Below are 45,410 nucleotides of genomic sequence, written 5' to 3'. Positions count from 1 at the left end.
AAGAACAATCTTCATTCCAGCGAAGCTTGCTGCTTCAAGGCTTTTCAAGCCTCAATCTCACTCGCTTCATCAAGTCGCTTTGTTCAGCAGCGACTCTTATAATATATCATGTTCACCGTTTCAAAGTCAAGCGTTTTTTATAACTTTTTTTCAGCCTCTTTCGAAGCGTAAGTTTTAAAAGTTGCTCTCTCAAGAAGGGCGAGTATTAATGTATCACATATTCACATTGAGAGTCAACAGTTATTTCAGAAAAAATAAAAAGCTACATTGTTGCCAAATGTAGCTTCAGCTTCACACCCTATTGTGCTCTGCATTTATCCAACCCATTCATAAGCTTGCACGTTGCCCAAATTCCCATATGGCGTCGTGTGCTCCACCAACTTCTCATCAAGATATCCACGGTGAACGAGCTTCTTCAACAGCGTCGGCAAGTATTTCCCCAGCCACTTGAACTCGGCATGCTGCATAATGTTCGCCATCGGCACAGGGCCCTGAGCTTGCTTTATCCATCCCAATAACGGCGCACAGCTTTCTGTAATCTTCGACGACAATGAAAATTCACAAGCTAGCAGCGCAAGCTGAATCCGCTGCGACATGGATTCCGAACTCATCGTAAACTCTTCGTACATCTTATACACGCCTAAGTTAAGACATTTAACTTGCTGCCATAATGCAGCACGCGGCATTTCCCCCTGCTCCATAACAACAAGGCGCGCCCAGTAATAAAATGCTTGATCTACATAGCGGTAAGCATCGAGCATGTAATTCATCTGTAAAAAATGCTTCGCCTGAGTGTGAGAATCCAGAAAACAAGCATACGTCTTCATATACTCCAGGTGTGCCGATGCCTTCTTGTGATCCTCAAGCCGTTTCCGCCATGCAGTTAGCGTACCGCTGCGATCTACTATAATATCCGCTCGTCCTAAGGAAGATATAAATGGCTGAACTTCTATAGATGTAATCCACTCTTCCCACTCATCAGGATGAACGCAGGTCCAACGTGTAACAGACCGCTCTTCGTTCGAAACTTGAATTGCATGATAAGGATGAGACGGACACTCTTCGTCGATAACCAGTATGTAACGGTCCCATTCGGTATGCTCATGCATTTCTCCGTCAAGCTGATTGCGCTTAAGGACAAGAACACCGCTCACGCTTGCCGCACCGGACAATTGGTCAATTGAGTCATCCATTACTTGTTTCATTCTTTATCCCACGCTTTTTGGCTTTCTTTTACATCGAATGATAGTTTATAATTCTACATAGAATCTCTCTTTCCTTCTAATTCAAAAACATTTTCATACACGATTGGGGGGGCTGCAATGAAACATCGTATTTTCAGAACGAGCAAAATTAACGAGTTCCGTCTTTGGGGTCTTGTCCTTACTCTAGCCGGTATGGGAATGATGGTGCTTGGCACTGCAGGAATTTTAATGTGGGGCTTGCAGGGTAGAGCCTTTGCCGGAGTATTCATGGTCCTCGGTATGATCGTGCTGCTTGGCAGCGTGGCCATTTACTTCTGGGCAGGAATGCTCTCTACTAGCGCAGTCGTGCTGAAATGTCCGGAATGCGGACGCCAGACCAAAATGCTTGGCAAAACGGATCGTTGCATGTTCTGCCGGACCATCCTGACGCTGGATCCTGACAAGGCAACTGCCGAACCGTCACTCGAAGACAATGAAGTTCAAGCATCACAATTGGAAGAGAGCAAATAGAAACAACAAGTGTACAGCATACATAACCAATGTACACAGACCGTTCAACGCATTCACGTGAACGTGAACGTTGGGCCGTATTAATGAAGCCGCCTGCATATGAGCAGACGGCTTTCTTATTTGATAAAGGATTATAAAGTTATGACGCCGGGTACCGTAGCACGTTCCATATATCCGAATCGGCAAAGCTGCGTGCCCAGACTGCGATTCCACCCAATCCAAGCTGCTGCGCAAGCACAATCCGCGAGCGAACAGAGCGCTCATCTTCAATCCATATTTTTTTTACGACGCCATCCTCTTTGAACTCGACATAGTTTTGACCGGTTTGCTCCGAGAAAACAGGCTTCAGCTTCTGCTCCTGCAGCAGTTCTTGAATCGTTCGCATGCCAACCGACTTGGAGCTTACCTTCGTTTCTCCATTCTTCACTTCTTCCGTCCATATTCTCGTATACAGAGGCATTCCGAGCACCAGCTTGTGTGCCGGCACTTTATCTTCTTCCATTATACGAGATACAGATTGCTCCACCCATGGTAAAGAAGCGACTGAGCCCGCGATGGGGCTTGCTGCCCAATGTTCATCGTAAGCCATGACCATCATGAAATCTACGACCTCACCAAGCTTTTCCCTGTCTAAAAATTGCGACCAACGACCACTGCTCGACTTGGCGGTAACGTCTATGGTGACGACTAAGCCTTGAGCATGCATTCGAGGTGTCAGCTCCCGCACGAATTGCGTTAATTGATCCCGATCTTCCACATTTACGTTCTCATAATCAAGGTTAATTCCATCGACCTGATATTGCTCCGCCAATCGCAGCAACTGTTCAATCGTCCGGCTTCGTCTTTCAAATGTAGACAATGCTTCCGTCGTACGCTCCGGCTCGAAGCTGTTGCTGTACAGTGCCCATACCTCTTTGTCATTGCGGTGAGCCCAATTGCTCAGCCTTAGATCACCCTTGCTCTGAACGTTCCCTTCATCATCAGCTAAGCTGAACCACGTGGGGCTAATTACGTTCGTTCCAGGCATGGACGGCAGCTTCGCCGGATCCGGATTGCGAGAATATACAGCTTCCCACGCGAGACTGACAGATTTCTTCTCCTCTACGAATCGCGGCTTCGGTGCCGGTTTCACATCTGGAACTACGTTTTTATCCGTGTACTGTACATCCTTCTTCGGCAAGTAACCAAAAGCTCCGCCATCTGCTTCGACATATACCCACTCATCGCGTTCTTTCCATATTGTCAGCTCCGATCCGCCAGATAACTTCTGTACGATGGCCGAGCGTTTATCCGCTTCTTGTCTCATCGTAACCATATCATCCGCATTCTTCTGCTCGGCGATTACGCCCGCCTGCAAGCTTTGCCCGGGAAAACCAAGCTGTACGGCCCCATTGGAAGGATACTGCTTGGCTTGAAGTCCATACATTTCTTGAAGCACGCCGACAGGTACATACACATCTCCGTCTATACTTACCGCAGCCGCATCCCAATTTTTCGTTCTCCCGTTCCATGTTCCTTTTGACTGTTCGAGCTGAAGCGAGGCCACATCTTTCGCACTAGTCAATATAACCGTGTCCGATGCTGCCTCATAGACGATCGGAAGCTTCTTCTGCAGCGCTTCTAGCGGTATTAGCAGCTTTTCCCCGCGCCCCTTCGTACCATAACCGCTCCACGCTCCGTTCCATGTGAGCGGCTGTTCCACTTTAGACATGTCCGATTCTGCAATCTCGTTATTCGGCCACCATCCATCAAGTCCCTTCCATATACTGATGGTAAGTATGCCGATCCCAATCAAAATAAACAGGCACCCGCCGCAACCCCGTTTCTTCTTTGTAGATCGGGTCGTCCTGCCGTATGGCTGCTCAGAACGATTGTGCGGAGCGCTTGGCCGCCTCCCTCTGTTTCCCATAATGTCGTCACTCCTACTCCCCTGTTTGTCTTGATAAAGATCGTGTATAAAATATAAAAAGCGCGCAAGCAAATAAATGCTGCGCGCATGGTTCATTTCTACATAATCATAGCGAAAGGCTTCTCTACTTGCTGGAAGCTGATTCCGCACAAGCTTGACATACTCCGTACACTTCCATACGGTGGCCTCGTACGACAAAGCCAGTCCGTTCCGCCGCCGTCTGCTCCACTGATTCCAAAGAAGGTATGGAGAAGTCAACGATCTTACCGCATTGCTCACAGATGGCATGGTAATGGTCTGACACATCCGCATCAAAGCGACTAGAACTATCCCCATAAGTCAATTCACGAACGAGCCCAGCCTCGATAAACAACTTCAAGTTGTTATATACCGTAGCGACGCTCATGCTCGGAAATCTCGGTTCGAGCGCTCGATATATTTCATCCGCTGTCGGATGAGTCATAGCATCCATCAAATAGGCTAGAATTGCATGTCTCTGTGGCGTGATGCGTACTCCGGACATTTTTAATTGCTCCAATGCATTTTGAACCCGCGTTTTCATCCTGTCCACCGCCTTCTACGCTCACATTGTAAAGATTCGGGAATTCAAATCGTACATTGTAACGATTATCAGAAAATAATTTCTATATGTCCATTGTACGGGGAAGTTCTTTTTGTTGTCAATGCTAATATATGACGCACAGTTAACGTTTTAATATGCTAATATCTCCGTTTGTCTCCAAAGATAACTGAAAGGCTCCATTTCCTAATGAACCCTCCACTTTATTGTCCATTACATCGAGTGGGAAATTCGTATCGACATCGCCGAATAGATTGGTTGCAACGATGTGGACATTCGCATCCTCCGGAATCCGTATCATCGAATCTCCCGCCAAGCTCTGCAGCTTCCAGTCACCTTCAATGACGTCAGACTCAACGAGCAAGTCGCCGCTCAATGTCTCAGCTTGGATACCGCGCGCAGCTTGGTTTATCTCGATATCTCCATTCTTCGTCTCTGTTATTATGTCTCCGTTTATATCATTAAGGTAGACATTGCCGTGCAATGTAGTAGCGTGCACATCACCCTGGACTTGCTTAACGAAAACATCGCCGTTCAATGTATCCGTCAGAGCGGGTCCCGAGATATCTTGAAGCTGAACAACTCCATTCTTCGTCTTAGCTTCGACCCCACCATTCATTTGTTCGATGCGAATGTCGCCGTTATTGGATTGAACATGCGTCTTCCAAGTTAATGTCTCCGGAACCGTAACGATAATATCCATACGTACTTGCTGTTGATTATTTACATTCCGGGCGGGCACGCCTTCAATCATCAGCTTCTTGTCCGGTATGAGTGTCTTTATTTGTGTACGTGATTTATCGGCAAGAAGTTGCGCATCTTCACGACTTGCACCGTCCACGACGACGGTCGTCTCCACTTCCACCTCTGCGGCAGCTGAGGAACGAATGTATACATTGCCAATATTATTGCGTACGACTAGTTGTTCCACACGGTTGGAAATGGGATGCGTCTGTTTGGGCTGCTTAAATGGTATTCCTTCACCCTTCGCCATTTCCTTCATCATGGAGAAATCAAATTGAATGCTTCTGACCCAATCACGGAATAAAGCCGGCTGTGATACGGTGAACACTGATATTGTAATGAATATGGCGACAAACATGCCTAGCCAATCCATCTTCCATTGTCGTTTTCCGTCTTTATCCTTATGGCGCATTCCAAACCATATATATTCTACACCCCACAGCACGAAGATAAGAGGCCACCACAGGAGCAGCTGGTTCATGCTGTGAAATCCGAACAACTGGTCCATCAGCAGCATGCAACCTACCGTAACAAGCAAGAGCGATGCGGTAAATCGACCCACCTTAAACACTGTAGTCCAACTCCTTACGTCCTGCTAGAGGTTGTTCAAAAAAGACCTTTTTGAACACGTTCTTTTAACGTCTTTTTCTCGATTCTTTTACCAACAAGAAAATCCCTCCGCCTATGAGCACTGCTGCTCCGGCATAGGAACCCGCATAGGTGAAGAACCATCGCAGCCACACCGGATCAACCGTGAACAGCAGCATGATGAATCCCCCGAACAGAAGGAGCAATCCGAGCCAAGGTCCTTGGCGCACATGTTCTGTCGTTCCGTACATCGCTTGATGATTGACCCTCTCTGTACTTTGCAGCGCATCAAATAAGTTAAAGAAATAAATAACAGGGAGCATTAAAGCAAGCAGCACAATCAGAGGTACATTTACTTTCGCATCGACGGCAGAAAAATATACGATTGCTACAATATCGAGCGCCAACAGCATAATGATAATTAATCCCCGCTGCATTAACCCTAAATAGAAATGCCCTACCCCAGGAAAAATAAATGAGAGCATCGACGCGACGAACTTACTCTTCTTCGGGGGCATCGTCCCATACATCGGCGGGACCGGGGGTACCGGTGGCATCTCATTATAAGGGGGAACATCTCTGCGTCCTTGATGAGAGCGGCGCATCCGTTCCAAATAGGCCATGCGACGCCGGAGAAACTGTTCTTCCTGCTCATTGCCTAACTTATCATCTTGATCATTATTGTTCTGCGGGTTGTTGAATCCTTTACGTTCCGTATCTTCCATCTTCATCCCTCCTCATAACACCCCTGCTCCAACGCTTTCTGTCCATTTGCGCTTAAAGAGCGTCTTGGCACGGTACAGTCGAGTTTCCACCGTTCTTACGGGCATTTCCAGCATTTCGGCTATTTCGGCATACGTGCGCTCCCGCATATGATAAAGCTCCATTACCATCCTATATTTATCGGGCAGCGAGCGCAGCGTACGGCGCACTTCTTCGCAACATTCCCGCTTCATTACTTGTTCTTCCGGCATTTCCGATACATCATGGAATTGTAGAGACACGACATGGTACGGCTCCAACCGTTCCACCTGGCCTCCTTTATGCTGCCTGCGTATTGAATCAATGAGTTGATTTTTCGTTAATCGGTAAAGCCATGTCGTAAATTTAGAATCCCCGCGAAAGGTATGCAGATGGCGATAGGCTTTCACCAACACTTCTTGTGCAATATCCTCCGCTAAAAAACGATCTTGAATCGTTCGACAAATACACGTTAACACAAAGGGACGGTGTCTTTCCACCATTATACGCATTGCTTCCTCATTGCCTTCCAATACATGCTGCACCAGCAGCTCATCCGATTGTTTCATCAGCTCACGATACACGTTACGTCGACTTCCTTTCCTCCAGTGCCCAAGGTAGGCCTTTTCACTCTCGCCATACCGTACTAATTTGCTTATCTCTATTGTACGTTGGAGTAAGAAACGAAAGAAACCTTCCTGAGTCTAGGAAGGTTTCACCGACTTTAGTCTAGGCTGCCGTATGCTGACGACGGGGAGACTTGAAGCAGAATCGAGTTCGGGCCCAAGAGCAAAGTATTAGTGCGTGTTCAAAAAGGACCCTTTTCAGCACCGAGAAGTATAAGTTTTCGCAAGAAAACCGCATCGGAAGCATTCGCTAGCGAAACTACATGAGCACCTAAAATGATGGTCAAAAGGGGGCTTTTTGAACAACTTCTATTACTCGAAGGTCATTACTTTCTCCAAATGGCGGAGCCATACACCTGATGCTATTTCCTCATCGCGCACTGCCCGAAAGCCTTCACGTTCATACAGCTTCAACGCAGGCAGATTACGGACACCTGTAGCAATGCGAAATATCGACACCTGGGGGCATTGAAGCGCAAACTTTAATAGCTCTGAACCGATTCCTTGCCTGAAATGATCGGGACGCACCATCAAACGGCAAATATCCATAATCGTGGGCGTAACCATTTCATAAGACAAGGCGCCGACTAATTCAACACCATCCCACCAGCCGTAGAACTTTTCAACCGTCTGCCGCAAGTCCTCGATCGTGTCCATCAGCGGTGGAATCCGATCAAAGCCGAGAATGTCCGCTTCGATGCGGTAAGCCAGCTGCTGCAGGTACCAGAGCTGTTCCAGCGTCTCCTCATCATTCATCTCCAACTGCTTAATCATGACCACACCTCCGTCCTTGCTCCGAATTCGTGTTCAAAAGGTCCCTTTTCAGCACCGGACTTCGAGAGTGATTACAAGATTCGATGTCGAATCACATCTTGGGATGCTTCGTGATCAAAAGGGGAGCTTTTCGAAGAGCCTCTCCAATGAATTATTGAGCAAAAAGCGGAACATCCGCCGTGTCCTTCCATCTGTGAAAAGGAATGAACACAGCCAGTTGTTCCGCTCTTGCAGATGCTTGTCTTGTTGACCGCTACTCGATCAGTGTTACGCCTGCTTTAAGCAATCGACAAGAAGTTGATTGACAAGCCCCGGATTGGCTTTCCCTTTAGTCTCCTTCATAACTTGACCGACGAGAAATCCGATTGCTTTTTCCTTGCCTGCACGATAATCTTCAACAGATTGCGGGTTCTTCGTAATAATTTGTTCTACGATCGCTTTAATTGCGCCTTCATCGCTAATTTGAACGAGACCTTTCTCTTCCACAATGACTTGCGGAGATTTACCGGACTCCAGCATTTCCTTAAACACCGTCTTTGCAATCTTGCTGCTGATCGTCCCTTTTTCGATTAACCCAATCATCTCGCCCAAGCCTTGTCCGTTCAGCTTCACGGCATCGATTTCGATTCCGTTGCCATTTACATATCCGAGCAACTCACCCATAATCCAGTTCGCCACCGCTTTGGCATCCTTCGTATATTGAAGGCTTTCTTCAAAGAGATCGGCCAGCTTCTTAGAGGAAGTAATCCCTTCCGCGTCGTATGCGGACAAGCCATATTCGGCTGTGTACCGTGCTTGGAGAGCATCCGGCAGTTCCGGAATAGAGGCGCGCACACGCTCTTTCCATTCGTCATCGATATGAAGCGTAACGAGATCCGGGTCTGGGAAGTAGCGATAATCGTGTGCTTCTTCCTTGCTGCGCATGGACAGCGTGCGTCCTTGCGCTTCATCCCAGCGGCGGGTTTCTTGAACGACAAGGCCGCCATCGTCCAATATATCTGCTTGGCGTTCTTCCTCATATTCCAATCCCCGCTGCACACCACGGAACGAGTTCATATTCTTCAGCTCGGCCTTCGTGCCAAGCTCCTTCTGTCCGTGAGGACGCAAGCTGATGTTGGCATCACAGCGCAGTGAGCCTTCCTCCATCTTCACATCGGACACGTCGCAGTACTGCATAATGGCCTTCATTTTCTCCAAGTAAGCTTTCGCTTCTTCAGGAGAACACAGCTCAGGCTCTGACACGATCTCGACCAGCGGCGTACCGACGCGATTAAAGTCAACCAACGAAGCGTAACCTCCATCAACGTGTGTCAGCTTTCCTGCGTCTTCCTCCAGATGCAGGCGATTGATGCCGATACGCTTCGTCTCGCCATTCACTTCAATATCAATCCAGCCGTTCTCTCCGATTGGCTTGTCATACTGCGAAATCTGATATGCCTTCGGCGAATCAGGGTAGAAATAGTTTTTACGGTCGAATTTGCTGACCGACGCAATCTCGCAATTGAGCGCCATCGCGGCTTTCATCGCGTATTCCACCGCTTGACGGTTCAATACCGGAAGGACGCCGGGATGCCCCAAGCAAATCGGGCAAGTATGCGTGTTCGGCGGGGCTCCGAATTCCGTGGAGCAGCCGCAAAAAATTTTCGAGTTGGTATGCAGCTCGACGTGCACTTCCAAGCCGATAACCGTTTCATATTTTGCACTCGGCATGTCTCAAACCTCCTCAATTACAGCTGCGGACGCAGCTTATGGTACTCGGTGTGCTGCTCGAACGCATGGGCTGCGCGAAGCACGGTCGTCTCTTGGAACGCCTTGCCGATGAGCTGCAATCCGACCGGCAAGCCGTCTGCCAAGCCACACGGTATGCTTATCGCAGGCACGCCTGCCAAGCTGACTGGAATCGTCAAAATATCATTCAAATACATAGCAAGCGGATCATCAATTTGCTCACCCAGGCGGAACGCCGTCGTCGGCGCAGTAGGTCCAAGCAAAATATCGTATTGGTTAAACGCTTCATCAAAATCTTGTTTGATGAGCGTACGCACTTTCTGGGCTTTCAAATAATACGCATCATAATAGCCGGAGCTGAGCGCGTAGGTTCCTAGCATAATGCGGCGCTTCACTTCCGGACCGAAGCCTTGGCTCCGTGACTCGTGATACAACTGCAGCAAGTTGTCTGGATTGTCTGCGCGCACGCCGTAGCGAACGCCATCGAAGCGCGCCAAGTTGGACGAGGCTTCGGATGAAGCCAGCAAATAGTACGTCGCTACCGCATAATCGGTATGCGGCATGGACACTTCTTCCCACGTCGCGCCTAAGCTCTCGAATACGTTCAATGCGGCTAGCACAGCTTCTTTCACCTTCGGGTCGACGCCTTGTCCAATATATTCCTTCGGCACGCCGATGCGCAGACCCTTCACGTCACCAGTAAGCGCCTCCGCGTAGTCCGGAATAGAGACATCAGCCGAAGTAGAGTCCAACTTGTCATAACCCGCGATCGCTTGCAGCACATGAGCGGCATCCTCAACGCTTCTCGTCAACGGGCCAATCTGGTCAAGCGAGGACGCAAACGCCACCAAGCCAAAGCGCGATACGAGGCCGTATGTAGGCTTGAGCCCGACGACACCGCAGTAGGAGGCCGGCTGACGAATGGAACCGCCCGTATCCGAACCGAGCGCGAAGCTCACCTGTCCTGCGGCAACGGCTGCAGCGGAACCGCCACTGGATCCGCCCGGCACACATTCCAAGTCCCAAGGATTGCGCGTGCTCTTGAAGGCGGAGTTCTCATTGGAACCGCCCATTGCAAATTCGTCCATATTCAGCTTGCCGATTGTAACGACTTGCGCGTCTCTCAGCTTGCGAGAGACGGTTCCATCATAAATAGGCTTATAATTGTCCAAGAAGCGACTTGCACAAGTCGTGCGCAGTCCTTCGGTCACGATGTTATCTTTAATACCGGCCGGTACACCAGCCAGAATATCGACGGCTTCTCCTTGTGCGATGCGGCCGTCAGTAAGGCTTGCCTGCTCGCGAGCGCCTTCCTCATTCAGAGTAAGGAACGCTTGCACGCGCTCATCCGTCTCAGCGATGCGTCGATACGACGCGTCCGCCAATTCGGAAGCAGACAGCTTGCGATCCGTTAAAGCTTGCTTTAATTCCGATATAGACATCTCAAGTGGCGTCAATGCGGATATCCTCCCTTATCACTTCATTCCAATACGGCCGGAACTTTAAATTGTCCGTCTTCTTCCTCCGGTGCGTTAGCCATTACTTTCTCTATCGGTAACGATGGACGAACTTCATCCTCACGCATCACGTTCCGAATCGGCAGAACATGCGTCGTCGGCGAGACGTCATCCGTATTTAATTCGTTCAACTTCTCCGCATACTTCAGTATAGCGTTCAGTTGTTCCGTATAGCGTTCTTTCTCTTCGTCGCTCAAATTGAGTCTTGCCAACTTGGCGACGTGTTCAACGTCCTGTACGTGGATGCTCATCGGCAACATGCTCCTCCTTGCGCCATCATGGCCAAATTCATCCCTTTATTATAGCTTAGAAGGGCATTCAACTCAACGCGCGATTCCGTTAATGCGGCGCTGTTATTAAGGCGCTTCTGATCGCCCTGGATCCAAGCGCTGCCAATCCACAAAAAAACACCGATGCACCAGATGAGATCCAGTGCTCGGTGTTCGGTTCTTCATTAAATCCAAGCGCGCAAATTCACTTGGCGTACAAACTCTTCCTGAGACAAAGCTTCTTGAACCTGCTCTTCTTCCTCTTCCGCAGTATCACCGTTCATGATGCGGCGGAACAAAGATTCATTGCGGGTCGCAAGGGCATAATCGATAAGAGCTTCCCGTTCGATGCGGTCCGCTTCCTGCTGCAGCAGCAGGTCTTCTTGTTCGACATCAGATGCCGGCACGAAGAAGTTGCGGTTTGCTTTCGGAACCCGGATGACGTAATCGAATGCGTTATCCGCATTGCGGTCATGGGCAATGATATAGCCATATTCCCCGATAGGCAAATGTTGTTCGAAACGGTCGGCTACAATGACTACCTTCTCTCCCAAATGCAGCATTGTCCATGCCTCCCATCCGTATGCTGTTTTTACTATGGTACTAAAATTTATGGGTCCTGTAAATGTATACGCACTGCTCTGGTGAATAGATACTACTATATTACGATAAACGATATGAAAAGTTTCCCCTCCCGCTACTGCGGAGCTGGAATGGAAATCAATCCTCCCGGCGCCGTCGTCAACCGTTTATATCCAGTCTCTGTAATCAGATATGTATCCTCGATTCCGACTACGCCGCGGCCTGGAAATGTAAATTTTGGTTCAATCGCGATGACCATTCCCGCTTGGAGCGGCTGCTTGAAGCCGCGAGCCAGAACAGGCCATTCATCGATTTCCATCCCGATGCCGTGACCGAGAAATCTCACTTGATCTGCCCCAAAGCCCATAAAATGATCAGACAAGCCGTAATTCCGCGCCATTTCCAGCGCGTCGGCATACAGCGTCTCACAAACGATACCAGGCTTCAAACGCTCTTCCGCCGCCCGCAAAATAGCTTCAGAAGCCTCATACGCCTGCTGAAGCTCATCATCGAGCTTCCCGATGACGATCGTGCGGGTCTGGTCGATAACGTATCCGTCAATGCAGCAGCCGATATCGACCAGAATCGGCTCATTGACGGCGATAACTTTGCGGCTCGAGCCTTGAGGACTGGCCGGCGTCAAGCCGCGCCCGCCCGCGGGACCGTCGAAATAGGTCGGCTCCGCTCCCGCTTCGCCAGACGCTACCATGCCTGTCACGAGCTCTTGATTGTAGCCGCGCATGCGAATCATGCCGATATGTCCCTGCATGCGGAAGGCATACTCAATATGAGCGATAAGCTCCAGCTCCATCATGCCCGGCCGCACGTAAGCAGCCGCCTGCTCCATAGCGTGATGCGCAGCTCGTGCCGCTGTCATGATGCGTTCAACTTCCCATGGCGATTTCACCATGCGCAGCTCGCGCAGCAGGAGAGACCCGTCGGTCCAAGTCACATTCGCGGGAAGAACCGCTTGAAGCCGCTCATACTGTTGAACGGGCAGCACATCATATTCCGTAGCAATGACAGCTGGCGCAATGCTGCCTTTAGCGCTTGAGAGCGGCCACACTGAAGGAAACTGTGCTGCGAGCGTCTCAGCGAACTGCCGGAACGAGCCAAGCGGCAGCACTGGAACACAAGCCTCCTCAATGGCGCGCGCAACACTTCGTTTTACGAAAAATACCGGTTCCTCGCTCTGTGGGATGAATAAATACCCCGTCTGCATCGACCCGGTAAAATAGTAGATATCTATATTTTGCGTGACAAGAAAGGCATTGATAGATTGTTCCTTCATGACCGATTGCAGCCGGGAAATCCGGCTTTCACATTCCTGCTTCATCATCGAAATCATAGGGCTCCCCTTCCTAACAGTCATCAACAATTATATTTAATCATACCACGAACGCCTGTCTCCGCCAACGGCCGACCGCCTTCGTTGGTCGCATTCGGGAACAAAAAAAACGACCCGTTCGAACCCCAAGGATCGACGAGCCGTGCTAGGATAGTTATCTTTTCATGCGTGTTCAAAAAGATCACCTTTCAGCACCGAGTAGTGCAAGTTTTCGTGAGAAAACCGCATCGGAAGCATTCCCGAAGAAGGAAATTTTTGAACAACCGCCTTTACACAAATGGATTATGTTCCTTCTCATAACCGATGGTAGTCACAGGTCCATGACCCGAATATACGGTGACGTCATCAGCTAACGGAAACAGCTTCCCATGGATGGACTGCAGCAGCTGCTCCATATTGCCGTCCCGCAAATCGGTGCGTCCCACGGACGTGCGGAACAGCACGTCTCCCGAGAAAAGATGCTTCTCATGCAGGAAACTGACGCTGCCCGGGGAATGACCCGGCGTATGCATAACATGGAAGGTATGTCCGATCAGCTCTACCGTCTGGCCGTCCTGCAGCAAATGCTCGGCAGGCTTCATCGACATCGGAGGCGACACCTGCGGCCACATTGTAGAGCCGTTCAACTCTGGCGTCGTCAGCCATTCCGCTTCCCGTTCATGTATGTACACCGGACAATCGCCATGTGCTTCTCGTACACGATCTACGCCCCCAATATGATCGAAATGGGCATGCGTCAACAGTATGGCCTTGACAGAAACGCCCTTCAGCGCTTCCAGCAGCGGCTCCGGATTCATCCCCGGATCGATGACGATCGCTTCATTTGTCGTTTCATTCGTGAGCACATAGGCATTCGTCTGCACGGGTCCCAATGAATAACTTTGAATACGAAACATGATATACCTCCGCCTTAGATCATTACAGGGCGGACAGCAGCTCTCTCAATTCGGAAACAATGCGGGCATGATAAGCAGCGCTTTCACCGTATTGCTTCATCATCTGCTGTCTGACCACTTGAAGTTTGTCTTGATAATCCGATGCTTCACGATCCGGATTCGCTTGCTTGAATGCAACCATGTGCGCCTGAACATCACTTGGGCGAGGTCCCCATTGCCCCAGTACGTGCCCCCCGGTATCCGCAAAAATAACGATAGGAACCGAACGTCCACCCATCGTAAGAAATTCATCCATCACGTCAGGGAATTGCTCCATAATGAGCACTTCAGTCTGCATCTGCGCCGTCTCCAGCGCCCGGAACACGACCGGAACGTTGCGAACGACGTCTCCGCACCAGTCTGCCGCCAAGATAAGGCAACGGATATCGTCACGGAATTGGAGCGATTCGAAGTACGCTTTATCCTCTTCATTCGCCCATTCGAATTGCTCGTACCACGAGAGAAACGCCTCTTTGTTTTTTTGCATGCTATCGATGAATGCTTGTGGTGATATGCCTTTGCCTAGAACGCCAGCAACGTTTTTGCTCATTTCCGCTTCCCCGCCTTCTTCCTGGATTTAGTATATTTAATGACAACATACACGATAAGGATGGCTAACGCAACTAAAATGAACGGCTTTACATAAGGAGCTGCCGCTTCATTTATCGTCTCCCATTTGTCTCCGAGCACAAATCCCAAGTAGACGAAAAATATCGTCCACGGGATGACGGCCAATGTCGTAAGCACCGTAAAGCGCCATACCGGCATTCTGGCAATTCCGGCCGGAATCGAGATCGCATGCCGGACGACTGGAACGAACCGCGCGCTAAAAATGACCCCCGCTCCGTATTTTTGAAACCATTCCTCCGATTTGTCGATATGATGCTTGTTAATCAGTATGTACTTCCCGAAACGCTCCAGAAACGGTCTGCCTCCGTATCTCCCGATCCAGTACACAAAAAGCTGCGCAAGCACGCCGCCGATGACACCGAAAATAACAGCTTCAATAAAACTTATCTGCTGAGCCGAGACTAGAAATCCCCCGTACGCCAGCACAATCTCACTGGGAATAACCTCAATCATGAGCCCCAGCATAATTCCCCATTCCCCAAGCTGCTGCACCCAATCCAGCAGCGAACTGACTATTTGATGGATCATCTCCACGGCACGCTTCTCTCCTCTGTTTTTGTACCAGTTTATTCTACCATATGAGTGGACATGACTCCAACTGCTGGCATGACCCCCGAAGAAGCGGCATACATATGGACTAGCACGACTTGTACTAGGAATTGTCGAAGTCATCCGCATTTCATCTATTAAAAGTTCACTTCATTTAGAGGAGGTTGTGCAGTTATGTCCCGTTTTTGGGTAGTGTCCCGCAAGCAGTGGCGCCTAGGCGTCATTGCTGTCGTTGCCGTTATGGTTGCGGCTGCATTCTGGCGCTATGAGACGTTGCGGACGGAACGTGAGACTCAAGCCGCGGTACAGGCCGTACGCGTCATTCACATGGTTACCGGAGAATTCAAGACGAAGCTGGATAACGGTCAGGACATGGAAGTATACCGCTTCGATCCCGGTACCGTATTCGCCAATGACGGCGAGCGTGTAGAGCTGCGCATACGCGGCGTGAACGGCAATAAGCACGATTTCGTCATCGAAGGCCTGAACCTGCGCGGAACGGTGGAAAAAAACAAAGAAACGGTCGTGTCCTTTACTGCGAAGGAGGGGATATACCGTATCGTCTGCCTGACTCATTCCGATGCGAGCCACGAAGGCCCGATGATCGGCTATATCGTCGTCGATTAACATCAGGGGTCTCGCAATCAACTTGGGAAAGCGACCACAGGCCTCAATCCTGCATATGCTGTAGCATATCCGCAGGAAAGGAGCTTGTCACACGTTGAAAGCACCCAAAGAACGCCACGCCATGTCCCTCCCATCCGCGAGAAAAATTCGCCGCGCCTGCAACAATGAGTTGTATCGCACGGTCAAACGAATGAATGTCTGGATATCCGACGAGCTGATGAAGCAAGGGGAAGATTTGTATTACAAAAGGGTCATTGCCAATCTGATCTGGGTACACGAGAACGCGAATAACCGCAAGAAGCTTGCCGACTGGTTCGACGAAGCCGTTAGCGGCGCTCTCGCTGACCTGTGGAATGTGGATCGGACGAAGCTGTCTACTTGCTTCCGCCAATCCTTCGGCGGATGATTGACTTGAATGGCAAGGCTGCCGCGCATCATTGTCCTGGCAGCCTTTTTTGCATGCGGTGGGCGCTTGTCCTTAGCGCACTGTTCTTGTTGCTATGGTCGCTCTATCTGCGACAGCCCCGTTGGAAAATATACAATTAAAGGTAGTGATTGAGCGGCTGAATGGCATGTAGACTGTAATTTATAAAGTGGAGCTGGCCGTTTTTCAGCGATTACAGTGGAATGTTGCTGTGAAACAGGAATTTCAAAGGTCGATGAGGAATTTGAATATTACACGTGTTTCAAAAGTGAAAAGCCTCTATAAAGGAGCATAGGAGGAGGAGGAAGTCAGATGCGCAACATGATTTGCCTGCACGGATTAACGCCAGAACAAGAAGAGCGCATCCGCGCGGCGGCGCCGGAATGGAGCATCCTCTTCGGGCGGCCGAATGAGCTGGACCGAAGCGTCTACCGCGATGCGGAAGTCATTCTGGGCTGGTGCGGCACTGCCGCAGAGGAATGTCTTCAGCAGGATTCCAAGCTGCGTTGGGTTCAGCTATGGTCTTCGGGTGCGGACTACATGCCGTTTGCAGCACTGCAAGAGAAAGGGATCATGCTCACCGATGCCGGGGGCGTTCACCCTGTACCGATGGCGGAGACGGTGTTCGCGATGCTGCTTGCCTTCACGCGCGGGCTCCCACGGGCTATTCGCAATCAGCAGCAGCGCTCGTGGAATAAAGAGGGGCATTTCACCGAGCTGACAGGGAAGACGATAGGCATTATCGGAGTTGGCCATATCGGTACAGAAATTGCCCGCCTGGCCCAAGCGTTCGGCATGCGCGTTATCGGCGTACGCCGTTCGAAGCGATCGGCGCCATATGTCGAAGCTATATATTCGCTTGAAGAGCTGGACAAGGTATTGGAAGAGAGCGACGCTGTCGTCAATGTACTGCCGAAGACGGACCGAACGCTCCGACTGTTCGACGAAGGGCGCTTTGCGGCAATGAAAGCAGGAGCATTGTTCATCAACGTCGGCCGCGGCACGACAGTCGAGACGGACGCGCTCGTGCGCTCCCTGCAAGAAGGCCATCTCGGCGGCGCCGGATTGGACGTGTTCGATATCGAACCTTTGCCTGAGGATCATCCGTTATGGTCAATGGACAACGTCATCATCACCCCGCATATCGGCGGGAATACAGATCAGCTGAAGGAACGGGTGACGGCATTGTTTATCGAGAACTTGCAGACGTACCTCACTCAAGGCGAGCCAGCTCGCAACGTAGTCAATTACGATAACCAATATTAATGTGCCAGTTGTAACCTTTTTAAGTAAAAGTTCAAATATAAGTAAAGTTCAAAATGTGGATTTTAAAAAAACAATCTTTATAAGAAAAGACGCGATAGAATGAAGGACCCCTGCTTACATGGGATCCTGCATTCTTCGCGCCCTTGGCGGTCTGCAGACCGCTTACCTCGTCTGCTCGGCAAGCCGGCCATAATCGTTGCGGAGCAGCTCGGCTACATCCTTTTCCTGCTCCCGATCCATATGCATCAGCCCCATCGTCTGAATCCATTGGCTGTGGTTCACATACCAGTTGTACATCGACCACCAGTCGATGCCAGCAACGAATCCGTGCGGATTGGCCTCCCCTTCCGATGTCACTGCAGCCTGCTCCATCAACGCCTTCATCGTATCGTTATAAATGCCAGACTGCTTATCGCTCTCGCTATTGTCTTGCTGACTCCAATGTCCGACTCCGTATTCAGAATCGGTTTGTCCGGCCATAGGCGGTGGGCTTCCTCTAAGAAGTCACGCGTACCTTCATAAGGCGGTCCCGCCATGAAAAACACCAAAATACATCGTCTAGGCCGCCACGTCGAGCGGCTCCATCGAAGCATCGTGAGCTCCCGGCTGATCCGCTGCCGCGCTCTGCGTAATGAGTCTGCCATCATCATAATTCGTCCGCACATCTTGAACGAGGCGTTCGTTGTACGCTTTGCGCAGCATCACATCACTGGAACTCCTACTTTGACGGACTGATTTATATGCGCGAAGTGGAGAAGCTGCCGCTTGCTACCTTGCTGCAGACGATCGTTGTGCAGACCGACTTCACGAACATGGACCCGGAGACAGTGAAGAAGCTGTCCCAGCGCACCGTGAAATCGGCGCAAATCTTTATCAGCTTGATTCCGATACTAGCCATTTATCCATTTCTGCAAAAATATTTTGTGCACGGCATCGTGCTCGGTGCGGCGAAGGAATAGGCGGCTGTCATGCAATCGCATAGCGACAGGCTAAGGTTCAAGATAAGTGAATAGCACGACAAGAAAAACGACCGATCCCTATTCACAGGATATCGGTCGTTGGCGTTGCATTTAGCCGATGACGGCGAATGCTTCGACGCCGGCAGGCACTCTGCGCGTACGGAACAATACGCCGTTGCTGTTGAAGATTTGAATCGTCAGCGCAACGTTGGTCAGCGTGCTAATGTTATTGAAGCGTACTACTCCGAAGCGATCGAAGGATCGGGTGGAGATCAGGCGGTTCCCCGCGAAGATGCGCGCAAAAAATCCCGGCGTGCTGAACGGCACCCCGTTCGACTGCACCTAGACGACGGTGAACCGATTAAGTATAGGGCCACACACTTGCTTCTCATGCACCGTCTTGAGATCGCGGCTTTGCGCTGCTTTTCCCTTCAACTGAGGATCCTTCAATGGATGGACTCGTGTGACCATGCTCATGCGGATGTCTCCTTCCGTTCATATGCTACACGGTATGAGCGAATGGCCAAACGCGTATGGGTGCTTATCCCTCCGCCTTCCGCCTAGTTCGCAGGCGGCTCGGACATCAGCGAATAGATAGAGGCGAATGCCCGCTTCGCCTCTTCGGTCATGGCGAAGCGCTTGCCGTTCGCTGGATGCCGCATCGCCTCCACGCGGCGCACGTCCGCTTCGTAGCTGCGGAACCGCTCCGCGGCCGCGTTCGCGAGCAGGCCCGCCGTCTGGCGGTCGCCCTGCAGCGACGCCGTGCGCGCCGCTGCCGCTAACCGCTCGACCGCTTCCGTCTGCAGGACGCGGTCGAAGCGGTCGCTGTCCGCCGCCGCCTTCCAGTACGCGGCGGCTTCCTCGGCGCGGCCGCGGCGCTCGCTTGCCAGCGCGAGCTCGCGGTAGAGCGCCTTGCCGTCGCGCTCATAGCGCAGCCCCGCTGCAAGCAGGGCTGCCGCTTCCTGCGGCGGCAAGCGCCGCGCCACGGCGATGCGCAGCGCCGTGTCCGCGGGCGTCAGGCGCAGCGCGCTGTGCAGCTGCGCCGTGGCGCCGGCGGCCGTGGACGCGAAGTGTTGTGCCGCCAAGTGGCACGACACGAGCACGGCCACGGCCGCAAGCGGCGCGGCCAGCGCGAGCGCCGCAAGCCGTCGGCGACCGAGCAAGCCCCCGCGCCGCGGTTCGTCCCTTGGCACGGCAACGCCATGTGCATCCGTGCCAAGAGTAAGGAAGAGCAGTAGCAGCAGCGTGATGAAGCCGTAGGCCAGATCGAAGTCAATCGCGCTGTGCAGCATAATCAGGGCGCCAGCCATGCCGAGGCCCGCATGCCTGCGCCAAGCAAGGACAAGCGCCAAGGCCGCGAGCGTCAACACAGGCAGCGTGCCGACAACTCCGATGTCGAGCAGAAAATCGAAAACGCTGCTGTGCACCTCCTTGCCAACGTAAGGCTCGCTCTGCATGCTTGCGAACTGCTGCCGCCACGCATCTCCGCCTGCGCCGAGCCAAGGACTCCGCTGCCATAACGCCCAGGCATCCTTGTAAAATAAAGTGCGGGCGCCAGCCGTCTCATAATGATCCGTCACCCGGTTCGCCGCGCCGGATGGCATCATCATAGCGCCCCAGCTGAGCAGCGCCGCCATGATGAGGACATAGCCGCTCACATACGCTCGGCGGCGATAGCGAAGCCTCTCTAGCAACATGTATAATCCGATCGAGCCTGCCCACGCAACGATGACGGGGAGCGGCACGAGCGAACTCTCGGACAGCCACAGCGAAGCCGTACTCGCCACAGCGGCCAAGGCCCAGCACGCAAACCATGCGGAGTGCAGCAAATAAACGGTGCGGCGGCCGCGAGCGGACAAATATCCAGCAGCCCACACCACTGCAAAAGCGAACCATGCCCCGCGCGATTCAGTAAGTCCGAGCACGGTCAGGTGCGGCAGCAGGGGCATGGCGGCCAGGACACGATCCCGCAGCGTTTTTCCGGCAGTGATGCCATGCAAGTGCAGCAGTGCGAATGCCCCCGCAATGACACCGAGCGTATTCGGATATTGAACCAATCCCGACAGCCGGAACCCAAGAGCAGACAATTGGGCATCCTGACTCGTCATGACACCGGAGTTATATGGCAAATAATCGTACAGCATGGCCAGTGCACTCACACTGCTAATGAGACCAACTACGGCCGTTCCCGCCAGCACCATTCGAAATCCGCGTCCACCGCGCTGCCCATCCAATAGAGCAGTAAGCAGAATAACCCATGCACCATACATCACCCACCGAATCAGTTGCATCTCCGTTCCATATGTACTTGCCGGATGAAGCATGAGCGTAATGGCATAACAGACACTTACAATCGCAGTAATAAGCAGCGGCAGCGTCATTCGTACTTTTCTCGTATATAAGATAACGATAAAAGAAATAAGGAATAAAAATAACGACAGCAAATGCGTATCCCGATCGTAGAATAGCCCTTTTTGCCAGAGCGAGAGCAGCAGCACCGCGAACACTGTTCCCGCGCCTGCGCTTACCCGCCAATTCCGTTTTCCTATTTCCCTGTCCATCTGCCGTCCTCCTATCAGATCTATTCTCGTAGCCATCAGTGTGCTCGAAACAATAAGAGGCCAACCCCAGGTTGACCTCTGCACAATTTATTGTATTAACGATAATACTACTTTGGTATAAAAATAAGTATTTTTATGCTCAAAGAGCCATCTTCTCGCATCCATAATATCTACGCCGTTATTCTCATAACGCGCGTCGATGTCTTTAAGTTGCTGCAAGATAATATCTTTACTAATCGTGTGTATAACTTGCTCCAAAGACACAATAGAGTTGTCTAGCCTGTACAATCCATAGTCTCCTGCAGCCAATTCAGGGAGACCATTTGCCGTATCAATCGAAATGCGAGCTTCGTTGCCATCCGTCAATTCAACCGATCGCGCCTTTCCACTCGACACCAATTGATTCAGTTCTGCCTCCGCAGGCACTTTCATTTGCATGGGAGCGAGAATATACGATCCTGATGTTACGTTTGTCAGGACGATGTTGTTCTCCGTTTCCGGATACGTTCCTGCTATCCCTGATTCTTCCGAAGCCCACGATGTTACTGTTAACTCTGCAATTGCGCTTCCTCTTCGCCCGTCAGACGCTTCTATATAAATCGAAGTTTCTCCAGTTGAATCGGTCTGAAAGATCAATGTATCCTGTTCGATCCGGGCTGGAAAAACAGGTTGGCCAAGCAATGAAAAACTCAATTTATCATCGTCTGCATCAGTGAACAATCCTAGCTCTTCTAAGGAAATAGTTATTGGTTGCTGCACCAACACATGGACATGCTGAGGATGCGGCACAGGTTCCCAGTTGGTTGTAATGTCGAGATAATAAACGGCTTTCTTTCCTGTTATGTCGGATAACGTTATAGTGACCCTAGTATCGCCAGAACGATTATTGTTTTTTAATACGATATCTTTAGAATTGACAAGATTCTTCTCAATAACAAATAAGTTCATATCATCAATGACATGCAATGACGATGGGTTCCCCCAATTTATCGGTTGGGAGAAGGTAAATAATCGATCAAGCGAAATAGTCATATTGTTATTTCCACTTTCGTTAAGCAAAAAATAACTGTTCAAATTTCTTTCTTGATCAATGTTTATTCTGGGAGGTATTAGATTCCCGTCCGTAACGGTTACCGTAAATTTATGCACGATGATGCGGTCATCGGGAAATTTCCATTCATATTGAACCGTGGTCGTTCCCGCTTGCTTCGGGTGTATCGCATATATCCCATTGCCCTGAGTCAAATCTACATTAATCTCAGCGATGTCCGGACTCGCATTAAAAAGATTCTGATACGTGGCTCCCGTTACTGTAGGCGGAATGGGTTCATTCTTGTCTTCATTAATATCGACCTCATATGTACTGAAGATTTTCTCAGGGAACACCCTTCCTCCAGCCTCTGCCTTCGACGGCATGAATGGAACGGCCGCAAGCACGATAAGTGCTCCCAGGAACCAAATAAGAAGCGTGCGCACACCTCTGGATGCGTTGGTCACGTCGAATCTTCTCCTTTCACTCCTATTATGCTATAGGCTGAATCTAGTTCTGCGATATGCCCATTACGACTCCTTTATCCGCGTATCTCCCGCTTCGTCTTGCGCTCGATATGCGCCTTAATCTGCTCACGCAGGATGAACGCCCGCAAGGAGCGCATTGATTCGTCATCGTTCAGTATGAGCTTTGCGCCGCAAAACATTTCTTCTTCGCGTGGAAAGTGGCGGACGACATGCAGGCGGCACGGCAGAACAAACCCGAGCTGCAGCTCTGCATCTGCCTGCATCCCTTCTCTTAAAGCGCTGCCCATGGTCATCGTAAACCCCAATCCATTCAAGCTGATATCTTGAATATGTATCTGAACCGGTGTCGATAGCGCGTTTATTTCTCCCTGCATCGTCTGTCTCGAAGTAATAACTCCTTGCTTATTCACATCGATTCGGGGGTATTCACGCTTATCCGCGAACTTCCGCTGCTGCTGAGGAGGATGAATGATTAACAACGAGCCTTGATGGCGCGCCACAACCTTCGTAGTAAAATTAAAAATACCCACTGGGGAATAAATGGTGACTTTGATCGCCTCTCCCAGTTCAAACCGTTCGAATTCCGGCAATCCCACTTCAATGAGATCGCCCTCCATATAGGATAACACACCTGTCGCAACACAGCTATCACCCTCCAGTACGGTTCGGCTATGAAGCAATGTAATCAATAAATACTCCGGGGTATCTGTAAAATACGTGTCTTTCATATTTGTTTAAGCCCTCCTACCATCTCTTTAGGTCCGCTGGCCCACGGCCCGAGGACCACTCCCTTATACGTTGACTTCGGTTCGTTAATAAACTGCCTTAGTCTTGTGCGGCAAGGGAATGCGCCCGTCCCGGCACATGCAGCCGCATCTCCGATGCCTGATTGATCATAGGCACGACTACCCATGTTTCTATATCGTCCAAAATTGACGATCTTTGAAGAGTTGCGCTTCTAGTAGTCGAGCTTCTTTAGCTATTGCAGCTTCGTCTGGATAAGAAAACCTCTATCGAGGCTTTATCATCATAAGGATTGTCACCACAACCTTGCCGACGGTTATAAAAACGTTACATGCGTACCGCCTGTCAAATAGGAAGGCACCGACTCTTCATAGTTAACGAAATGCTCCGATAGATAGTAAAACGGCGCGTCGTTCGGACTGAAGGGGATTTGCTTTCTCTCCCCCTTTGCTTCATTCTCCCCTTTCATCAGGATGCGGTACGACCAATGACGACTCTGGAAGCTGCCGAGTTTACTGCCATCAAGATTAGTCGCTTCACGACATGATGTCTATACGAAACGGTATGTACCTTAATTCAGACGTTAGTGATCCTTCCTGACGTATGCCTTTTCTCGTCGTTATCCTTCCTGACTGCATGGGAGATTGGATATAAGGACCATGGAACGGAAGCGCTAAGAAACTTACTCGTTAATAGGAGAATGGGTTGCTGCTGTTCTGATTGGAGGGGAGAGCGAGGCAAAGGATCGAACGGACATACCTTCTCCGGGAAGGAGAAAGTGACACCACAGGCGGAAGACGTCTAAAAAAGAGGACCTTCGCTGCGAAGGCCCTCCTTAGTCTTACGTCGTTCGCTGATATCCGCGTGCCGACAATATATCGCCCAGCGCCCGCTCCAAATACGGATCGGCATGCAAAAACTGCCGAAACGCCTCATATTGTTGCCATGCCTGCGCATCTATCGGAGTTGTCATGCGAATCGCATCCGCATTCGCATCCGCATTGGTATCCGCCTTCGCCTCCGACAGGTCCTGTTCTTCAACGCGAACGGCCCGGATTAAAATATTTTTCGGTGTATGCTCCATATCGATAAATTCGAGCAGCTGCGTCCGGTATCCGACGCAATCGAGCAGCTTGGCACGAATCGCGTCGGTGGCAAGCGATGCAAACCGCTCCTTCAAAATACCATGAGACAAGAGCGGTGCCAACACATCCTGCTCTACTTGCCTATTCAGCTCATGCTGGCAGCATGGAACCGATAGTATAACGCGCGCGCCCCAACGCACCGCCTTATTCAGCGCCGCATCGGTAGCTGTATCGCATGCGTGCAAGGTGACGACCATATCAACCTCGTCAGCCCCTTCATACTGGGCGATATCTCCCATGAGGAAAGACAATCCATCATAATTGAGACGACGCGCCAGCGCTTCGCAGTGTTCGATTACATCCTTTTTCAAATCCAACCCGACAATATGAACCGGCAGCTTGGACTGAACATGAAGAAAATGGTACAGTGCAAACGTCAAATACGATTTGCCGCAGCCAAAATCAATAATCCGCACCATTCGATCTTGCGGCAAGTAGGGAAGTATGTCCGCGACCATTTCGAGGAAACGATTGATTTGTTTAAATTTATCATACTTGGCGGCCAGCACTTTGCCATCTTTATTCATGATGCCGAGTTCAATAAGAAAAGGGACAGGATCGCCTTCTGTCAATATATACCGCTTCTTGCGGTTATGAGAAACGTCGACCTGCTTCACGACAGCAGCTTGCTTGCGAATAGCCACCTTGTATTTCTTGCTGATAAGCACCTGATAGTCCGCTTCCGTCGTTCGCAGGAGCGCTTGCTTGAAGGTCATCTCCAAGAGAGACATAAGCCGCTCCGCTGCCTCCTCTATCGGCACATTGTCGTGTGTGACCTTGTTGTCGTAATGATATTCGAACTGCATTTGCAGTTGTCCGCGAACACGGACCGGCTTCATCGTCACCTTGGAATATCCTTCAACCGGTTTGCTGCGCAATTGGCTAAGCACGGCGCTGCTCAACGTTTCTTGTTGAATGACTTGATTCACTAATTGTCTTAATTGTTCCATCGTCTGCTCCTACATCCTCAATCTAGAGGGATGACACATCTTCCATCCCCTGTTTAATTTCATCACGCGGCAGGCTTCCTTGTTCAAGCTGTTCGTCTGGCAGAGCTTCCATCCGTTCATAGAAGCCGTGCGCCAGCTTCTTGCGGAGCTGCAGCTCGTCCGGCCGCTCTGCTGCACTCTGCAGCCAGTGAAACAGCGCATCCTCCGCCTCGGCGTAACGTCCTTCCTGCTCGAACCACCGCCATAAGCGAGCGAGTGCGCTCTCCTCCAGCTTGTATGGCTTCAGCTCGTGAAGAAGCTGCTCCATACTCGGCATAACCGGAAGCACTTTCCGATCGCTGCCGTGCAGCATCGCTTCAAGCAGCAAATTCAAGGCTTTCATGGAACGCCGTATATACATGGCTTCCGCCTGCCCGAGCTCCACACCTTCAAGACGCGAATCGAGATGTCTCTCCTCGTCTTCATGCAGCCCCTTTTCTTTCTCCAGCTTCGCCCGTTCGAAGAGAAGGAATGCGAACGCCTGCAGTTCATCGGCATGCAAACGTCCATTGGTCATGAAGAGACGCATCATATCATCAGCCGACAGCTTATCGGACAGCTCACCGTTAATACGGAAGCGCCGCTGCATCAGTTCATCCCATTCAAATAGCAGCTCCGTCCGTTTCTTCTGTTCGCGAAGTCCCATCGCTTTGCCGATCATTTGTGTCATTTCCTCAATTAAACGTAACAAATAATCTCTCCGGTACATCTTCTTCTCACCCCGACCTGAATTGGCATTGATATGGATGATACTGCTCATCCGACAGAAAGACATGCAACTGAATTAGCACCATTGCTCAAACGGCGCTCGTCGAAGATCAGCTACAGTATAACGAAAAAGGACGCCACCCACAAGGGAGGCGCCCGCCGTCATTGTAATGTCAATAAGGTAAGCAATAGCTCTGTTACGCTCGAATCTGATGCATGTATGAAGCAACCGTATCCGCAAGACGCTCTGGCGATTCCATCATGCTCATATGCCCAACATCCGTCAATGTCACTTGAGTCACATTCGGGCCATTCACCGTAAACGTCTTATCCGAGGTTACAATTCCGTCCTGCTCTCCAGCAATCAAGAGCAACGGCAGCGCCGTCGCGGCAAGCACCGCAGTCCGATCAGGACGTTCCCGCATCGCCAGCGCAGCGCCCGCGGCGCCTTGTGGAGGCGTAAGATAGCCAATTTCCTTCGCCTTGCTCACCTGTTCCGCATGTTCGTCAATGTGTCTGGCAGCGAACAGCTTCGGAATAAGCTCGTCCACCATCGGAACGATGCCCTCGGCTTGCAAAGACTGCACTGTAGCCACACGCTTCTGTTTGCCTTCCTCTGTATCCGGATACCCGGTCGAATGAATCAATCCGAATCCGTTCAAGCGATCGGCGTACCGTTGTGCGAATGATAGCGTGATATATCCGCCAAGCGAATGACCGAGCAGAACGAACTTAGAGAGCTCCAGCGTGTTCGCCAAGTCCAAGATGTCATCCGCCATTTGCTCAATCGTATAGGCTCCGACTGGTGCGTCGCTCTTACCATGTCCCCGCAGGTCCGGAACGATCACCCTGTATTGTTCAGATAGCAGCGGAATAAGGGAAGACCAATATTTCGAGCTTCCGCAAAAGCCGTGCAGCATTATAATAGCAGGGCCTCGCCCTTGTTCCTCGACATGCATGTTGAAATTTGTATTCACTCGGATACGCGTCATCTTTCATCCCCTCTTTCCATCATAAATTATAAAGATATGCGGGTCTGCAGTCTGATATGCATACTTTACAAATATTACAAAAAAAATTTACGATTTCATGTCCAAAGATTCTAGCATGCCCAAATCGTCCATAAGTATAGAGTATATTACACAAACTGTAAATAACTGAATCAGCACCTTCTACGACGCAGGATTTGCTCCAGTTTTCTTCATTCGCTGCAGAAAGGGGGTGACGATCATGGAAGGGTTCGAAATGTTCTTTGCCACGAGCGCGTTTATTCTTGGCCTGGTTCAGCTCATTCTAAAGCTGACGGACCGGCACGATAAAAAATGACCCGTTCCCCACGAACGGATCAAAACGCAGCTGTTTCCTTTTTTTTCACGTGATATAACCTTAAGTGTGTGGAGGCGGAATGGATGTTCCGGCTCCTTTTTTTGTTCCCGGGCCCTGTTTCAACATCTTCTATTTTGGCCCACGTCATCATTTCTATGGGAAAGTCTGATTAATTATGCATGTCGATTTCAAAGAACTGAACGGATGATAGCATCGGAAAGCTCATCTGCCATGTTCATTACGACGCGCAGCGATGTGGTCTGCAGTGTCCAGTACGGCTTCGGTCCGTTCACGTTCACTACAGCCGCAATACTATATTGCCCGACTGCAGGCAGCGGCTTGCCGACCGATTCAGCAGGCAGCAGCGGCTGATCGCTTGCTAAGAAATGGCCGACCGTAGATGGATGCCCTAAGCATGCGTCAATCGCCACCGTCACCATTCCTTCCGGAATCGCAGCAAGCCGCTCTTCCAGATTGGAGGCATCGCATGGATTATCCAGCGTGCCGATAACATGACGCAATCCGCTCTTTGCAAGACGCGTCCCAACCAGCGGCCCAAGCGCGTCCCCCGTGGAACGGTCTGTACCGATACAGACAAACATCATGTGCTCTATCGAATACTTCATCTCCAGATGTTGAAAAAAAGCGTCTAGCTGCTTCCCCGACAGTTTATGCCTGTGCCCCGTAAACGGAACTTCCAGATTCGAAATTAAGTTGCCTTGCATCGGATGGGTACTCCTTTTTTCTCCACATGATGCCTTATTGTACTTCACAATGCACTCTCTGCCAAGTGCATAAGTATAGACCTCCGGATGGAGAAATGAGCCCGAGCGCAACGTCGCCGTTCATCGTTTAGTTTCCGGTGCATTCGTGATACAATACGAGCATGTTGGAAGAAGTACGTCCGAGGAGGAACGAATGATGAGTGTACAGGATAGAACGCAAGCTAGCGTGGAACAAATGATCGACACGATTAAAGACAGATTGAAAATGGCAACCGCTGCCGCTATGCAGTCATCTGCATTTTCCGTGGAGCAATATGATGATATTAAGGACATTTACGATATCGTGATCAGCAAGCCCTCATTCAGCATTAGTGAAGTAGAAGCGCTCGTATCGGAATTGGGTCGGTTGCGTCGTTCTTAATAAGGATCTGAAGTGACTGCGATGGAATCCATTTTGCGCAAAATGAAATATCCGCTACACAAGCTGGAACAAGGCTGGAAGAACCCTCATCAAGCATAGTAAAGCAAAAATCTCCCTTATCCTGCAGCACCACACGGCAGATAAGGGAGATTTCCTTTGTCTATAGCGAGCGAATCGTTGCCTTCAAGGTGCGGAGGCGACCCGGATCGATAGGAGACAAGGCTTGTCCGTTCACCCGCACATTGGAGCCGAAGTGAACTTGTTGAACGCCCGTATCCCGTACAAAGCTGGACACCGCATCCTGCTTCAAGCCGCTTCCGGCCAGTATAGCCAACTTAGACCCTTCGGCTTGACGAACCATGGCAGCAAGTTCTGCACGCGCATCCAGCGCACTCGGTTTGCCGCCGGACGTAAGGACCGTCGTAATTTGCGGATAGGCTAAGAGCACGTCCAACGCCTCGTAAATATCATTTGCCTCATCAATAGCGCGGTGGAACGTCATCTGCATGCCGTCAGCAGCTTCCAGCACGTGTTCCAAAGCGGGAACATCAACTTTCCCTCCCGGCGTCAGTGCGCCGAATACGATCGCATTGGCTCCGGTCTGGCGAATACGCCGCACATCCTCAACGATAGTGCGCATATCGTCTGCATCATAGACGAAGGAGCGGCTATGCGGACGCACCATCACGTTAACAGGGATATCAACGGCAGCGGATGCCTCTTCAATGAGCCCGATGCTTGGCGTAAGCCCGCCTTCCGTAATGCCCGTAATCAGTTCGATTCGGTCGGCTCCGTGCTGTGCAGCCGTCTTAACCTCCTGCAGTGTCGTTCCGATAACTTCAAGTACGATAGAATTCATAAGGTCACCTCATCCAATGTGATGTAAAGTTATGATGTATATCAATTGAACGTAAACACAGCTTTCTGCGCGCCTACCGTCTTCCCGTTATCATTGGTCAGCGTTTCTGGAAACTGCCGGCGAATGCTCTCGATCGTCTCCGTGCGCTCATATCCGATCTGCTCTAATATCGAAGCAACAATGAGAGCCCACTCTTCGTCCGAACCGTCTGCCACCTTGAAGGCGAAGCCCAATCCTTCGCTGCGCAGAGCAAAAGCGAATATGCCTTTGAATCCGCCCTTGGCAATAATATTGTCATCCTCCATTAAGATGGAATCGATTCGTTGCGTTCCACCGACGAGAAGAGGGTAACGCTGCATCGCCTTTCTTATCCGAGTGACCGCTCGCCGGGTATCTGCATCTTCAATCAGCTCGGGACAAGCGAGCTTCAAATAAGCGGTTGCAATGCCTGGCAACGGCAGCGCATAGACGGGGAATCCGCACCCATCGGTACCCGCCCGCATCTGTTCGCACGACATGTTCGACATCTCCGACAGCGTACGTGCAATCTCCACCTGTGCTGGATGATCAGGCTCGGTATACGTCCCCAAATCCCAATTCATCATCTTGCTCCAGGCGAGCACGCCGAAATGCTTGCCAGCACAGTTATGATACGCTCTTCGCCGCTGTCCGCCCGCACGCAGAAGCAGTTCCTTCGCCTCTTCGTTCAACGGGTAGGACGGATTGCAGATTAGCCGGTCTTCTTCGAGCCCGCTCTGCTCCATGATGTGCTCCATCGTCTCAATATGATACGACTCCCCGCGATGAGATGCGGTCATGAGCGCTAATTCCTTGTCATCGAGCCCATAGTGTTCCAGCACTCCATTCCGCACGACAGGGATCGCCTGCAGAGGTTTGCCCGCCGAACGCAAGAACATCGGAGACTGAATATCCCCAAGCGCATAAGAAATATGTAAATTCCGATCGATACCGCAAATGGAGCCCCTATGCTCGCATTCAAGCCAACCGTTCCGAGTCTCTACTACTAACTGTTCATGCATCTCGACTTTCTCCTTTTTGCCATCCAAATGGAACCAGCATCGTAAATTATACCTCTTTCTTGCAGCACCTGCTTATATTACATAAGGTTGCATCCATCTATGGTAATATGGTATGCATATATATATTTACCAAAATTTCATGTTGTGCTTCCATGCGCTTCTTGAATTGCGATTGTTCCTTTTCTACCATACACCTAAAGGAGAAGCAATGACAATATCTAAAAATCAATTTCAGTCCTCTTCTTCTGCTGCTAAACCGACAGCAAAGTTCACGTTAAATCTGTTATGGGGAATTATAACCGTGCCCGCATTGGTTATTGTTCTCTTCATCCTTACAAGAGGCGTAATGAGCGACAGCTTCCATAAGTTCGATCTGGCTGTTACCGATACGGTACGTTCCGTGGCTTCTCCTTCATTTACGGAGTTCGTTACCATTATTACACATCTGGCTTCCAGTCATATTATTATACCGATTGCTCTCGTATTAGCTGCCGTTTTGGCATTCATACTCAAGCGACGGTGGGATGCGATGAGCCTTTTCATTGCGCTTATCGGCAGTTCGTTGTTTAATGAAGTAATGAAGCATCTGATTCAAAGGGCGCGGCCGGCGGATTGGGAGCACTGGGTGCAGGCGAGCGGCTACAGCTTCCCAAGCGGACATTCCATGGTCAGCATGTCTTTCTACGGCATGCTTGGCTACATTATATGGCTGCACTTGAAGGAGCAAGGCAAGCCTGCGGCTTACGTGCTTGTGCTGACCCTGCTGCTCATCGTCTGCATTGGACTAAGCCGCATTTATTTAGGCGTACACTTCGTAACGGATGTTATAGCCGGTTACGCTGCAGGAGCAGCTTGGTTACTTGCTTGCATTTATGCAATGCAATGGCTCAAAGGCAGGGGAGGCAATTCGATTACATCATAATGACGATTTGCAGCATGAAACTCTATATTTTCAACACAATGCTGTTTCAAATTGCATAAATAGGTGTAATCCTCCTTAAAGCAATATAAAGAAATAGGTTAAAAGGAGAGATGGTCATGAGTCAAAATACAGAAAACAATAACAATTGCGCAGGTGGAACATTCGTAAAAGGTCTTGTCGTCGGCGGTCTTCTCGGCGCAGCGGCCGCTTTGCTGCTCGCTCCAAAATCAGGCCGTGAATTACGTTCGGATTTGGGCGAAAAAGCTCAGGTCGTTGGCGGCAAAACAAAAGAAATCGCTTGCGACTTGGGTACACGCACTTCAGAAGTAGTGAAGACAGTCGGAGCTAAAGCTGAAGCCGTCGTATGCGGTGTGAAAGACGCCTCTCAGCAATTGGCTGCCAGCGTCAAAGATTCAGTGACTAGCACCGCGAATGAGCTGAAAGAAGCATCCGCTGATGTTGCGGAAGAAGTTGCAGCTCAATTGAAAGAAGAAGTATAACGGGAGGGATTACATGACAGCCATACCACCCCCTGTTTCCGCTCAAGCTGAAGCCGTGCGCAAATTGTTTTTGCAGCACGGCTTCACCGGTATACAGTGCAGTGAACAAGTCGTATTCGTATTGGGACTCGTCAATGAACAGCTGGATAAAGACCGTGCCAGCCACATGTTTACGGTTCCGGCCGCTAAGCTCGCCAACGGGGATTTGCGCATTGACACCGTTAATGCGGGCTTTTCAGGCCTTCATCCCGTACCTTCATTTCTGGAGCACAAGGCAGCCAATATTTTGCAAGCGCTATGTTCTAAGTTAGCGAGCGAGCTTGGAATCGCGTGTCATGAAGCGGCGGCTGCGACAGAGAGCCCTGCAGATACGCTGAACACGATGGCACCGAATGAGCAAGCAGTTAAGCAGCTTGGCGAAGACATTAAGAAGGTGCAGACGAAGACCCAATAGACCTCCAACAGTTAAACATAATGAAGATGCTTGCCCTAGAACCTCATGAGGAAAAGCATCTTCATTATGTTTAGGTATGGTCTTGTGAAGTGAGAATCTGCCTTAATTTATCAGTCGCCCGCCGCTGTATGCGGGACACGCTCATTTGCGATACACCCAATCGCTCAGCTGCGGCGCGCTGCGACAGACCTTCATCAAAAACCAATGATAGCACCTGCTGTTCTTCCGGCTTTAGCGCTTTCATGGCCTCTGTCAAGTCCATCTTGCGCTCCACCGCTTTATAGTCATCCGTATCCGAACTAATAAGTTCTCCTAACGTTGCCGCGCTCTCATCTTGAGACAGCGGCGTATCTAAAGAAATATAATGATAGCATTCACGTCCGGCCAATACTTCCACCGTTTCTTCTACGGTAAGTTCGAGCTTCGCTGCGATTTCTTCGACGTTCGGTGAACGCTCCAACTGTACAGTCAACTCATCAATCGTCTGCTGGACGAGCGCTCCTTTTTCTTTAATCCGGCGCGGTACTTGAATGTACCATGATTTATCACGCAGAAAATTTTTCATATGGCCGATCATACTCTTCATCGCATACGCTTCGAACGGTACACCCAAAGAACTGTCAAACTGCTGCAGCAAGCGGATAAGCGCCATATTGCCGACCTGCATCAAATCCTCAAACAAGTCGGGGCGATTACGGGAAATTTTACCGGCTGCCATTTTAATCATGGGTTCGTACTTCTTGATTAGGATGGTGGCGATATCGTTGTCTTTCGTGTCCTGATATTGATGAATAAGATCATTGGCATGTTCCATTGCGCCATGGGATTCAGCCCTCATATAAGCTCTCCGCTTGTTTGCAATCGTTTTTTCATCTTGACAACGGTACCGCGCCCTTCCACGCTCATGACTTCCACCTCATCCATCAAGGCCTGCATTAAATAAAACCCTAGCCCCCCTGCTTGTACCTCATCGAGGCTCTTCTCGTGCCAGCCTGCCAAGCTGCTTGTCTTGCGTTCTGCGTCAAAGCTGCTTCCTTCATCTTGGATGACGATTCCAATTTCGTCGTCGTTCACTTCAAATAATATTTCGACCATTCCGCCAGGTGAATCATATGCATACAGCACTGCGTTATTGCAGGCTTCTGAAATAGCGACCTTCATGTCTTCAATCTCTTCATAAGAAAATCCAATGCGGCTCGCAATTCCATACAGTGCAAGACGGGCCAGTTCAACGTATTCAGCTTGGGCTGGCAATGCTAATTTAACACGCTTCAGCGCTCTTTCCTTATCCATGATCCATTCCCTTTCGTAATATGTTAGATTTAAGCGTTCGGAGTTAAAAACTTCGAAATCCCCGTCATGTCGAACAGCTTCTGCACATGCGGCGGCACATTCACAATCGTAAACGAGGCTTGCTGTTCATGACGCATTTTCAGTATCGATATCAAAATGCCAATCCCTGTGCTGTCAATATAAGTAAGTTGTTCTAAATCAAGCGCTAAATCAATGGCCGCATCGTCAACGATAGGCCCCATAAATGCGCGGAACTCTTTAGCTGCCGCCAGGTCCAAATCGCCCTGTAATTGTACAACCACTTTATCGTTATCTTGTTGTGTCGTTACCGAAAATTTATTTCCGCTCATATTTTCCTCTCCTATGTGTAGGTATGATGCTTACAGGTAAATAACCTTAAACGCTTCACGCGAAACATCTTTTTAAACACGCACTATTTTAGAGGTTGTTCAAAAAGTCCGCTTTTGATCACGAAGTCACTCAGAAAGTAACTCGGCATCGAATCTTGCATTCACTCTCGAAGTCCGCTGCTCATGTAGTCTCGCCTACACTGCGCTGCTCTTTCTTCGGGTTCCTACAACCTTCTTGGTGCTGAAAACCGACCTTTTTGAACACGCACTATTACTAATTTTGTTCATAATAGCCTCGAAGCCAGACGTCAAAAATAAACAAAGCGCCTTCCTCTGCCGGTACGGTGCGAATATCACCATCCATTAACTGGACAAGTGATTTGCAAATCGCAAGTCCCAATCCGCTTCCGCCGTATTTCCGGTTCATGGAAGAATCCAATTGTGCGAAGGGCTGAAATAACCCGCCCATTTTATCAGACGGAATGCCGATACCCGTATCTTTTACCTCGAACTGAATCCGATGCATCTCGTCGGTTCCATTCCGCATTGATTGCAAGACAGAAATATGGATGTTTACTTCACCCGCATCCGTAAATTTCACAGCATTTCCTACAAGGTTAATGAGAACCTGCCGCAAACGCAGCATATCTCCATATAGACAGCTCGGTACGTCTGGTTCCAACGAATAAGCAAGCTTCAAGTCCCGTTTGCCTGCCTCTGCTGTAAATAATTCGTACACTTCGGTCACCAAAGCAGAGCAATCGAACGGGAATTCTTCCAGCTCTAGTTTGCCTGACTCCATCTTCGTGAAATCCAAAATATTATTAATCGTCCGTATGAGCGAATCCGCGCTCTTGCGAATCAATTCAGCATAATTGCCTTGGTCCGGCGACAATTCTGTATCAAGCAATAAGTCCACCATGCCTAAGACCCCGTTCATCGGAGTGCGAATTTCATGGCTCATCATAGCTAGAAATTGAGTTCGTGCCAAGGCCGCCCGTTCCGCCGCTTCTTTGGCAGCCGCCAATTCCCGGTTCATTCGCTCCAATTCATGCGTCTTCTGATGAAGCAACATCTTTTGGGCCTGCAGCCTTTTTTGCGCCTGAAACATGCCGACAAAGCTATGAATTTTCGATTTCAGAATATGCGGGACAAAGGGCTTAACCATATAATCCACGCCGCCGGCAGAATAACCAGCGAACAGATGCTCGGTTTCCTTATAGTTTGCAGACACGAAAATAATCGGAATGTTTTTTGTTTTGTCGCGCGCCTTAATCCACTTTGCCGTTTCAATCCCGTCCATCCCCGGCATTTGAACGTCAAGCACGATGACAGCAAACTCTTCTTTCATCAGATGCCGCAGCGCTTCTTCGCCGGAGGTTGCTTTCACTAAACGGTAGCTCTCCTCGGATAGTACAGCTTCGAGCGCTAACAAGTTCTCTGGTCGGTCATCGACGAGCAGGATATTTATCGGCTCCAATGTAGCCATCACAATACCTCCTACCGAATTTTGCGATAAATCTTCTCGTTGCGCTCCACTTCCTCATACTGAGATTCACGTTCGGTGAAGTGCAAGGATTCCTTCGAACCGACAATAAGCACGCCAAGCGGCGCCAAGCTTTCGTAGAACAGTTGATGAACGCGATTGCGTAACGGTTCATTAAAGTAAATCATGACATTCCGACATAGAATAACGTTAAATTCATTAAAAGAACGATCTGTTGCTAAGTTATGCTCCGCAAAAATAATGTTTTTGCGCAAGTAAGGATGAATGACCACGCCATCGCCGGAAGCGGTGTAGTACTCCGAGAACGAACTCGTGCCTCCCGCTTCCATATAATTTTTCGTGTACACTTTCATTTTGTCCAACGGACAAATGCCTTCTTTTGCCTGGTGCAGCGAGCGCGAATTCATATCTGTCGCATATAGTCTAGCTTTTTCATACAAGCCTTCTTCATGCAGCAAGATTGCCATGGAATATACTTCTTCCCCAGTCGAACATCCCGCGTGCCAAATCCGAATGTAAGGGTACGTGCGCAGCAACGGGACGACCTGCTGGCGAAACGCCTTAAACATGGATGGATCACGGAACATTTCCGTCACCGGAATCGATAAGCTGTGCACTAGCCGCTGCAAGCAGTCCCGTTCGTGCAAGACGCGGCTCTGCAGCTCCGATATCGTATCCACTTGTTCGAAGAACACTTGATGCCATATTCGTCTCTTGAGCGAAGGATAGGCATAATCTCGGAAGTCATAACCATATACCCGAAAAACCCCTTCAAGTAACAGTTCGATTTCAATTCGTTCTCGGTCAGTATCTTGAGGCCGTCTCTTGTCATCGTGTAAACCGAGGCTGTTACCGTTCATGTCCATCCTTGCTCCTTCATATCAGTTAATAATGATCCCCTTATTTATACAGCCAGACGCGCATGAGCGAAAGCAACTGCTCTGTTTGGAACGGTTTGCTTACGTAGTCCGATGCTCCGGCTTCAATGCATTTGTTGCGGTCTTCCTTCATCGCCTTCGCCGTCAGCGCGATAATCGGCAGCTTCTCGAACTGCGGTATCTCCCGAATGCGGCGCATTGCTTCATAGCCGTCCATTTCTGGCATCATCATATCCATCAAAATAAGGTCGAAATCGGCATGCTCGCCCAATGCTTCGAGCGCTTCACGCCCATTTTCCGCATACACGATATCCATATCGTATTGCTCCAGCGCGCTTGACAGCGCAAATACATTGCGGACATCATCATCGACCAGCAGCACGCGTTTGCCTGACAACAGCTCGTCATTGGACGTATGTCCATGCCCGTACGTATCCTCATCAGCGTCGTTCGCATCTATGCGGTTCAACAGCAGCATTGTCTCTTGCAGCAGACGCTCTGCCGATTTTACGTCTTTAATGATGATGCTCTGCGTACGCTTCTTCAGCTCCGTCTCTTCCTTCGCATCCAGCAGCTTGCCAGTGTAAACGATGATAGGAACCCGTCTAAGCTGGGGATTGCGGCTGATGTGATCCATGAGCTCGAAGCCAGTCATATCCGGAAGCAGCAAATCAAGCACCATACCGTCAAATTTGCGATCAGCTAACTGCTTCAGCGCCTCGGTGCCAGTCGACACGGCGGTCACCGATACGTCGACACCTTCAATCAAGGCAATGAGCGATTGCCGCTGGGGGCCGTCATCCTCTACAATGAGCAGCCTCCGTGTGCGTTCAAATGGCCAGGAGCGGCTGGATTCACTCTCATGAGCGGCAGCAACCTCCTGCTTGATCGCCTCATCCCATGCCATGTGCAGCACTTCCTTCGAATCACTGCCATGGCGGGAAGCGCGCTTCTTGGCTGATGCAGCCAGTCCAGCCTCTTGCTCAGCCGCATGCTGCGCCTCTCGTTGCCCCTTCGGTAACGCCGATGCCCCTGCTGCGTCCTGCTTCGCGGACGCGTCCGACAGAGGCGGCGTACCAGCTTCGGCAGCCGCTTGCTGAGCAGTCTTGAGCGGAACATAGAATGTGAATATGCTTCCCTCGTACTCATGACTCTCGACATGCAGTCTGCCGCCCAGCAGTCGCGCAAGCTCGCGGCTGATAGACAGGCCTAAGCCGGCACCGCCGTATTTCCGGCTTGTCGTGCCGTCCAATTGCTGGAATGCCTCAAAGATGAGCGCCTGCTTGTCCTTCGGAATGCCGATGCCGGTATCCGTTACACGCAAGGCCATATAGTTTTGGCCTGTCTCTCTCAAGTGGGCAGGCAGCTCCTCTGCCGATGCTTGCACAATGTCCAGCTTCACCGCACCTTCGTTCGTAAATTTAAAGGCGTTCCCCAGCAAATTCCGCACGACTTGCTTCACGCGATGCCCATCCGTGATGAAGCTGTCCGGCAAGCCGTCCTCGATGTTCACTTCAAAACGGAGCCCCTTCTGCGCTGCTATTGTTGCAAAGCTGTCATGCATAAAGGAGCCAAGCTCTCCTAAATAGACCTCTTCAAAATTCAACTTCATCTTGCCGGCATCAATCTTGGATAGATCCAATATTTCATCGATCATTTTCAGCAGATCCGAGCCTGACATATGAATGGTGCGGGCGTACTCCACTTGCTTATCCTGCAGGTTGCCCTCTTTATTTTCAGACAGCAGCTGTGACAGCACCAGAAGACTGTTGAGCGGCGTGCGCAGCTCATGCGACATGTTGGCCAAAAACTCAGATTTGTACTTCGATGACAAAGCCAACTGCAGCGTTTGACGTTCAAGCGTCGTGCGCGTGCGTTCCAGCTCTTCATTTTTCTCTTGGGTCGTCAGCATCTGTTCTTCCAGAGCACGCGTCTTGGCGATGAGCTCTGTATTATAATGCTCCAGCTCCTCCTGCTGACGCTGCAGCATTTCCTCCGAACGCTTCAATGCCTCTGTCTGAGATTCCAGATGCTCGTTCGAACGGCGCATCTCTTCTTGCTGCGTCATTAACTCTTCCGATTGACATTGCAGTTCTTCGGTTAACGCCTGAGATTCGCGCAGCAGCTCCTCAACACGCAAGCGGCCGTTAATCGTATGGATAATGACCCCCAGGTTCGTGGCCAGCTGTTCCAACAATCGATATTGCAAGTCAGTCATGGACTGCAGGGAGGCGAGCTCCAGCACCCCGACGACACGGCGTTCGAACTTAATTGGGTAAAGGATCAGCTCAATCGGTTGCGATTGGCATATTCCCGATTGGATTCGAATCGAGCAGTCCTTCATATCACGCACGATAATCGGGTTCTCATCGGCCGCACACTGCCCGTTCAAGCCTTCCCCGATCATAAATTGCTGATCCGCATCCAAGTCGTCGCTGGCAGCATAGGTGCCGAACAATTGGAATCGCTTTGGATTTTTCAATTCATCGCGAATAAACAAAGTCCCGTATTGCGCTCCGAGCGTCGGAACGAATTCGCTGACGAAGGTCTGTCCGACTTGATTGAGCGTCGTGGCGCCATTCAAGAGTTCCGTGACGCGGGCAATATTCCCGTCGACCCACGCTTCCTCCTCTTGCGATTTCCGATACTGCTCTTCGCTAAGCTTACGCGCTTCGATATCTTCCGCCATCTGTTTGAACACGTTAATGACTTCTCCGATTTCGTCACTCGTGTGCGGCTTGAGCTTGCGAATGACTCGTAATCTGCCGCGAGCCAGACTGCGCACCATAAGTGACATCGTGTTCAAATTCCGCATCACGCCCGGAATAACCCACAGCATTACACCGCAAGTAATGATGAGTCCGAGCACCATAATGCCCACCGTCCAACTGACGGCATTTTCATAGTTTTTGGTTGCGCTCAATACTTGTTCATTGATTTTCGTTTCATGATAATGTGCTAAATCGTTCAGGCTGTTCAACAAGTTTTTCTGATAATCCAAGCCAACCTTGTTGCGAAGCTTGTTCGCTTCCTCATAGCGGTCATCTTCACTTAAGTTCACGGCTTGGGCAACATACTCGTCGAATCTTTTCCAATCCCGCTTCGCCTTATCCATCAATTGACGCTCTTGCGGACTTATCATCTTCTCGTCCAATTCCTCTAGAGAATTCATAATCTTCTCGCGAGTTTGCAATTCCTCATCGATTTTGTCCTGCGCTTCAGGGGCTCCATAATCCGGATTCAACAGATCCGTGACGATCCCGCGGGCGATGTTGTTCGCATCATCCCGCACGTTGAAAGCCAATTCGACCTTGCGGAAGTTGTCCGAATAGAAGCGATCCAGGTCTTGCTTCAAGCTGCTCATCCGAACATACGACACCGAACCTAATGAAGAAATGATGACTATGAACAAGACGAATCCGAGTATTAGCTTCGTTCGTATCTTCAACGTCCGTTCCTCCCTCTATTATTGCGTGTTCAAAAAGGTCACTTTTCAACAACCTCTATAATCAATGGACGTCCACCCAGATAAGACATTTGTCATCTTTGCTGTCGATGTCTGACGATGGATGAAACAGCTCATTCCACGCCTTCGACTGAAACGACGACTCTTGCTTCAGCAGTTGCGCCATCCGTTTCATCGCTGTCTCCACGGTATCTCCTGCCGCTTCCATCAACCCGTCCGTGTATAATGCCATGCGCGCACGCGATTTGCACGGCACCTCATGCGTCTCTACTTCCAATTCAGGGAACATGCCGACTGGATACCCTGTCGATTCAAGGGCGATCATGTGGCCATCCTCCATCATGACGATTCCCGGCGGATGACCCGCATTTGCATACTGAATGCATTGCTTGTTCGTATCGACGACCACATATAGCGCCGTCATATAATAGAGCATTAAATTCCCATTCATATGAAGCTGATGAAATTTCGTATTCAACCGTTTCAGGACAAGATCCGGCTGTTCGATCTGCATCACCGCATCACGAAGCACGGAAGCAATGAACATGCACAGCAGCGCCGAAGAAACGCCGTGTCCCATCATATCAATAATGATAATGCCATAACGGCCCTGACCTAGCGGGAACCATGCATATAAATCGCCCGCAAGCTCTTCAGAAGGCTGATAGAGCGCATCTATCGTGATGTGATCGTCATGGAACGGTTCCGTTAATACTGAAGTCTGCACTTTGGCGGCAAGCCGGAGCTCCTCGCGAATGTGCCGATCGCGTTCTTTATGCCAATCTTTCTCTCGCTTCAAGCGCAGCGCCAGCCGGATGCGCGCCAACAGCTCGATGCGGTTGATCGGCTTCGTCACATAGTCAACCGCTCCCGCATCTAGCGCTTCGGCCAGCATATGAGAGTCGCCGATCGCTGTGACGATAATAATAGGAATATCTCTTAGCTCCGAATACTGCTGAATCGTACGGCAAGCTTCCAAGCCGTCTATTTCAGGCATCATCATATCTAATAGAATCAAATCGATATCAGGCACTTTTAAGGGTCCTAACGGTCCCTCCATACCTAAAACATTATACATTTCACGAGCAGAGGCAGCAGTCTGAATCCCGTTATACCCTGCTTTGCGCAAGATTTCGCGAATGAGCATGACATTCGTTGGGTTGTCATCCACAACGAGAACATTCATCATACTCTCCTCCCTTCTCCAATTTATTTGATGTCGCGCACCATAACCGTACACAAAAAAAAAACCTAATTACCACTATACCGGAAAAAAACGCGCTTTCGCATTAATATTTAAGATTTTAACAGAAAATGGCCATATTTAGGGAAAAACGAAAGCCGGCTAACGATATCGCTTAACCGGCTCATTGTCTAGTTTCCTTGTCTCCACAACTGCCACGCCTTCGTACCGAGATCTACCCATGCGCGCCAATCTTGGCGGTTGTTATCCGCTCCTTGCACTTGATTGGCCTGCGCCTGCAATGCCGCTTGCTGTCCAACCTCCGCAGGTGTCTCGGCAGTCTCGGCAGGTACCAGACTAGCTGGCGCAACACGATGATTCGGCTGTGCATCACTCAGAGGCACGCTAGATGTCGGAGCCTGTACTGGCGCCTGGCTCGCTGACATTGCTCCGTGCCTGTCCTGTAGAGCAGGCTCGGGCTTCGATTCACGCTTCTCAGCAGGTGCTGCTGCAGTGCTTGGTTTGCGCTCGAACCGGACAGCGGCTTTGCGCACGCCGTTTACCAATCCGACAGAGATTTGCTTCGCAGCCAACGTAATTTCGTTCAACGCCTCACCTGCATGCTGAACCGAATCAACGACTGGCTCTATTTTTTTCATTTGCTCGGACAGTTCCGTTGTGACATGATTCGCGTTTTTCGTAATTGCCTGTAAATCGCCGCTTAGTAATTCTACCGTATGCTGCACTTCTTCCAACGTCTTGGCCGCCCGATCGAGCGACAGCTTCGCGGACTGCAGCGTCTGGATGAGAAATACGACCAATACGACAAAAGCGATGGCCGCTATTAATGAGCTTATTCCTACTAACATGAAAATCTCCGCCTTTCAGAAAGTGTTATATCTACTTGCATTCATTTCTTATCGGATAATTGCTTACAGAAGTTGAAAGAATCATCTATAAGTACCCGTTGCCGATTCGCGCGAAACAAGCTGCGATAATTGTTTCATGCTGCGTACAGTCCGGTTATGTATCCGTAATTCATAATATCACCAAACAAAGGAGAGGATTACAATGTTACGATGGTCCGTCATTTTCTTAATTATTGCGATTATTGCAGGAGTTTTTGGCTTTTTCGGCATTGTCGAGGCTGCGGCGTCCATTGCGAAATTTCTGTTCTTCTTATTCTTGATCCTGTTTGTAATTTCCCTCATTACCGGTCGTAAAGTATCATAGCAGATGAATCGAGACGATACTATGATTTCCATCCATATACAACAAAAAAAACGATTCGTTTTTCCCGTTAAGGAAAGCGAATCGTTTTTTCGTTACGCGATATCGTCTTGAGTATTGGCTTTCTGATGAAGAAATCGATCCTTATCCCACTGGCCAAGCCAACGGGATGACAGTACGCCTGCCGTCATTGAACCATTTACGTTCAGAGCGGTGCGCCCCATGTCGATGAGCGGCTCTACGGAGATGAGCAATCCAGCCAGAGCGACAGGCAAGTTCATGGAGGACAGCACGATAAGCGCTGCGAAGGTCGCACCACCGCCAACACCAGCCACACCGAAGGAACTGACGGCGACGACGGCAACAAGCTGCAGCAGAAATCCAGGGGTGGCCGGGTCGATTCCGACGGTCGGTGCGATCATGACGGCAAGCATGGCCGGATAAATGCCGGCGCACCCGTTCTGTCCCATGGACGCGCCGAACGAAGCGCTGAAATTGGCAAAGCTCTCGGGGACGCCGAGCCGCCCTACCTGCGTATCGACATTAATCGGGATAGAGCCGGCGCTAGTCCGCGACGTAAATGCGAACACCAATGCCGGCAGCGCCCCTTTCACATAGCGAATTGGGGATACTCCCGACAATGCCATTAACAGCAGATGGATACCGAACATGACGAGCAGCGCGACATAAGAAGCAAGCACGAATTCTCCTAGTTTTAAAATTTCAGCCGGAGTCGTCGTGGATACGACCCGTGTCATTAAGGCTAACACACCGTAAGGAGTGAGACGAAGCACGATGGATACCATTCGCATCACAATCGCGTGGAGCGCATCTATCATCGATTTGAACATGGCTCCATGTTCGGGCTTCTTCCGGGCTACGCCCAATGCGGCAATACCCGTAAACGCCGCAAAAATCACGACGGCAATCGTCGATGTCTGTCTGGCTCCGGTCATATCGAGAAACGGGTTGGCCGGAATAAATTCCAGCACCTGCTTCGGAATCGTCATCTCGCTGACTTCGCCCAATTTGCTGTCCAGAAAATTGCCGCGGTCCAACTCCTGCTTCCCCGCTTCGATATCGACAGCCGATAAGTCAAACACCAGCGCCGAGGCAATTCCGACAGCGGCGGCAATCGCAGTGGTCCCGATTAATATGCCGATAATGACGGCGCTCATCTTCCCTACGCCTGCTTTGGTAGTAACATTCAGAATGGCAGATATGATGGACACTATAATAAGCGGAATAACGACCATCTGGAGCAATCGCACATATCCGCCGCCGACAATGTCGAACCAATCGTTCACCGTATGGACTACGGCATGATCGACACCATGCAGCCATTGCAGTACTGCACCGTAAGCGATCCCGAGTCCCAAGCCGGCAAATACCCGCTTCGTGAAGGAAGTATGCTTCCTCTGCATAAGATACAGCACGATGATGAAGGCTATTATGATTACAAGATGAAGCCCTATCCACCATCCGTCCGTCATAGCGTTTCACTCCTTCATCCGTCAATGGTCTGAATGCGATGGTCGTTCCAGTTACGCAGCGTTATTATTACTGCCCATTCTGTTTAAATTCATCCAAATTTTGATTTACTTGTTTGCATACATTCATGAAATGACGCAGCTCCTCATCCGGAACGCCTTCAAAGAACCGGACAAACAACTGCTCGCGCTGGGCAGACACCTCAATAACCCGCTTGCGCCCTTCTTCCGTCAGCTCCAAATAATTGATGCGTCTATCCATCGTATCGCCTTTTCGAATTACATAATTCATTTCCATCAATTTATAAGTTATACCGGTCACCGCTCCCGGTGTTAAGCAGAGCTCATTGGCCACTTCGGTCACTTTCAAGGCTCCATGTCGATATAGCCGTTCGAGGACAGCGAATTGAGTCGGATTCAAAGTCGAATCCAAATGCTGATCCCACTGCATGCGCATGCGGCGCAGCATGGAGCGGAAGTTCGTCTGCAGCTGCAGCAGTTCCTCCCGATTAGGCATGGATACGTCACTCTCCTACATCATTAAATATGATTACAGCTTTAACCCTAATGTCAGCCACCAACCGTCTGCAGTGAACTCGACATGCTTAATTTTAACCCAAGCCGGAAGCTGGGATGCGAGCGGGAATTCCAGCGGCTTGAGCTTAAGCCACGACTGGGGAACGGTCAGCGCTTTGACATGCGTTCCTTCGGGTATGGCCCGAATCGTCTGCGTGCTTTCATTCCACTCTAGCTTGTAAGAGACCCTCACTCCGGCTTGCACGCCGGCAAATGCTTCTGCCTGAACGTCAATGTTCATGGCATCATTATCTAGCCGCATGCGCATCCCGGTAATATTCCATTTCTGTTTGTAGGTCCGATATGGCTCCGTCGTCTCCATAAACTCAGCCCCCAACGCATTGATCTCATCTTCCTTCAGCTGCAAGCGCAGCGAGCGATTGTGCACCATTTGCTCCAATCGTTCCATTAAGGTAACTTCGACCTTCGGCGGCCAGCCTATCGGCTCGCCCGGACGAATATAGAAATAAGCCGCAAGCACGATAATAATGAATAAAATAAGGAGGAAGGCCAGCACTCTCAACAACCACTTTCCTAGCTTTCTCATTCTCCCCCATCCTTTCCCTAAAAATTTCTAAACGCTGTTTCATCCTGGTTGAGCGCGGTTACATAGTGTACAAGCAAGTGAACGAAAGAAATGCGCGCAATTTCGGACACACTTGAGAATTGTAAACTATACCATTGTATAACCATGAGAGAGGAGAATTCAATAATGAAGAAATTGGCTGCAGTGATGGCATTGACGTTAGCATTCAGTGCGGTATCCGCAACCGCGGCTTTTGCGGCGGAAACCGGAAATACGACGGGGGCAATAAGCGCACAGACAGATACGATGGATTTAAAACAGAAGACGGCATTCTATGAAGCCGTTGGCGGTCAAAGAATCGGCTATCTCGCGCCGCAAAAAGTCGGGATTGAAGAAGCGACGACGGACAGCAGTAACATCACTTGGTATAAAATACATACATGGGTTGGCTACACGTGGATGAAGGATCCGAATGCTTCGACCAAAAC

The 45,410-nt window shown here is 50.2% G+C and carries 48 protein-coding genes and 2 pseudogenes (1 of these 50 only partly in view); 11 read left to right on the top strand and 39 right to left on the bottom strand.

Annotated features, from left to right (window positions below):
* Positions 1-314: 314 nt before the first annotated feature.
* Positions 315-1,205 carry a hypothetical protein gene (locus A372_RS0115230; RefSeq protein ID WP_026011094.1) on the bottom strand — a complete coding sequence of 297 codons (891 nt, stop codon included), beginning with the start codon at positions 1,203-1,205 and terminating at the stop codon, positions 315-317.
* A 117-nt stretch (positions 1,206-1,322) separates the two neighbouring features.
* Between A372_RS0115230 and A372_RS0115225 the strand changes: the two genes are divergently transcribed.
* Positions 1,323-1,715 (top strand): YgzB family protein, encoded by a 393-nt coding sequence (locus tag A372_RS0115225; protein ID WP_019421730.1) that lies wholly within the window; start codon positions 1,323-1,325, stop codon positions 1,713-1,715.
* Positions 1,716-1,854: 139 nt separating this feature from the next.
* On the opposite strand, the gene A372_RS0115220 is transcribed toward A372_RS0115225, so the two are convergent.
* From A372_RS0115220 to A372_RS0115155, 14 genes are all read right to left on the bottom strand, one after another.
* Positions 1,855-3,624 carry a glycosyl hydrolase family 18 protein gene (locus tag A372_RS0115220; RefSeq protein WP_019421729.1) on the bottom strand — a complete coding sequence of 590 codons (1,770 nt, stop codon included), beginning with the start codon at positions 3,622-3,624 and terminating at the stop codon, positions 1,855-1,857.
* Positions 3,625-3,748: 124 nt separating this feature from the next.
* Positions 3,749-4,186, bottom strand: coding sequence for a peroxide-responsive transcriptional repressor PerR (gene perR / locus A372_RS0115215; RefSeq protein ID WP_019421728.1), 438 nt, complete (start codon positions 4,184-4,186; stop codon positions 3,749-3,751).
* 142 nt (positions 4,187-4,328) lie between these two features.
* Complete coding sequence (locus A372_RS0115210; protein ID WP_019421727.1) at positions 4,329-5,519, bottom strand: DUF4097 family beta strand repeat-containing protein; 1,191 nt, start codon at positions 5,517-5,519, stop codon at positions 4,329-4,331.
* Positions 5,520-5,583: 64 nt separating this feature from the next.
* Positions 5,584-6,261: a hypothetical protein gene (locus A372_RS0115205; protein WP_019421726.1), complete on the bottom strand. Its 678-nt coding sequence runs from the start codon at positions 6,259-6,261 to the stop codon at positions 5,584-5,586.
* A gap of 12 nt (positions 6,262-6,273) precedes the next feature.
* The gene (locus A372_RS0115200; protein ID WP_019421725.1) at positions 6,274-6,861 is read right to left on the bottom strand and encodes an RNA polymerase sigma factor; all 588 of its coding nucleotides are present in this window, start codon (positions 6,859-6,861) and stop codon (positions 6,274-6,276) included.
* A gap of 354 nt (positions 6,862-7,215) precedes the next feature.
* A complete protein-coding gene (locus A372_RS0115195; protein ID WP_019421724.1) occupies positions 7,216-7,677 on the bottom strand; it encodes a GNAT family N-acetyltransferase in 462 nt (153 codons plus the stop codon).
* A 267-nt stretch (positions 7,678-7,944) separates the two neighbouring features.
* Complete coding sequence (gene gatB, locus A372_RS0115190; protein ID WP_019421723.1) at positions 7,945-9,387, bottom strand: Asp-tRNA(Asn)/Glu-tRNA(Gln) amidotransferase subunit GatB; 1,443 nt, start codon at positions 9,385-9,387, stop codon at positions 7,945-7,947.
* 17 nt (positions 9,388-9,404) lie between these two features.
* The gene (gene gatA / locus A372_RS0115185; protein WP_019421722.1) at positions 9,405-10,862 is read right to left on the bottom strand and encodes an Asp-tRNA(Asn)/Glu-tRNA(Gln) amidotransferase subunit GatA; all 1,458 of its coding nucleotides are present in this window, start codon (positions 10,860-10,862) and stop codon (positions 9,405-9,407) included.
* A gap of 23 nt (positions 10,863-10,885) precedes the next feature.
* Positions 10,886-11,173, bottom strand: a complete 288-nt coding sequence (gene gatC / locus A372_RS0115180; protein ID WP_019421721.1) for an Asp-tRNA(Asn)/Glu-tRNA(Gln) amidotransferase subunit GatC — start codon at positions 11,171-11,173, stop codon at positions 10,886-10,888.
* A gap of 203 nt (positions 11,174-11,376) precedes the next feature.
* Positions 11,377-11,754 (bottom strand): hypothetical protein, encoded by a 378-nt coding sequence (locus A372_RS0115175; protein WP_019421720.1) that lies wholly within the window; start codon positions 11,752-11,754, stop codon positions 11,377-11,379.
* 134 nt (positions 11,755-11,888) lie between these two features.
* A complete protein-coding gene (locus A372_RS0115170; RefSeq protein ID WP_019421719.1) occupies positions 11,889-13,121 on the bottom strand; it encodes a M24 family metallopeptidase in 1,233 nt (410 codons plus the stop codon).
* 269 nt (positions 13,122-13,390) lie between these two features.
* Positions 13,391-14,017: an MBL fold metallo-hydrolase gene (locus A372_RS0115165; RefSeq protein ID WP_019421718.1), complete on the bottom strand. Its 627-nt coding sequence runs from the start codon at positions 14,015-14,017 to the stop codon at positions 13,391-13,393.
* A 22-nt stretch (positions 14,018-14,039) separates the two neighbouring features.
* Positions 14,040-14,606: a thioredoxin family protein gene (locus A372_RS0115160; protein ID WP_019421717.1), complete on the bottom strand. Its 567-nt coding sequence runs from the start codon at positions 14,604-14,606 to the stop codon at positions 14,040-14,042.
* Positions 14,603-15,214: a DedA family protein gene (locus A372_RS0115155; RefSeq protein WP_443146840.1), complete on the bottom strand. Its 612-nt coding sequence runs from the start codon at positions 15,212-15,214 to the stop codon at positions 14,603-14,605. Before A372_RS0115155 ends, A372_RS0115160 begins: the two co-directional genes overlap by 4 nt.
* A 195-nt stretch (positions 15,215-15,409) precedes the next feature.
* Here A372_RS0115155 and A372_RS0115150 point away from each other — a divergent pair, with 195 nt between their 5' ends.
* The 3 genes from A372_RS0115150 (at position 15,410) to A372_RS0115140 (ending at position 17,552) form a co-directional block, all read left to right on the top strand.
* Positions 15,410-15,862, top strand: a complete 453-nt coding sequence (locus A372_RS0115150) for a cupredoxin domain-containing protein (protein ID WP_019421715.1) — start codon at positions 15,410-15,412, stop codon at positions 15,860-15,862.
* A 94-nt stretch (positions 15,863-15,956) separates the two neighbouring features.
* Positions 15,957-16,268, top strand: coding sequence for a hypothetical protein (locus A372_RS0115145; protein WP_019421714.1), 312 nt, complete (start codon positions 15,957-15,959; stop codon positions 16,266-16,268).
* Positions 16,269-16,598: 330 nt separating this feature from the next.
* A complete protein-coding gene (locus A372_RS0115140; RefSeq protein WP_019421713.1) occupies positions 16,599-17,552 on the top strand; it encodes a D-2-hydroxyacid dehydrogenase in 954 nt (317 codons plus the stop codon).
* A 162-nt stretch (positions 17,553-17,714) separates the two neighbouring features.
* Here A372_RS0115140 and A372_RS0115135 read toward each other — a convergent pair whose 3' ends face one another.
* Both A372_RS0115135 and A372_RS37390 read right to left on the bottom strand, forming a co-directional pair.
* The gene (locus A372_RS0115135; protein WP_019421712.1) at positions 17,715-18,032 is read right to left on the bottom strand and encodes a hypothetical protein; all 318 of its coding nucleotides are present in this window, start codon (positions 18,030-18,032) and stop codon (positions 17,715-17,717) included.
* 78 nt (positions 18,033-18,110) lie between these two features.
* Entirely contained in the window at positions 18,111-18,257 is a 147-nt protein-coding gene (locus tag A372_RS37390) for a hypothetical protein (RefSeq protein ID WP_019421711.1), read from the bottom strand.
* 2 nt (positions 18,258-18,259) lie between these two features.
* Here A372_RS37390 and A372_RS0115125 point away from each other — a divergent pair.
* Positions 18,260-18,511: pseudogene (locus A372_RS0115125) on the top strand (carbohydrate ABC transporter permease); the annotation flags it as partial.
* Between the two features lie 111 nt (positions 18,512-18,622).
* Here the strand turns inward: A372_RS0115125 and A372_RS38630 are convergent.
* The 9 genes from A372_RS38630 to yyaC all read right to left on the bottom strand — a co-directional run bounded on the left by A372_RS38630 (position 18,623) and on the right by yyaC (position 28,227).
* On the bottom strand, positions 18,623-18,838 hold the full coding sequence (locus A372_RS38630; protein ID WP_019421709.1) for a hypothetical protein: 216 nt from the start codon (positions 18,836-18,838) through the stop codon (positions 18,623-18,625).
* A gap of 15 nt (positions 18,839-18,853) precedes the next feature.
* On the bottom strand, positions 18,854-18,988 hold the full coding sequence (locus tag A372_RS39090; protein ID WP_019421708.1) for a hypothetical protein: 135 nt from the start codon (positions 18,986-18,988) through the stop codon (positions 18,854-18,856).
* A gap of 83 nt (positions 18,989-19,071) precedes the next feature.
* On the bottom strand, positions 19,072-21,072 hold the full coding sequence (locus A372_RS0115115; protein ID WP_019421707.1) for an O-antigen ligase family protein: 2,001 nt from the start codon (positions 21,070-21,072) through the stop codon (positions 19,072-19,074).
* A gap of 87 nt (positions 21,073-21,159) precedes the next feature.
* On the bottom strand, positions 21,160-22,458 hold the full coding sequence (locus A372_RS0115110; RefSeq protein ID WP_157259575.1) for a glycerol-3-phosphate responsive antiterminator: 1,299 nt from the start codon (positions 22,456-22,458) through the stop codon (positions 21,160-21,162).
* Positions 22,459-22,643: 185 nt separating this feature from the next.
* Entirely contained in the window at positions 22,644-23,318 is a 675-nt protein-coding gene (locus A372_RS0115105; RefSeq protein WP_019421705.1) for a PilZ domain-containing protein, read from the bottom strand.
* Positions 23,319-24,175: 857 nt separating this feature from the next.
* A complete protein-coding gene (locus tag A372_RS0115100) occupies positions 24,176-25,429 on the bottom strand; it encodes a class I SAM-dependent methyltransferase (protein WP_019421704.1) in 1,254 nt (417 codons plus the stop codon).
* Between the two features lie 22 nt (positions 25,430-25,451).
* The gene (locus tag A372_RS0115095; RefSeq protein ID WP_026011092.1) at positions 25,452-26,177 is read right to left on the bottom strand and encodes a DUF6483 family protein; all 726 of its coding nucleotides are present in this window, start codon (positions 26,175-26,177) and stop codon (positions 25,452-25,454) included.
* Between the two features lie 196 nt (positions 26,178-26,373).
* Positions 26,374-27,168: an alpha/beta fold hydrolase gene (locus A372_RS0115090; protein WP_019421702.1), complete on the bottom strand. Its 795-nt coding sequence runs from the start codon at positions 27,166-27,168 to the stop codon at positions 26,374-26,376.
* A 522-nt stretch (positions 27,169-27,690) separates the two neighbouring features.
* Positions 27,691-28,227 carry a spore protease YyaC gene (yyaC, locus tag A372_RS0115080; protein WP_019421700.1) on the bottom strand — a complete coding sequence of 179 codons (537 nt, stop codon included), beginning with the start codon at positions 28,225-28,227 and terminating at the stop codon, positions 27,691-27,693.
* 196 nt (positions 28,228-28,423) lie between these two features.
* On the opposite strand from yyaC, the gene A372_RS0115075 reads away from it, so the two are divergent.
* Positions 28,424-28,648 carry a DUF1128 domain-containing protein gene (locus A372_RS0115075; RefSeq protein ID WP_019421699.1) on the top strand — a complete coding sequence of 75 codons (225 nt, stop codon included), beginning with the start codon at positions 28,424-28,426 and terminating at the stop codon, positions 28,646-28,648.
* 160 nt (positions 28,649-28,808) lie between these two features.
* Here the strand turns inward: A372_RS0115075 and A372_RS0115070 are convergent, their stop codons facing one another.
* Together A372_RS0115070 and A372_RS0115065 are read right to left on the bottom strand one after the other, a co-directional pair.
* Positions 28,809-29,507, bottom strand: a complete 699-nt coding sequence (locus A372_RS0115070) for a copper homeostasis protein CutC (protein ID WP_019421698.1) — start codon at positions 29,505-29,507, stop codon at positions 28,809-28,811.
* A 41-nt stretch (positions 29,508-29,548) separates the two neighbouring features.
* Positions 29,549-30,547: an asparaginase gene (locus A372_RS0115065; protein WP_019421697.1), complete on the bottom strand. Its 999-nt coding sequence runs from the start codon at positions 30,545-30,547 to the stop codon at positions 29,549-29,551.
* 208 nt (positions 30,548-30,755) lie between these two features.
* Here A372_RS0115065 and A372_RS0115060 point away from each other — a divergent pair, with 208 nt between their 5' ends.
* The 3 genes from A372_RS0115060 (at position 30,756) to A372_RS0115050 (ending at position 32,423) form a co-directional block, all read left to right on the top strand.
* The gene (locus A372_RS0115060) at positions 30,756-31,469 is read left to right on the top strand and encodes a phosphatase PAP2 family protein (protein WP_157259574.1); all 714 of its coding nucleotides are present in this window, start codon (positions 30,756-30,758) and stop codon (positions 31,467-31,469) included.
* Positions 31,470-31,585: 116 nt separating this feature from the next.
* A complete protein-coding gene (locus A372_RS0115055) occupies positions 31,586-31,969 on the top strand; it encodes a YtxH domain-containing protein (RefSeq protein ID WP_019421695.1) in 384 nt (127 codons plus the stop codon).
* A gap of 13 nt (positions 31,970-31,982) precedes the next feature.
* A complete protein-coding gene (locus A372_RS0115050) occupies positions 31,983-32,423 on the top strand; it encodes a hypothetical protein (protein WP_019421694.1) in 441 nt (146 codons plus the stop codon).
* 70 nt (positions 32,424-32,493) lie between these two features.
* Here A372_RS0115050 and A372_RS0115045 read toward each other — a convergent pair whose 3' ends face one another.
* The 8 genes and pseudogenes from A372_RS0115045 to A372_RS0115010 form a co-directional block, all read right to left on the bottom strand.
* A complete protein-coding gene (locus A372_RS0115045) occupies positions 32,494-33,261 on the bottom strand; it encodes a sigma-70 family RNA polymerase sigma factor (protein WP_019421693.1) in 768 nt (255 codons plus the stop codon).
* Positions 33,258-33,716: an anti-sigma B factor RsbW gene (rsbW, locus tag A372_RS0115040; protein WP_019421692.1), complete on the bottom strand. Its 459-nt coding sequence runs from the start codon at positions 33,714-33,716 to the stop codon at positions 33,258-33,260. The genes A372_RS0115045 and rsbW overlap by 4 nt, the downstream gene beginning before the upstream one ends.
* A 29-nt stretch (positions 33,717-33,745) precedes the next feature.
* On the bottom strand, positions 33,746-34,066 hold the full coding sequence (locus A372_RS0115035; RefSeq protein ID WP_019421691.1) for an STAS domain-containing protein: 321 nt from the start codon (positions 34,064-34,066) through the stop codon (positions 33,746-33,748).
* Positions 34,067-34,343: 277 nt separating this feature from the next.
* Positions 34,344-35,555, bottom strand: a pseudogene (locus A372_RS0115030) (ATP-binding protein); the annotation flags it as partial.
* An 11-nt stretch (positions 35,556-35,566) separates the two neighbouring features.
* Positions 35,567-36,433, bottom strand: coding sequence for a CheR family methyltransferase (locus tag A372_RS0115025; RefSeq protein WP_019421689.1), 867 nt, complete (start codon positions 36,431-36,433; stop codon positions 35,567-35,569).
* 40 nt (positions 36,434-36,473) lie between these two features.
* Positions 36,474-39,899 carry a response regulator gene (locus A372_RS0115020; RefSeq protein WP_019421688.1) on the bottom strand — a complete coding sequence of 1,142 codons (3,426 nt, stop codon included), beginning with the start codon at positions 39,897-39,899 and terminating at the stop codon, positions 36,474-36,476.
* Positions 39,900-39,960: 61 nt separating this feature from the next.
* Positions 39,961-41,103 carry a PP2C family protein-serine/threonine phosphatase gene (locus A372_RS0115015; RefSeq protein ID WP_019421687.1) on the bottom strand — a complete coding sequence of 381 codons (1,143 nt, stop codon included), beginning with the start codon at positions 41,101-41,103 and terminating at the stop codon, positions 39,961-39,963.
* Positions 41,104-41,291: 188 nt separating this feature from the next.
* Entirely contained in the window at positions 41,292-41,969 is a 678-nt protein-coding gene (locus tag A372_RS0115010; protein ID WP_019421686.1) for a DUF948 domain-containing protein, read from the bottom strand.
* A 202-nt stretch (positions 41,970-42,171) separates the two neighbouring features.
* Between A372_RS0115010 and A372_RS36415 the strand changes: the two genes are divergently transcribed.
* Entirely contained in the window at positions 42,172-42,333 is a 162-nt protein-coding gene (locus A372_RS36415) for a DUF1328 domain-containing protein (protein ID WP_019421685.1), read from the top strand.
* A gap of 92 nt (positions 42,334-42,425) precedes the next feature.
* Here the strand turns inward: A372_RS36415 and A372_RS0115000 are convergent, their stop codons facing one another.
* From A372_RS0115000 to A372_RS0114990, 3 genes are all read right to left on the bottom strand, one after another.
* Positions 42,426-43,823, bottom strand: a complete 1,398-nt coding sequence (locus A372_RS0115000; protein ID WP_019421684.1) for an L-cystine transporter — start codon at positions 43,821-43,823, stop codon at positions 42,426-42,428.
* Positions 43,824-43,890: 67 nt separating this feature from the next.
* On the bottom strand, positions 43,891-44,337 hold the full coding sequence (locus A372_RS0114995; protein ID WP_019421683.1) for a MarR family winged helix-turn-helix transcriptional regulator: 447 nt from the start codon (positions 44,335-44,337) through the stop codon (positions 43,891-43,893).
* Between the two features lie 33 nt (positions 44,338-44,370).
* Positions 44,371-44,943: a hypothetical protein gene (locus tag A372_RS0114990; protein WP_019421682.1), complete on the bottom strand. Its 573-nt coding sequence runs from the start codon at positions 44,941-44,943 to the stop codon at positions 44,371-44,373.
* A 165-nt stretch (positions 44,944-45,108) separates the two neighbouring features.
* Here A372_RS0114990 and A372_RS0114985 point away from each other — a divergent pair, with 165 nt between their 5' ends.
* Positions 45,109-45,410, top strand: the start of a protein-coding gene (locus tag A372_RS0114985) for a hypothetical protein (protein ID WP_019421681.1). Its footprint extends 349 nt past the window's final position; 302 of the gene's 651 nt are visible here — the first part of the coding sequence; it begins with the start codon at positions 45,109-45,111; its stop codon lies off the right edge, out of view.

It is taken from the genome of Paenibacillus sp. OSY-SE, assembly GCF_000283315.1.
Taxonomy (GTDB): domain Bacteria; phylum Bacillota; class Bacilli; order Paenibacillales; family Paenibacillaceae; genus Paenibacillus_B; species Paenibacillus_B profundus.
The sequence above is the reverse complement of the archived record's forward strand: the minus strand, read 5'-3'. Positions and strand labels throughout refer to the sequence as shown.

Excerpts from the sequence above, each read along its gene's own strand:
- A372_RS0115000 (WP_019421684.1), bottom strand. The coding sequence starts at position 43,823 with ATGACGGACGGATGGTGGATAGGGCTTCATCTTGTAATCATAATAGCC.
- A372_RS0115135 (WP_019421712.1), bottom strand. The coding sequence starts at position 18,032 with ATGGCCGGACAAACCGATTCTGAATACGGAGTCGGACATTGGAGTCAG.
- A372_RS0115115 (WP_019421707.1), bottom strand. The coding sequence starts at position 21,072 with ATGGACAGGGAAATAGGAAAACGGAATTGGCGGGTAAGCGCAGGCGCG.
- gatC (WP_019421721.1), bottom strand. The coding sequence starts at position 11,173 with ATGAGCATCCACGTACAGGACGTTGAACACGTCGCCAAGTTGGCAAGA.
- A372_RS0115015 (WP_019421687.1), bottom strand. The coding sequence starts at position 41,103 with ATGAATGTTCTCGTTGTGGATGACAACCCAACGAATGTCATGCTCATT.
- A372_RS0115045 (WP_019421693.1), bottom strand. The coding sequence starts at position 33,261 with ATGAGGGCTGAATCCCATGGCGCAATGGAACATGCCAATGATCTTATT.
- A372_RS36415 (WP_019421685.1), top strand. The coding sequence starts at position 42,172 with ATGTTACGATGGTCCGTCATTTTCTTAATTATTGCGATTATTGCAGGA.
- gatB (WP_019421723.1), bottom strand. The coding sequence starts at position 9,387 with ATGCCGAGTGCAAAATATGAAACGGTTATCGGCTTGGAAGTGCACGTC.
- A372_RS0115155 (WP_443146840.1), bottom strand. The coding sequence starts at position 15,214 with ATGATCCATCAAATAGTCAGTTCGCTGCTGGATTGGGTGCAGCAGCTT.
- A372_RS0115195 (WP_019421724.1), bottom strand. The coding sequence starts at position 7,677 with ATGATTAAGCAGTTGGAGATGAATGATGAGGAGACGCTGGAACAGCTC.
- A372_RS0115090 (WP_019421702.1), bottom strand. The coding sequence starts at position 27,168 with ATGACGCGTATCCGAGTGAATACAAATTTCAACATGCATGTCGAGGAA.
- yyaC (WP_019421700.1), bottom strand. The coding sequence starts at position 28,227 with ATGCAAGGCAACTTAATTTCGAATCTGGAAGTTCCGTTTACGGGGCAC.
- A372_RS0115220 (WP_019421729.1), bottom strand. The coding sequence starts at position 3,624 with ATGGGAAACAGAGGGAGGCGGCCAAGCGCTCCGCACAATCGTTCTGAG.
- A372_RS0115050 (WP_019421694.1), top strand. The coding sequence starts at position 31,983 with ATGACAGCCATACCACCCCCTGTTTCCGCTCAAGCTGAAGCCGTGCGC.
- A372_RS0115075 (WP_019421699.1), top strand. The coding sequence starts at position 28,424 with ATGAGTGTACAGGATAGAACGCAAGCTAGCGTGGAACAAATGATCGAC.
- A372_RS0115205 (WP_019421726.1), bottom strand. The coding sequence starts at position 6,261 with ATGGAAGATACGGAACGTAAAGGATTCAACAACCCGCAGAACAATAAT.
- A372_RS0114995 (WP_019421683.1), bottom strand. The coding sequence starts at position 44,337 with ATGCCTAATCGGGAGGAACTGCTGCAGCTGCAGACGAACTTCCGCTCC.
- perR (WP_019421728.1), bottom strand. The coding sequence starts at position 4,186 with ATGAAAACGCGGGTTCAAAATGCATTGGAGCAATTAAAAATGTCCGGA.
- A372_RS0115160 (WP_019421717.1), bottom strand. The coding sequence starts at position 14,606 with ATGAGCAAAAACGTTGCTGGCGTTCTAGGCAAAGGCATATCACCACAA.
- A372_RS0115105 (WP_019421705.1), bottom strand. The coding sequence starts at position 23,318 with ATGAAAGACACGTATTTTACAGATACCCCGGAGTATTTATTGATTACA.
- A372_RS0115165 (WP_019421718.1), bottom strand. The coding sequence starts at position 14,017 with ATGTTTCGTATTCAAAGTTATTCATTGGGACCCGTGCAGACGAATGCC.
- A372_RS0115095 (WP_026011092.1), bottom strand. The coding sequence starts at position 26,177 with ATGTACCGGAGAGATTATTTGTTACGTTTAATTGAGGAAATGACACAA.
- A372_RS0115010 (WP_019421686.1), bottom strand. The coding sequence starts at position 41,969 with ATGTTAGTAGGAATAAGCTCATTAATAGCGGCCATCGCTTTTGTCGTA.
- A372_RS0115060 (WP_157259574.1), top strand. The coding sequence starts at position 30,756 with ATGACAATATCTAAAAATCAATTTCAGTCCTCTTCTTCTGCTGCTAAA.
- A372_RS0114990 (WP_019421682.1), bottom strand. The coding sequence starts at position 44,943 with ATGAGAAAGCTAGGAAAGTGGTTGTTGAGAGTGCTGGCCTTCCTCCTT.
- A372_RS0115100 (WP_019421704.1), bottom strand. The coding sequence starts at position 25,429 with ATGGAACAATTAAGACAATTAGTGAATCAAGTCATTCAACAAGAAACG.
- A372_RS39090 (WP_019421708.1), bottom strand. The coding sequence starts at position 18,988 with ATGAGCATGGTCACACGAGTCCATCCATTGAAGGATCCTCAGTTGAAG.
- A372_RS0115025 (WP_019421689.1), bottom strand. The coding sequence starts at position 36,433 with ATGAACGGTAACAGCCTCGGTTTACACGATGACAAGAGACGGCCTCAA.
- A372_RS0115150 (WP_019421715.1), top strand. The coding sequence starts at position 15,410 with ATGTCCCGTTTTTGGGTAGTGTCCCGCAAGCAGTGGCGCCTAGGCGTC.
- A372_RS0115035 (WP_019421691.1), bottom strand. The coding sequence starts at position 34,066 with ATGAGCGGAAATAAATTTTCGGTAACGACACAACAAGATAACGATAAA.
- A372_RS0115065 (WP_019421697.1), bottom strand. The coding sequence starts at position 30,547 with ATGCATGAACAGTTAGTAGTAGAGACTCGGAACGGTTGGCTTGAATGC.
- A372_RS0115225 (WP_019421730.1), top strand. The coding sequence starts at position 1,323 with ATGAAACATCGTATTTTCAGAACGAGCAAAATTAACGAGTTCCGTCTT.
- rsbW (WP_019421692.1), bottom strand. The coding sequence starts at position 33,716 with ATGGATAAGGAAAGAGCGCTGAAGCGTGTTAAATTAGCATTGCCAGCC.
- A372_RS0115140 (WP_019421713.1), top strand. The coding sequence starts at position 16,599 with ATGCGCAACATGATTTGCCTGCACGGATTAACGCCAGAACAAGAAGAG.
- A372_RS0115055 (WP_019421695.1), top strand. The coding sequence starts at position 31,586 with ATGAGTCAAAATACAGAAAACAATAACAATTGCGCAGGTGGAACATTC.
- A372_RS0115175 (WP_019421720.1), bottom strand. The coding sequence starts at position 11,754 with ATGCTGCATTTGGGAGAGAAGGTAGTCATTGTAGCCGACCGTTTCGAA.
- A372_RS0115230 (WP_026011094.1), bottom strand. The coding sequence starts at position 1,205 with ATGAAACAAGTAATGGATGACTCAATTGACCAATTGTCCGGTGCGGCA.
- A372_RS0115070 (WP_019421698.1), bottom strand. The coding sequence starts at position 29,507 with ATGAATTCTATCGTACTTGAAGTTATCGGAACGACACTGCAGGAGGTT.
- A372_RS0115170 (WP_019421719.1), bottom strand. The coding sequence starts at position 13,121 with ATGATTTCGATGATGAAGCAGGAATGTGAAAGCCGGATTTCCCGGCTG.